Raw genomic sequence first — 57,671 nt, forward strand, 5'->3', positions numbered from 1 at the left:
GTCCCCAGCAACGGCGTGCGCATGGTGAAAATCTTGCGCGCCTTGCCCTGCGGGCTGATGTCGCACGAGAAAACTTCGCTGTCGTCCTTGATGGTCAACTGGCCGGCGAAGGAATAGACGTCATAAGCGCGGCCGGCTTCGTACAGTGAATCTTTCCAGCACAACCCCGATTCAGAGGTGATCAGCCGCGCGAACTCTTCCTTGCGGCTTGCAAGAAGGTCAGCCGTCTTGAGCAGGATCTGTTGACGCTCATAGCGCGTCAGTTTCGATTTGAAGGCCTTGGCTCTGGCGAAAGCGCTCCGTACATGCTCGGGGCGCGCCGCAGGAACCGTGCCGACAACCTTGTTGGTATAGGGATTGAAGACCTCGACGCGCTCGTCGGTATCCACCAGCGATCCCGCGATCCGCATCTGTTCGTGACGAACGGCTTGAGCCTGAATGTTCATTGAAAGCTCCTGTCGGCTAACGCCGGTCACTGAATGCGGTTGAGGGCCACGTCGAAGACGTCGAAATTCCGCAGGACATGACCAGGCGGAATGACGATCTTGCCATTTGCGATCAGCGGAACGCGCTCTTCCGTGAGGCCTCCGTGCGATCGGAGCGGTTCGGTCAGCCCCGAAAGGTCGTGACGATCCCGGCTGGTTCCGAGCACCTTGTGTCGCGACGAGATGACCACGATGTCGCCAACCCGATCGGTCGGCAACTCGAAGCGATCGCAGGCAGCTTTCCTGGTCATCGCCAACTCAACGCCCGGGGTGCTCTTTAGCCTGGCAATAAGAGCTTCGACATCGCTTCCGGCGGGCGTATAGACCGTCGCGAACGAACCCAACGATCCATGATGCGCCACATAGGGATCGGTGATCGGCAAGATCACGCGCGCCTGCCCCTTGCCCATCCACTCGTCGAACAAATCCTGCAGGAAAAGAACATCGGGCTGACCGCCGGGAATGAACTTGTCGTTCATGCCGTGGTCGGCGGTAGCGACGATGTTGCAGCCCAGCGCATCGAGCTTCGCCAGATAACCGTCGATCATTCCATAGAAGTCGTTGGCTATCTTGGTGCCGGGACCAACCTTGTGCTGGATGTAATCTGTCGTCGAGAGGTACATAAGATCGGGCCGATGACGTTCGACCAGCTTCACGCCGGCGGCAAATACGAACTCCGACAGATCGGCGGAGTAGACCTCCGGGAGCGGCAATCCGACGAAATTGAGAAGATCATCGATTCCGTTGTCCTTGATCGTCGCCTGGTCGGCCTTCTCGGACGAAAAAGCGAAGGCGCGGCCGGTGCTGTAGTCCAGTCCGTGCGACAACAGCGTCCGCAGCTTGTCCTTGGCTGTGACAGCCGCGACCTTGAACCCCGCGTCATGAACACCCGACAGAATTGTCGGGGCACGCAGGAATTTCGGATCATTCATCATGACTTCGACGCCATTGGCCGTGTCGTAGAAGTAGTTACCAGCGATGCCATGCACCGATGGCGGCCGTCCGGTGATGATCGACAGATTGTTCGGATTGGTAAAACTCGGGATCACGCTGTTGGCGTGAACGTGCGCACCGTCCTTCATGAACCGCGCGAAAGTCGGCGCGACTCCGGCTTCAATGGCCTTCTCGATATATCCGGGCTCTGATCCATCGAGGCAAATGACGACAGTCGGCCGCGTGGGCGGATTGTAGTTGCGGCCGTTGACGACGATTGGCTTTCCGTTGGTTTTCATGATCGCTCTCCCTTGATCCACGATCGCGCGGAGTTTCGCGTAATCGGGCGAATAGTGTTGTGTTCAGGCCGATATTGCCGTCGGCAGGCGTATCGTCTGCGATGCCTCGATCAGCCGGTCTGCCGAGCCGAGAAAATTCTTTCCGCGCTCGCCTTGGAGCGACTCCTCAATGAGGGTCCGCCATTCCTGACGATCGATTTTGTACGAAGCGGGATTGCTGGAGATTCCGAGCAACCCCAGAAAATCTTCTAGATCGTCGGCGCCGCGGAGCAGATCGGGGCCAAAAATCTGCTTCAGGCTGCTTTCGCAGATGCCGCCGGCGCCTTGAACGCTTCGCAGCACCATCGGCAGCGAGAACGAACACGCGATTCCGTGCTGAACGCCGTGCCGCAGCGTGATCGGATAGGACAGCGAATGAGCAATCGCGGTCTTTGTGTTCGAGAATGCCAGGCCTGCAAACAGGGCGGCCATCGCCACGCGCTCGCGCAGTTCAATATTGCCGAGATCCTTCACAAGCTTCGGCAACGCATCGAGGATATTGCGGGCGGCGAAGACAGCGTGATTGGCAGACACCGGATTGTTGTTGACGTTCCACAGGCTTTCCAACGAGTGGGACAGCGCATCGAGGCCGGTGCTGATCGTCAGCAGTAACGGTTTGCCCAGCATCAAACGCGGATCGACGAGGGCGTGCGTCGGATAAAGATTCGGTCTGGCGAGTGAGTATTTCTTGCCATTCGCCTCGTCCCAGACAGTCCCCCAGCAAGTGACTTCGCTGCCGGTGCCCGCCGTGGTCGGAACAGCAATGATCGGGATCGCTGAAAGCTGATCTGCGCCCTTCTGCTCTTCCAGGAACAATTTCACCTTTTCGAAGTCACCGCTGGCTGCCGCAAACACCTTGGCTGAATCGATGACAGAACCGCCGCCGAGCGCCACGATCACGTCCGGCTGCAACTCCAATTGGGCAAAGCGCTTGGTCTGCTCACTAAGCAATTGGTAGTCGGGATTGGGCGCTACATCCCGAATGGTCAGAACAGGTGCGCCCGCATCCTTTGCTAGTCCGCTCACAAGCGTGTCGAAAAATGGCTCACCGTAGGTGACCACGGCATATCGGCGCTTTCCGATCAGCCCGGGCAGCTTGGCGAAACTGTCGACGCCGAATTCAATCTGAACGGGGTTTGTGTATTTCCACACCATTGCGTTTCTCCCTTTCGAGCAATGGTAGGCAACCCCTTACTATTGACAAATTCATATTTGCAAGGCGAACTATTGATTATGTCAATAGTGTTTAGCCAAATCCGCGCCTTCCATGCCGTAGCCCAACACGGCGGCTTTACAGCGGCTTCACGCGTACTGAACGTCGGCCAGCCAACTCTGACCATTCAGGTTAAGGAGCTTGAAGAGAGTTACGGCGTCGAACTTCTGATCCGAAAATCGAGGCAGGTCGAGTTGACGGAAGCTGGTGCCGCGCTGTTTGAAATTACGCGTGGCATCATGAAATTCTGCGATGAAGCCCACGAACTGTTGGCCGCGCATGGCCAATCGACAAAAGGGCATCTTCGCCTCGCGACAGTGGGCCCCTTTCACGCGACCGAGATTCTGGCGGCCTTCAACCGGGATCACCCGGGCGTTCAAATTTCAACGCTGCTTGGGAATTCAGAGCGCACGCTTCGCCATATCATCGACTTCGAAGCGGAGGTTGCCATTCTCGCAGAGGTCCCTGACAATCCGCGTGTCATAATGATCCCCTATCGAACGCATCGCGTGGTTGTCTTCGTGAATGGAGACCATCCCTGGTTCAACCGGAAGTCGATAAAGCTGCATGAACTCGCAGATCAGCGATTTGTCTTGCGCGAACGCGGTTCAACCACACGACGCGCATTCGAAGCAGCCATCCTGAGCGAAGGACTAAAGATCAATCCAGTCTTCGAGATCGAAAGCCGGGAAGGCGTTTGGAAGGCCGTCGAGCGAGGCCTCGGCATAAGTGTGGTCGCCGATTTTGAATTCGTTCCGCACCCGAACTTGCGCGCACTGGAAATTCAGGGCCGAGCCATCAGAACGCAATACAGCATCGCCTATCACAAGGATCGGGCACACTCCCCGATCATAAAGGCCTTTGTTAAGACGGTCAGCGAAATGAAGGCCGGCTTTGCTAAAGGCTCTGCGGAAAAACGAAGCATCTCTTCCTCGCGCAAAAGGTAACCGTGACTGCGTGGCCTACCGCGCAGTGGTTTTATTCTCCAGTCTCTGAGGCGAGTCTCCAGAAAACGGGAATTCTTCAATGGTTGAGTGGAGACTGACCCCCGATTTCGGAAGATAGTGGTTCGAATCCGGTCTCTGTCGAGACTCCCCATGCCTGGAAGGCCCGCCATTGGCGGACCTTTGTCACGCTCAGCAAAGAAATTCTCCGGAACCCGGACTGGCTGGCTGAGGCGAGAGGATTCGAACTCACGCATTGCTGATCGAACCGGTCTCTGCCGGAGCGTTCGCAAATTTTGGAAAAATCCAGCTAAATCAATGGGTTTAAAATGATCGCTCCGGATCCGCGTTGCCGGCCGACTAGGGAAGCCGCCGCCGATAAGCAGCCGTGCACCTCAACGGGAATAAAGCTTCAACTCGGCCGGTCTCCTCATTGAAAGCCGGTATTTGGGCTCATGGAGGGAGACAGACATGACTAAACGCATTGATGACGGCCAGCCTGATCATGATCGCCGCCATGCACTGGAATGCATGGTCTGGGCAGGTACTGGTGTGCTCTGGGGCATGAGTGGCGGCGTTCCACATTCAATCGGTCTCATCGGCGACGCCCTTGCTGCCAAGCCGAAGGGCTTCACATTTTTGCAGATGAGCGACAGCCATATTGGGTTCGACAAGGCAGCCAATCCAGATGCACTCGGCACCTTGCGGGAAGCGGTCGCCAAGGTGAAGGCTATGAAGGAGAAGCCGGCATTTATTATTCACACCGGCGATATCACGCACCTCTCGAAGGCCACCGAGTTCGACAACGCCCAACAAGTCTTCAGCGAGACCGGGGCACAAATTCACTATGTGCCGGGCGAGCACGACATCATCGACGAAGATCGCGGCAAGGCCTACCTCGAGCGTTATGGGAAGGGCTCAAAGGGCACGGGCTGGTATAGCTTTGACGATAACGGTGTTCACTTCGTTGGCCTGGTCAATGTCGTTGACTTGAAAGGCGGCGGTCTTGGCAATCTCGGCGCTGAGCAGTTGGCTTGGCTTGAGTCTGATTTGAGAGACAGGTCCAATAGCACGCCTATCGTCGTATTCGCTCACATACCGTTGCAGGTGGTCTATCAACAATGGGGGTGGGGCACGGAGGATGGCACGCAGGCGCTGATGCTGTTGAAGCGCTTCGGCTCCGTTACTGTTCTCAATGGGCACATTCATCAGCTGGTGCAAAAGGTCGAAGGCAACATGACCTTCCACACCGCGATGTCGACGGCGTTCCCGCAACCCGCACCGGGTACGGCACCATCGCCAGGTCCGATGCTGGTGCCTGCCGATAAGCTGCGGTCCATGCTTGGGTTGTCCAGCATCAGCGTCGTGCAAGGCGATAAGCCGCTCGCCATCGTCGACCACAGGCTCGCAAGCTAATGATAGGGCACGAGATGAAGGTCATCAAAGATTGCTTCCATGCCTTGTCAGGGCGGGTTGCCGACAACCGCGCCATCGCCATTGCGACGCTGCTGGGGCCAATCGTTGGCGTCGTTCTGGCGTTAGGATCGCTGTCGGCGGATGAAGCCAAAGCTCCCTCCGCAACGACCATCACCATCGATAATTTCACATTTGGACCACCCGAATTGACCGTTGCTGTCGGTACAACGATCACGTGGGTAAATCACGACGACATCCCGCATTCAGTGGTCGAGAATGACAAGAAGTTTCGATCGAAAGCACTCGATACGGATGATTCCTACTCATTCAATTTCGCGACAGCCGGGACGTTTCAGTATTTTTGCGGGTTGCACCCCCATATGGTTGGAAAGGTGATCGTGAAGCCCTCAAGTTGAAAAAGCGCAAATCACAAAATCTTTAACGACGGGTCGGCGTTTGAATTGCAGTCGTATCGTACTTCCAGCACCATACTAAAAGGCTCCGCTCCGGTACCGGATGCTCGATCGGAGCGGGTGCAAGCGCATGCGATGGGTTCAAATTTGACTACGAAGGATGACCGCACTCTATTCAATGAGGTGTTTCTGCCATACCTCGCAGAGGCCTATCGCTTGGCGCAATGGCTGACCGGTAACGCATCTGACGCAGAGGACGTCGTCCAAGATGCGGCGCTCCGCGCGTTTCGCGGAATAAAAGGCTTTGGTGCCATCAATGCGCGAGCATGGTCGCTGACGATCGTGCGCAATACTGCCTATAGCTGGCTTTTAAAGAACAGACCAAAGACAGTCGTTTTCGCCGAGCTTGATACTGCTGAACAGCAGGAAGTTGAATTTCAAAACGCATACACCGAGCGAAAATCTACGCCGGAAGAAGACATCATTCTTAAAGCGGACATCGCTGATCTCCGCAACGCGCTGAATCTACTGCCAACCCCGCTTCGGGAAATCATCGTTCTAAGAGAAATGCATCAATTAAATTATCGCGATATTGCCGAAATAACGAATATTCCCATCGGCACTGTTATGTCCCGGCTATCGCGCGCTCGTCAATTTTTGATCGAACGCTTGAGGGACCGCCCATGATGATCGCCTCAAGGCAAAACAACGAAGAGGACCTTTTGCAGGCCTATTGTGACTCCGCCCTTGATCCGACTGCGGCCGCAGAATTCGAGCAGCGCATGGCAGCCGATCCCTTCTTACGTGCGCGTTACAATCAAATCATGTCTTTACGCCAAGCTTTACACTCGTTGCCTCAGAATACGCTGCCTGAGGATTTACTGAAACGAGTTACATCATCGCTGGACGCTGAACGAGTTCAGCATCATGGCTGGTCGTGGCAGGCGATGGCGGCGTCAGCGCTAGTCGGCGCGGCGCTGGCCGGGTCAGTCATGCTGTCCATTCATCGCCTAAGTCAGCGTCAGGAAATCACCCAACAGGTGGTCGCGAGTCACATTCGCGGACTATTGGCGCCGCAGCCGTTCGATGTCGCATCGTCGGACAAACACACTATCAAACCGTGGTTCACGACGCGCATCCCGGAATCGCCGCAGGTTATAGATCTTGCGGCGCAAGGCTTTGTGCTCGCAGGCGGAAGAGTTGACGTAATCGGCCGCGAACCGGTTGCAACCATCGTCTATCGGCATGCAGCGCACGTCGTAAGCGTAACCACGCTTCGCCAGAACCAGTCGTTGCCTTTCGAAATGATGGCTGGATACAACGTCCGTAGTTGGGTCGATCGCGACTTCACTTATGTCGCTGTCTCAGATTTGCCGGCCGAAGACCTCATGGCGTTCGAATCCGCATTTAGGTCAGGGATGTCGCATCAATGAATGCTGGTGTCCCCAGAACCGATCGTTGCAGATAATCCCTCCAACTCACTCGCTACACAGCGGATTAAACCCCACTTCGCTCAGCCTACGACGGCCCGTCAGCCCAAGATGTGTCCATCAAAGACCTCCGCCCGCAATGCCACCACCACCGCGCAGTGGGTTTATTTTCCCGTCTCCGGCGCGAGTCTCCAAAAAACGGGAATTCTTCGACGGATATTCGGATCCGCCTCAACAGTGGCTACGGTTTCGACAACGTCGGATGATCAACAAGTCTGCCGACCTCGACCAGGATGAACGCAGAGCTAGCCGCGCAGGAACACATAATCTGCGGAGTACGGTACGCCGCGGAAGCGACCGGCCTCGTCGCAAACTCCACGCACAACTCCGCCTTGCGTATTGATACGCTGCACGTTGGTCACGCCGGACAAAATTCCGCTGCCGCGTTGGTCCACGACATCGAGCCTTAGCCATGGGATGTCATCTTCCGTCGCGCCGGGGGAGCTGCTGACCGATTTGGCGCGCACTATGCTGCCATCGACATGCTCCCAACGTGGCCCGGCGTAGTGGCGTCCAATGGTGCTACCGTCAAGAATAAGTGTGGCGGTTGGCTCGCGGGCCTGCCACACGAGCTTTCCGTCGGAGGTGCGCATGCATTCATAGACTTGAGCGCCCTCCGCATGGAAGATGGCAGCAATTGGCAGATTGTTTGTTGCAATTGCCGATGGCACTTGGGCGGATAGCTGAGCGGCTGCCAGCAAACCAACGCTGAGTGATAAGGCGAATAGTTGTGTTTTCCAGTGAGCGTACATTGGGTATTAACCTCGCGGCGTTCTGATCAGGATGAGAGTGAACTTCGCCGGAACCCTAATCCTGCATAGACACACGCGCGCCCTTCGATCGGGGGATGCAAGAGGCGGAATTATACGAAGCATCCATCCGTGAGGATGCTAACCGCCGCCACCTCGGGAGACGAATCCACAGCCATTACAAATCCGCGGCACAACGCCTTAGACCAATGCGTTCCTGGCCCCAGCATGTCTAATGTCACTGGGTGTGACGCCATAGTGTCTTCGAAAGCAGCGGTTGAAGTACGAAAGGTCTCCGAAACCTACATCGTAAGCAATTGCGCTCACGTGACGCTCGTCCGCATGCGGTTTACACAGAATTCGATGCGCTCGTGTGATGCGCTGCCCAAGCACGTAAGCGGAGAATGTATTGCCGTCGAGTTCAAAGAGTCTCTGAAGTAAACGGGGGGTTACTCCGAGATATGTCGCCACTTTCCCGATCGACAAGTCTCGTCGGCTGATGTTCGCAGCGATGTAGGCTTTGGCGACTTGCAGTCGTGCCGCCCGCGCGCCGCGCCTTTTGGCAGTCTCCGCGGTGTCGCGCGTCGCACCAAGGGTGAGTGCGAGAAGATCATGCACATGCCCGATGGCAAGATGCTGAAGGCCACGCAACCTCAACACGTTCTCGTCCATCAACGTGTCTGTATAGTTTGTCAGCAGCTGGAGGGCCGCCGACCGTTGTGGGATCAATCGCATGACGGCGTCGTCGACGTCAACAACAAGGGAGAGAACCGAATGCGGAACCCGATGCGAGGCATAGTTGCCGTAAGAGGAGCGCTCAAATGTCGTGACGTCATCACCGCTCAGCAGCACAGCATCTCCTTTGTGGAGCATGACCTCCCGACCACGCGCACGCACGGAAAATGGCTCCCCTCGATTGACGAAAAGACCAAGATCATCATCCGAAATAGAGGCTTGCGTTCGCGTGACCCGGCCGCCTGACATCGCGCCCCGCAACAGATGCAGTCCCGGCAAGATACGGGAGGTTATACAGGCGGCAAATGGCCTGTCCCTGGCAGGCTCAATTTCCACGCGAAAAACAGTTCGTCCGTAATGCTCGCGCCACATGGCGACCCGGTCTTTCTCCGGCAGTTCGTCCGTCGAAAAGCACACAGTCCTCAAACTGGATGGACCGCTCATAAGACTGGCTTTCGGCAAGCACGAATCGTCGTCATGGGATTCATCGTCGCACCCATCGGTTCGGTCATATGGAATCCGGATCGTTTGCGGATCAAATCTAGGCCGAACGCCTGCGCACCGCGTCCTACGATCGGAGGATAAGCTGCGGGTTCTCCATAGATCGAGCCCGGAATCGGTCGAACGGGCTTTTGACCCCGGGCGGATGTTTCGATCAGCCGCATGACCGAGGCGTTGGCAACGAGTTGGTTTGGGGCGCGGCGCGCTCTTTCTAACCCGCGGGACTTTCACCATCACTCGCTGCCGCTACATGGCTTCGCTTCCACACAGCGCTATACTGCTGCAACTTGTTTCACGACGCGGAGTCCACTTTGTTGGATTGCGTTCAACCCTCGACCGGAGATCATTCAGATCCGTGAAAACATCGACCTGCCGCCGCGTCAGACGTAGAATCTCATCAACGATCTAAGACGTCATCGTTGTTGCAAGTCTTTTTCATTGTTTATCGCAATTCGCCGTCGCCTGGTGCGGTGAACAACGGACTGCTGCGAACAATGTCGTTTCAGGCCTAGTCCCTGTCGCGTGAGTCCAAGACGACGAAGCCATCCCCACGCTATTTTTTCCCGGAAGCTCATCCTGTCCCCCCCGCGGCGTTTCGTCTGGTTGGTCGAATGATTTACGTGCGCGCGCTCAGTCTTGAAGATTTGGCATAGTGAGAAGATTTGTGAATCGTCGAATTCACTGTTTTGTCGAGCCAAGCATTTTCGCCCTCTCGACAACTTGAGCCGCGAACGGCGGATTGTAGTGCAGTGCATCATTCCCTCAACGGACTTCGTTTCGGTCAAAAGGCGTTGTCGCCGATCGCGACCCCGACCAAGTCCGCGTCTCGCGCCATTGGTTCTGGAATCGTCAGACCGATAGAGGATGAGAAGCGCGACGCCATAATATCAATTCGTTGGAGAAAATTATGACCATAGGCAGCTACAGGCAATTCTGTCCGGTCGCGATGGCCGCGGAGATACTATGCACGCGCTGGACCGTGGTTCTGCTCCGCGAACTCGTTGCTGGTTCGACGCGCTTTAACGAGTTGCGTCGAGGCGTTCCACGAATGTCGCCGGCTCTGCTCTCGCAGCGCCTGAAAGACCTTGAAGTAGCCGGCATCGTCGCCCGCACAGCGTCGGCCTCGGATTCCGGCATCTTCGAATATCATCTGACGGCGTCTGGCCGCGAACTCGGACCCATTGTGGAGGCGTTCGGAATTTGGGGGCAGCGCCAGATCGAAGCTGATTTGTCGCTCCAGCATCTCGACGTCCAACTCCTGATGTGGGACATGCGGCGCAATCTGAATACAACGCCGATGCCGTCGCGACGTAGCGTGATACAGTTCGTCTATCCGGAACTCACCGCCACGCAGCGCTCCTGGTGGCTGCTCGTCGATCCCGATGACAGCGTCGATCTCTGTTCAATTGATCCCGGATTCGATGTCGATCTCTATGTGTCCGTCGATCTGCGGACCATGACAGCGATCTGGATGGGACTCGACACAGTGCGCGCCGCCATTGCGAGTGGACGGCTGATACTGACCGGAAACCGACAACTCGCCTCAGCCATGCAAGCTTGGCTCGGCCTCAGTCCTTTTGCGAAGGAACGGAAGCTCGCGAGTTGAACCGCATACAGAGAAGGGCAACAGCCAAAACTGGTGAGCTGCAGGAATCCGCGCAAAATAAAAAAACCGCCCGGCGCAGGGCCGGGCTTGAGTTTTGTCCGAAGAGGATTTTCGGACCTTGTCAGTACTTGTAGCTGACGCCTGCCCGCACGATGTCGTAGCGAAGTTCGCGCAACCATGACACGCCGCAGGGGCCGCCAAAGAAGCAATTATCTGAAGGCAGGTTAAGTGTGTTCGACAGGCTGCCAAGGTCGACGTGCAGGTATTCCGCCCGGCCTATCCAGTTTTGCCCGAGCATCCATTCGACGCCGGCGCCGGCGACCCAGCCTGTCTTGAGCGTCGATGAATTGGCCACCGTCGCAATCGGCTCGCTACTGGCGCCGCAACCATCAAGACAGCTCACGCCGAGCGAGGTCCGAACGTCGGCGAAAGCGACGCCGCCGGTGCCATAGACCATGATCCGGTCGACCGTCCAGCCAAAGCGCGCGCGCACGGTGGCGATCGATCGCGTGTCGCCGTTGACGGTTGCAAAACCAAATCCGTTATCGCTACAAGCTTCACTGTCGACAGAGGTTTGGCGGCAAAACGAGGATCGCGAAGCGGTCCACTGCCAATCGCCCTCGACGCCGACCACCCAGCTTGGGGCGAACTGCCAGTTATATCCGGCGTGGAGGCCGCCGATGACCGAATCGCCGCTCGTCGACAACCGCTGAAAATTGTTCTCGTCGCCATTCTGGAAAAAATTCGAGGTGCCGTTGCTATGCTGGAACGCCCCGCCGATATCGCCGCCGACATAGAATCCCGACCAATTGTAGCTCGGGACAATCATCGGCGCCTTGGTATAAGTTGGCGCAGGAACATCGCCTGCAAGCGCCGCAACAGAACTGACAGCAATGAGCGCCGTCGCGAGCGCGGCAGCAAGACGAGTGTTTGTGACCGAGGTGGTCACGTTCTTTCCTTTGGTTGCTGCGACGCGGCCCTGACTTCGCTCTGCCAATCGACGCTCAAGTACGGCAGGCGCGAGACTCGACATGCGCGAACCTAGGTGCGGCCTCGATCTGAGACCTAGACATTGGCGACAATGAATTGGACCGAGGCGACATCGCGACATGTTATCGGCGGCTGATGCAGATTTGCTACATGCGGCCGAGTGAGACGTTAGCAATCCGAGAGAAGCAGGTATGTCGGCGGACGACGTGTTCCTGCCTCTGTGACTTCACTTCCGGCAATAAAAACGACGATGCGCGAAAATTTCTGATTTGGTTGCCGGCACGGCATCGCTGCGCGCGACGCCGTTCCGGCTGGAAGCTATCGGCCCATCAAGATAGGCGGCACCACGCCGCGTTCGATAAGCGGAGGACTTTCATAGCGACTGTGCTTGTGCCTGTGATTGTGATCACGAAGCCTTCCCTCATGCCCTCTATATTTGTGATCTGAACCGGGCTTCCCGCCGATACGCCCATCGCCGCGCCCGGGGCCAATCGGAGGTAACGGCTTGTCGATGGGTTTCTCAACAAGCCTGCTGTTGACCCTGCCCGCAACCTTGCCAGTGAGCGAATGGATGCTGGAATAATCGCTTCCAACGCGCTTACCGCCGGCCATGGCAAGTGCGCCGTCCACAGTCGCCGCCAGAGTAACTGCGGCTGCGATCATCGGAAGAATACGGATCGTGACCGTAACGTATGTCGGTATCTTCATCGACTATCCTCGTGTTGTACGCAGGCCCAGTGCGGCTGCGGAATTTTTTTGACTTCGTTCGGAAACGAGCCTCGGCGGGACCATAGCGTTTGCTGAATATTGTGCGTCCTGCGATCAGAGGATGCGGCCCAAAAATAGCGGGACGCTGTTCTCATCGTGATGAGCTTCAACGCGGGCGTCGGAAAAATCCGGCGCCCGCGTTTTCGTGCCACGATCTGTTTCGACCCGCCATTGTTTGACTTAATGTTTCTTGCGGTCGTTGTTGTCTTTCGCTGACGAGCCTGAGCTGGACCCACTCGTTGTCCTGGGCGTTTGGCTAACAGTAACGCCTCCCGTGCCCGCCGACGCAGAACCTGCCGACTGGCGATGATCGCGGACCGCCGATTGTGTTCCGTTGCTTGGCGATGGAGTCATATTGACGGTTCTGGGCGCGCTAGCCGGCGGCGGACTGCCGGGCTTCGGCGCAGAAACGTCATTACGATGATCGTGGACGACAGGTGCAGCGTTGCCCAGCGCATCGAGATTGCGATGACCGGTCGGTTGAGGAACAGGCTTTCCCGCTGCTATGGCTTTCTCTCGTACGACCTTATCGCGCGCTAGGTTATATTCATTCTTCGCCGTTGCGGGGTTGGCGTACGCAGCATTTACGCCAGCGGCCTTGAGTTGCCGGGCCAGCTCAGGATCCCAGACGTTATAGCTGGCTCCATTCGGCGCCAGGATCTTCTGTCCATTCTCAATCGGAACACCCTGTTTGACGGTATAAGAACTGGTGCCTCGCCCATCCGTAACAACGACGGTGGTGTACTGGCCATTCCAACCTCTGTTTGGGTCGTTGGCGATCGCCTTACCTTTGCCATCGTCCATACCCTTGCCATCGCCTCTCGGACCACCTGATGGCGTCCCCTCAGGCCGACGGTTATTCACCATTGTACATTCGCCCGATGCCGAGCAATTACGAGATACGCCCTCGTCAGTTAGCACGCAACTGTATGCGCCTGAATTCTCAACGGTGAACATACCGTCCAATTTCGTGCAGGCTCTCTTGGCGCCAGCAGCACCTACGCTCTTCGGCTTTGCAGACGCAACGTCCGTCAAAAGACCGAAATTGATAAGCGAGAGCGCTGCTGTCAGACATACCGCTTTAGGAAACTTGAGCATATCATCTCCGAATGAGTTTTCCGCGACGTTTGCGGACGAGTGTTAAGCTGCCAAAATCGCATGAGCTGCACGGCACGATAACGAACGGCGTTTCCCGCCGCGTCCTCCGATCGCATGACGCGGCAGCGGCAAGTTTACCGACATGATCCCACGCAGCTCATGAGCCGTCCTGTCAACCAGACACGTGACGAGCCGATAAAGCAGGAAGCAAACGTGATGAAGAACTACAGGAAGACGACTTCACTCATTGCGACACTCGCGGCGGGGTTTGTCCTGCTTGTTGCAGCCGACGGAGCGTTCGCGCGTGCCAACACCGGATCCCGCCCCATCAGCACGAGCGCCAGCAAACCTTTAGGCACAAATGCCGGTGCCGGCGGTAAAGGGGTTGGCGGCGAAGCCAACACAAATATCGGCGGCAGTTCCAGTGGAATGATCCCGCCACCGCCCCCGCGCCGCCATCACGGCCCTCCTCGCGGTTAGCATGCGGCAGAGAAAACCGGCTGGGGCGAATTGGATCTCGTGATGTGAGCCTCGCTCCGAGGGTCGCATCACATCTGAACGTTCGCCGCTCGCGGCGCGTTATGTAAGTTTCAGGAAATCTCAATGAATCGAATCTGGAATGGACTGGCTTTAGCTGCAACGCTTTCAGCGCCTGCTATGGCGACCGATATTGCGCAGCCCGTCTACAAGAAGGCACTGACCATCGATCCTGTTTACAACTGGTCGGGCTTCTACGTCGGTGCCCATGTCGGCTATGACTGGGGACGCGCCCGCGTCCTCGACAATGGCGTGTTAACGGAAAACGCCGTGCCGATGAACGGTGCCGTCGGCGGTCTGCTTGCTGGCGTCAACTGGCAGACCGGCGCTTTCGTTTATGGTCTGGAAGCCGATTTCGGAATGACTAACTTGCGCGGTGTAGGTGTCATCATCCCGCCAGCGCCGGTCGTGCAGCTCTCCAATCACTACAAGGTTGACTGGACCGGGACCGTTCGCGGTCGAATGAGTTATGCTATCATCCCGACTACGCTGGTGTACGTCGCGGGCGGCCCTGCCTTCGCAAACTTTGAATTCCGCGATGGCGATACATCGAACGCGGTTTCCCACCTACTCACAGGCTGGACCATTGGCGGCGGCATTGATCATGCATTGACGTTGAATCTGGTTGGCCGTCTCGAATACCTCTATACGGATTACGGCAACAGGAATCTTACGGTTACGCCAGGCGACATCTACAATGTTGGCTTCAAAACCCAAACACTTCGTGGAGCGATGATTTGGAAGTTCTAATCCTCCGAGCTGCCCCGGGTTCGCGGGCGAGCGGAGCTATCCTTCCAACCGAATGCAGCGTTGTCCTTCGATCGAAGGACGCGCGCCTCTTCAGCTGAAGCTATTTGAAAAACGGGTGTGGGAGAAAATCATCAAACGGAGAGTAACTGACCCATGACAAAGACCAGAAATCTTCTGATTGCATGCGCGATCGCTGTTGGAGCAGCATCCGGCAGCATCAGTTCTATATCGGCGACCGCCGCCCCCAAACTCGATTCCGTCGTATCTCAGTCCGCTATTATGCTGGCCTCGAACGTCGTCCGGCGTCCCGGCGATGCAGGCATCAAGCATCCAGGCAGCAATATTGTACGGCCGGTTATCCACGACAGTGCCAGTCGGACAGTGAATCGTCTTCCCGGCCGATCTATCGGCCTTGGGAAACCCCGCAAGATGCAGTGCCTCAACTACGGCGGTGCAAACAGGTGTAGGCCTGCCTAATAGCGAGTTCAGGAATATTTCGAGGACCCGCCGGCAAAGGGTCGGCGTGTCCTCTCAATCGGCCAACGGCGTGGAAAATCCGGCGACAAGCTTGACCAGATCGGCCTGTCGCCCGGCACCTGTTTTTTCGAACACGCGACTGACATGGGTCTTGATCGTAGTCTCCGCAACACCGAGAGCCACCGCGACCTCGGGAACACCGCCGACCTCAACGACCGCAAGCAGCACGCGCAACTCAGTCGGCGTCAACTTGTAGGTACGTCCAATAACTTCCGGAGCCGACGGCATTTCCAGCGTCGCCTTGCGAACGAACAACGCAGCGACTGCCGTATAGGCAACGCCAGCGCGCTGACGTTCGCCCGAGGTCAGCGGCAGGAGGTGAGCGACGTAACGTTCGCCGTTGTGCGCAGACAGCGGCAGCGCGATACCCTTGATACCGAGCGCCGTGTCGCCTTGGCCCGCGATGGCGAAGATCTCGCGCAAGGTTTTGTTGACCTGCGTATCACTTGCGACGAGTTGGCCTTTCGTCGAACGCAGCACGCCGCCGTCGTCCAGAAGGGCACGTCCAGCAATATTGGCGTGAACGATGTGCCCTCTTCCGTCGACGAGAAACATGCCAGCGCTGAGGCCATTGAATGTTTCAGTAAATGTCGCCGCTTCTGCTCGCTTCAGATCGATAACCTTGCCGATCAGCGCAGCACGGCGCACATGAGGAATGACAAGCGACATGCGCCGGCGCATCTCGTCGTCCACCATGCCACCCGTCTTGCTCCGGACAACGCTGAGAAACGCACAGCTTGTCGCAGATTTCTCGAGCACAGCGCTGGCAACGTCGATCCAACCCTGAGGCTCGGCCCACTCCCGATAGAAGCGTCCTTGCAAATGTTCTTCGTAAGGCACGAGGTCCGGAAGGCTTACAACTTGTCCGACGCCGAACATCGCCACTGCTGCCAGAGGATCGAACTTCGAATACGTTTCCGAATAACTCTGCATATACTCGGGGTCGAGGCCAAACTGATAGTGAGCCTCAACAAAGGCACTTGCAGAATCTTTCAAGGCAAGCCCTGCCGCCTGGCCACCGACAAATTCCGCTATTTCTTCGAGAACGACGGTCCACATCGCAGGATCAAGCGAAGCATCGTAGATGTCTCCGATCAGACGGGACGCTTTCTGATACTCGGACATGCGCTGATTGACCACTTGGAGCTGGTCGACCCGGCCGACCGCCCGATGTTCGTCGACCTTTTGAACGCTTTTTACCAACGTACTTCTCCTACCAGAACGAGTCCACAACACTTGCGCGATCGAAAGCGGCTGCATGGGATATCTCGCCGGCCGGGACCGACCTTGGAGGTCAAGCCCGACCGGCAGAGATGGATGGGAATATCGAAGCGAAAGAAACCGACCCGCTTACTTCGCGAGTTTGGCTTTGATCTCGGCCAGACCGGCCTCGTAGACGCCGTTCAACGCCTCGCTGGCGGCCTTTTCCTTGCCCTGATCCGGTGTGTAGGAGCCGCTCCAGCTAATGGTGGAAGAGCCGTCTCCCTTGGCCGTAACCTTGATCGTCGATGTGTAGTTCGTAACTGGCAACGGGCTCGAGATGAACGCGTAAGAATAGCTATGCTCCGCATCATTTCGTGCGGTTTGCGTTTCCACAAACGCCGCGTTGCCGTCCTTGGTCACGAGCGTCCGGGTCGGCGGCGCCTTGCCGTCCTCAATGCAGACCCCCACGGGCGGCAGCCAGTTTTTGATCGAGCAGAACGGGCCAATCAATGACCACACTGCCGAGGGCGCTGCTTTCACATCGACGCTGCGCGACAGATTTGCGGCGGAGGCCGGCGATGCATGAACACTCAAGAGGACCAGCGCGCAAAAAGCCGCGGAGGGCGAGAACGCTGTGATGTATCTCTCAACCATAAAATTCTTCATTGATAGTCCTGACTGTTGGAGTTGCGGAGGCGTGGCTTGGCCCGCATCAGCGGCGACCGTCCACCACGGGCACTCTTACAGCGAGCCTCATGCTCGCCATGTCGGCCAACATTGTCCGCCTCCCACGCGCAGCGCCAGTTCAGGAACTGAATCGAGACCGATACAGGAAATGAACCAGTAAGCAGCACCGCCGGCTAAAAACGCCCCTGACCATTTGGAGAGAACATGACCATAGGCAGTTACAGACAATTTTGTCCGGTCGCGATGGCCGCAGAGATCCTATGCACGCGCTGGACTGTCGTTCTACTCCGCGAACTGATCGCGGGTTCAACGCGTTTCAATGAATTGCGGCGCGGTGTTCCACGGATGTCCCCGGCCCTGCTCTCGCAACGTCTCAAGGATCTTGAGGTAGCCGGCATCATTTCCCGCACAGCGTCAGCGACGGATCCCGGCATCTTCGAGTACCATTTGACCTCATCCGGAAAAGAACTTGGACCTATCATCGAAGCATTTGGTGTCTGGGGTCAGCGCCGGATCGAAGCCGATGTGTCGCTTCAGCATCTCGATGTTCAACTTTTGATGTGGGATATGCGGAGAAATCTGAATACCAAGCCGATGCCAAAACATCGCAGCGTGGTGCAATTCGTATACCCGGAACTGTCCGCGACCCAATGCTCCTGGTGGCTGATCGTCGATCCCGACGAAGGCGTCGATCTTTGTTCGGTCAACCCGGAATTCGATGTCGATCTTTATGTGTCTGTCGGTCTGCGAACCATGACAGCCATCTGGATGGGGCTTGATACGGTGCGCTCCGCTGTTGGGAGCGCGCGTATGATACTGACCGGAGACCGGCAGCTCGCCTCGGCCATGCAAACCTGGCTCGGTCTCAGTCCATTTGCAAAGGAACGGAAGCTGGCGAGTTGAACGCTAGGAGGTCTTCGAACGCAGCTAGTGGCCGGTAAAGCCGACCGTCGACAACGATCTGTATCATGCATCCGGTTGGCGACGACGGAGAGGTTCAGTTCCTGAACTGGAATTGAATCCAAAGACTCTGATATTCGACGCGACTTGATCAACTTCGAAAAGAAGACACATGAGTCACGTTGGAGGCTGCTTTTGCGGCGCTGTTAAACTTGAGGTCACCGGTTCGCCGGAGGCTATGGGATACTGTCATTGCAGTTCCTGTCGTTCGTGGTCAGGCGGGCCTGTTAACGCCTTCAGCTTGTGGAAGCCGGATGCAGTGCGGTGAAATCAGGAGCCGAGCATGTCGCGACATTTCAGAAGACTCCGCTCAGCGAGCGTCAGTATTGCAAGAAGTGCGGCGGGCACCTCATGACCAATCATCCACCATTGGGACTCGTTGACGTATTCGCCGCGTCGCTTCCAACCCTTCCGTTTGCCCCCGGCGTTCACGTCAATTACGCCGAAACGGTGCTGCCCATGAAAGACGGACTGCCAAAGCTCAAAGACTTTCCGGCAGAATTGGGAGGGTCTGGCGAGGTGGTCGTTGAATAAGTGTGTGCTGCGGCACGTTGACGGGATCATTGATCGGGTTGCGAAGGTCCGATTCATCGCCGGAGATTCTGGCCTCTCGCGTCGGCTGGGGACATTTGGCGTCCCCAGCACGACGTAATTGCGAGTGACTATGCCTTCGGCAAGTAGGGAATGGTGCCAGCCAGATCGCTATTGTCGATGAGCTGGAATCGGCTTTCGCTACCGGCCTGTCGCGCGGTTACGTGCGCAGCGTAAGCCGGGTCGTTTACGAATGCCTTCGCTGCTGCGGCGGAGGGAAACTGCATAATCGCGATCAGCGACGTATCGAGCGGCCTTCCTTCAAGGGTCGTTACATTGCCGCTCCGGGCGAGATACTTGCCACCATGCTTGTGAACGAAGTCGTGAACCACAGCCGCATACGCAGGCACCCACGCACCGTCCGTCACCTTAATGTCCGCGATCAAAAAAGCTGTCATCGTTTTCTCCATGTCATCTCACGCACGGAACATCCGAGCGCGCGACGGAGATAGAATGGTTATTAGTGCAAACTCCAGTTCACAAAGTGAACTGCTGCAATATGATTTCTGTACCAGATCGAAATTCACCCTCATTGCTGGAGATCGCAGTTCGACGATACTGCGATGATATTTGACCGGCCGCCACGGAGCGGTCCGAACGACGATAAAATATCCATAAAACATGTGCTGCCGCGCGGTCGGTATGGCCCGGCCGTTTCGCCGAGGCACTCGCTTACTTTTTCATCCGGCTCGTTTGTAGATCGGAGGTTTTCTTATCGCGGGACCGTGCGACGCGGCCCATAACAGTGGGAAGCGACGTCCTTGCCTTCGGCGGAAGACAGAAAAACGTTATCTAATAGCGGGATTCAATGAATGAAAAAAATCGCCACTGTCCTTCTAGTGGAGGATGTAATCCTCGCTCCACAAGTCTAGCTGAGATGCCGTAGCCCGTTTTTGTGACCGGCAACCATTTCGGCAATCAATTGCTGCGCACCTCAGAGCTTGTACAAACCGCTCAGAACACCGGCGGAGTGCGTGATTGGAGCTAGCACGTCCGGGCCAAACTCGCCGCTAGGTAACACTGCCTGCCCGAGAAGCGACCCAACTTACGAGCCGAAATGAGTGCCTGGAAATGAATGGAAGTCGTGGCGACCTGTTCCGGATAAATCTGTCCGCCTCATACCGGTCTCTGTTTTTACGAAACGTAGACAATGGTTGCGGGTGACGAGAATGACGAATGAACCTCTAGAAAGAATGCTGACGGTGACATGGAACAATCCTCGGCCGGACGTTGCGCTGATGCATCGCCTGAGCGGCTTGGAGTATCTCTGTTCAATGTTTCCACCTCCACCGGGGATTGAAAAAGGAGCACCCATCGGTCGCCTTCTTCAAATCTATCCAACAGAGTTCAAGTTAGGATTTGCAGCCTTTGAGGCCATTCCAGCCGAGCAGCATTACAATCTGATGGGATCGGTTCACGGTGGTTTTGCCGCTACTTTGCTGGACTCTGCAATAGGTTGCGCGGTCCACAGCGGGCTAGAAGCAGGCCGGTCGTATACAACCCTAGATCTGCGAGTGAGCTACGTGAAAGCCATTCGAATAGGTTCGGGACCGCTACGTTGCGAAGCCAGAACTCTCAGTATCGGCGCGCGGATCGCCACGGCGGAAGGACGGGTCACGGATCGCGATGGCCGTTTATGTGCGCACGGCTCAGCCACATGCCTTGTGTTCGATCTGCCGCCGAAGCAATAGAAGGAAACATCGAATGATCGACCTGTCAAAGACGCTCCCGGATCTGTCTCACGAATTTGCCGAAATCAACGGGGAGCGTATTCACTATGTCAAAGCTGGAAAAGGACCGCTGATGCTGTTCCAGCACGGGTTCCCGCAGTGTTGGTACACTTTCAGGCATCAGCTCGCGGAGTTCGCCAAAACCCACACTGTCGTCGCGCCCGATCTGCGAGGCTACAATCTGTCTTCCAAGCCGACAAAACGTTGGGAATACGGCACTTGGGTCAGCGTCGAAGATACTCGAGCGCTCGTCCATTATCTCGGCTTCAAAACATTCATTCACGTCGGCCATGATACCGGCGGCATTATCGGCTATTCTATGGCGCTGCATTATCCAGCCTTACTTGATCGCCTCATCATATTGTGCACCGCACATCCGGCGACGTTAGACCGGGATCTGCACGACGACCAAGAGCAGATCAGGGCGAGCCAGTACCTACTCCTTACGCGGCGTCTCGATAGCGCTGGATTGCTGGCTGGCAACGACTTCGAGCGACTCAAGAACATCACGGCACTTCCGTTTTTTAGTGATGTTGACCGCCAGGTTTATCTCGAAGCATGGCGTCAACCCGGCGCGGCTGAGGGCATCGTGGGATGGTATCAGCGCGAGGGGGTGGGTCCGAAGGACGAAATTGGAACGCCGGCGCGCGGTAATACCTGTCCAGAAGTCTCCCCGCAGATTATTTCTGTGCCAAGCCTCGTCGTCCATACTAACGACGACGCCTATGTCAGGCCGCACGCCTTCAGCGGTATGGAGGCCTATATGCCGAACGCCACGATCATCAATGTGCCCGGTAGCCACTGGATTTGCGATGAGCAACCTCAGCTTGTCAACCGGATGATCCGGGCGTTCCTTGACGGCAGAGCCTTTAAATCTTCCGCGAGGGCGCGCGATTCTACCCTCCCGACTGCCTGAGCGAGTCATCGAGAGGGGCGGCGTAGGCCCGCTTCTCTCGTCCCGTCGGCACGTTCGTCATCGGCAAAGAAGATACGTGTGCCCCATCTGGTGGTCTTGTGACGCATTGATGGGTGTCGCTATCACGGCCAATCAGATCTTTTGGCAGCAGTACGATGGAAAACTGCGCGAGGCTGGGCGACCGTCTGCTCGCTCACCACAACCGCCAAACTCAACAACGTCGAACCCTTTGCCTATCTCAAAGACATCCTAGAACGCATGTCTGGCGGGCACCCGATGAGCCGCATCCACGAACTCTTGCCATGGAATTGGCGTCCAGACGACACTTAAAACTAACGCTATATGTAAGAGTTAAACGCTTACGCGAGGCGTAGCTTCACAATAATCGCTTGAAGAACTAACGATTTCGATAACAGACGGTGCGGCGAAATATGAGTGCGCACCGTGAATGCCGAGAACGCGCAGCGCCCACAACAGCGGAGTCTTTGCATACCGATCGTCGATCCTATGGATCTTGTTCGCGGACGCGTGAATACTCAATCGTGCCGACAACACTGGTGTATGTCGAAGGCGGCGCCAGTCTGATAGCGAGAATGGGATTATCTAGAGGACGCGCCGATAAATAATCGGCGTGTCCTGTCAATCCGCCAGCGGCGTCGAAAATCCGGCGACAAGCTTGACCAGATCGGCCTGTCGCCCGGCACCTGTTTTTTCGAACAGGCGGCTGACATGAGTCTTGATCGTCGTCTCCGCAACACCGAGAGCCATCGCGACCTCGGGCACACCGCCGACCTCGACCACCGCGAGCAGCACGCGCAGCTCGGTCGGCGTCAACTTGAAAGTGCGCCCAATCACTTCAGGCGCGGACGGCGTTTCCAACGTCGCCTTGCGGACAAATAATGCCGCAACCGCCGTATAGGCAACGCCGGCGCGCTGACGAGCACCCGAGGTCAGAGGCAACAGATGAGCGACATAACGTTCTCCATCATGGGTGGAAAGCGGAAGCGAAATGCCCTTGATACCGAGTGCGGCATCGCCCTGGTTCGCGATAGCAAAGATCTCGCGCAATGTTTTGTTGATCTGCGCATCGCTCGCGACGAGTTGGCCTTTCGTCGAACGCAGCACGCTACCGTCGTCCAGAAGAGCGTGTCCCGCGACATTGGCATGAACGATGTGCCCTCTTCCATCGACCAGAAACATGCCAGCGCTGAGGCCATTGAAGGTTTCGGCGAATGTCGCCGCTTCTGCATACTTCAGATCGATCACCTTGCCTATCAGCGCAGCACGGCGCACGTGAGGAATGACAAGCGACATGCGCCGGCGCATCTCGTCGTCGACCATGCCACCCGCCTTGTTCCGGACAACGCTGAGAAACGTGCAACTTGTCGGAGACTTCTCGAGCACAGCGCTGGCGACATCGATCCAGCCCTGGGGCTCGGCCCACTCCCGATAGAAACGTCCCTGACAATACTCTTCGTAAGGTACGAGGTCTGGAAGACTTACAACTTGTCCGACGCCGAAGAGCGTTACTGCTGCAAGAGGATCGAACTTCGAATACGTGTCCGAATAACTCCGCATATACTCCGCATCCAGGCCAAAGTGATAGCGGGCCTCAACGAAGGCGCTTGCGGTATCTTTCAAAGCAAGCCCCGCGGCCTGACCGCCGACAAATTCCGCTATTTCTTCGAGAACGACGGTCCACATCGCAGGATCGAGCGAAGCGTCGTAGATGTCTCCGATCAGACGGGATGCTTTCTGATACTGCATCATACGGTCATTGACTACGCCAAGTCGGCCAGCCCGACCCGCCGTCCGTGGTCGGGCGCTCTTTTGAACAGCTTCTGTCAAAGTACTTCCCTCGTCGGAGCGAGTCCACCGCAGCTAGACATCGGTCAGTTCTTGATGGATGTGGTTACGGCGTCTCAGCGCAAGTCGTGGCCAAGTTGCACTTGGCGGTCGACTGCAATCCAAGTCGCTCGAGCCATGGCCAACAATGTTCCGGCTTCACCATAGACAGCAGCCTCAGCAACGCGTTTGCGGCCGTCGCGGCCGGCCTCCCATGCAGTGATGACGCAGCGTTCTCCTGGACGCGGACGCGTCTCTATCCGTGCGGACATTCGGCCCAATAGAATCGGCGTTCGGTCGAAGCAGCCGCTCTCCCGATCGTATGAGGAAGCATAACCCGTGGGACAATCGAGCGCCGACCAGAGAAACTCAGGCGCGACGAAGCCGTCCTCCGCCACCAGTGTCGGATCCGGTGTCCAGGTCGCCGCAAGCACAGCCGAATCATTCCGGGAATCGCGCACGAGCGGTCCGGCAAAAATGCGCAGGCCATCTCCCTGCGCCCTCGCAGGACCACACACGAAACACGTCGGCAGCGGATGCTCGTGTGGCTTGACCAGTGTCAGCAATTCGGCTGCACTTGCCTCGTCGAAGCTTGCCGTCTCCAGGCGCGTAAGGTCAATACTCGCCGATCGTCCAGTGGCGACGATTGTGGCGCCATCGCTAAGCTCCCATAGCCCGTCGTCTTTCGCGACGACATCGAGCTGCTTATCCAGGGGCGGAGGTGCGCGGAGCGTCACCTCCGCACCCCCGGGAATGTGCCGCGCCAGCTGACCGCAGACGTACCCGCCGTTCCCGGAGTTCGGAGGACCGCAGTAGCGCTTGTCGATGATAATCGATGTCATCGATCCCTTCCTCGCTTGCCGCCGCCACCGCACTCAACTGTCTTAAGGACGATTCTTCCCTGAACCGTCCGATTAGCAACAGCGCGCATCGCTTCCTTGACCTGTTCCAGGGGAAGGACGCGATCGATGTGGGGGCGAATTTTCCCCTCGACCAACAATTGCGCCAGGGTGTCGTTCAGGCGCGCGGCTTGCTCGGGAAATTTCTCTGCCCATGCGCCAACAAAGACACCAACAATGGAATAGTTCTTCAAAAGCAAGAGGTTCATGGGCACCGAAGGGATCTGGCCGCTCGTGAAACCGACCGGCATCAGCCGTCCGCCCCACTTCATCAGCCGCGCCATTTGCTCGAAAATCGCTCCGCCAACATTGTCGAAGCAGACGTCGACGCCTTCTCCACGGGTTATCGACTTGATCCGCTCGCGCAGGTCTTCGCTACGATAATTGATGACATCGCAGGCACCGTAACGGCGCACCAAAGCCATCTTGTCGTCGGAGCCTACACCGGCGATGACCCGCAGGCCCAAGTGGACCGCGAGGTCGACAGCGGCAAGACCGACCCCGCCTGCAGCCCCAGTAATAAACACTGTTTCACCGTGTTGGGCTCGTGCACCCTCTTTCAGTGCGTAATAGGCCGTGCCGTAGTTGTGCCAGACCGTGGCCGCCGTTTCGAACGCGACACCTGCCGGCAACAGCACACTCTTCGATTCCTTGGCGACCATCCGCTCGGCATAGCCGCCTGTCCAGCTTCCGCACGCCACACGATCACCCGGCTGAAATTTCGTAACCTTGTCGCCAACCGCGACGACGACGCCGGCCGCTTCCGCGCCGGGCACGAATGGTGTCGGTGGACGCATCTGATAAAGGCCCGAGACAATCAGATGGTCCATGAAACTCACGGAGGCCGCGTGTACGTTGATCAGAATCTCGTCACCGGCGGGCTTCGGTTCTTCGATATCGCCGATCCACAGGTCCTCCGGACCCGTAAACGTGTTGCATAGAACTGCTCTCATTGTGATGCTCCTTCTTGGTTGCGACCGAAAATGCGCGGCAGCAGCATGGGGACGCGCTGGCGATACTGCTGGTAAGTCGTGCCGAACTGAGCGACTAAATCCCGCTCCTCGAACTGCACCCCGACCAGGATGTAGATCGTGATCGTGACCGCGAACAACAAATGGCCTGCGGTCATTTCGGGCGTAGCCCAGAATGCGAGCAGAAAGCCCAACATAAGCGGGTGCCGCACGATTTTGTAGAACAAAGGAATTTTGAACTCCTGACCCGGGTCGTTGGCTCCACGCAGCGAGAAGTATGCTTGACGCAGGCCGAACAGGTCGAAATGATCAATCAGGTAGGTCGAGGTCAGCGCAAGTAGCCAGCCGAACCAGTAGACACCGGTCAGCAACGAGCCTGCGATTCCATCGAACTTCCAGATGAGTGTCGGAATCGGTTGCCACTGCCAGAATAGCAGCAGAAGGATCAGGCTGGAGAGCAGCACGTAGGTGCTACGCTGCAAGGCCACGGGAAGGTTTTTAGCCCACCACTGTTTGAAGACCGGGCGCGCCATAATGGTGTGCTGGATTGCAAAAATTCCGAGCAGCAACAGATTTACGGCGATAGCCTCGGTCAATTGAGCAGGGCCGCCGCTGACGTCGATCGACTTTGGTACGAAGGTGTTGCTGAAGAATCCCAGCCCGTAAAGGAACGAAACAAGGAAGACGCCATAGCTCACAATGGCGTACAATAGGATCAGGAGACGTGCGAACATGAATGTTTTTCCAATTGTGCTGCCGGCGGCAGCAGGGCCGAAGACAAAAGCCTGAACCGTTCGACAGCGAGCGGGCTTGATCAGGCATAACTTTTATCGCTGGACCGTCCCCTGCGCGTCCCCCGATAGGACAAGGGAAGATTTCATGACTGGGTTCTCGCTTCAGACGCTTGGATTCCCGGAAATCCATGGCGACAACCGCCCGATCAAGCTCAACCTGCGCAAGGGTCTTGCACTGCTGATCTATCTCGCGGAGGCCCAAGGCGCCGTTGCACGGGATGTCATTGCCACGCTGCTGTGGCCCGAAAGCCCGGGCGAAACCGCCCGCGCGCGGTTACGGCGCATGCTTCATCGCATCGAGCTTACGCTCGGCCAGCACGTTTTCGAGACCGACCGCACCAGCGTGCGGTGGTCTCCAGCGGTCGAGCTGACGGTCGACTCCCATCTGTTCGAAAGCGCCTGCGACCGAAGCGCTTTCGACGAAGCCTGCCTGTACTATCGGGGTGACTTCCTCGCAGGCTTCTCTCTACCCGACTGTCCTGAGTTCGACGATTGGGTGTTCTTTCGCCGCGAGGCACTCAGGGGGCGGCTTATGCATGGGCTGGAACGCCTCGTGCAAGACAAAAATGCCGCAGGCGAGCATTTTGCTGCCGCAGCTCACGCGGGACGCCTTGTCGAGCTCGACCCGCTGAGCGAGGTGTATTGTCGACATTTGATCCGCAGCCTCCTGCTTGCCGGCGATCGAAGTTCGGCAGAACGGCACCACGGCGCACTGACACAGCGGCTGCGTGACGAGCTTAGGGTCGCGCCCGAAGCCGCGACCGAAGCGCTCATGGATCCCACCACGCCGCCGTTGGTCCATGACGCTCCGACAACACTCTATGTAAAGGGCGCCGGCGTGCATCTGGCGTATCAGACATACGGAAGCGGCAAGCTTGATATCCTGATTATGCCTGGCTTCGTGTCACATGTGGAACGCCTTTGGGAGCATCCCTCGTGCCGAGCATTTCTGATTTCATTGATGGCGTTTGGACGACTCATCATCTTCGATCGTCGCGGCATCGGGCTATCGGACCGGGTCGGATCGGCCCCGAGTATCGAAGTCACCGCCGAGGATATCGGCACTGTGCTGCGGGCGGTGCACACGCGCCGCGTCGTTCTGTTTGGCGCGTCAGAATGTGGGCCAGCATGCATCAAGTTTGCGGTCGATGAATCCCGTCTCGTGGCTGGCCTTATTCTGTTCGGCTCATTAGCCAAGGGCTCTTGGGCGCCAGACTACCCGCACGCTTTGCGGACAAGCCAACATGAAGCCTGGCGCCAGCAACTCGTCGCGGACTGGGGTGGCCCTGCCGGAATCGAAACCTTCGGGCCGAGTCTTTCTCGTGACCCTCAAGCGAGGGCGTGGTGGGCTGGACTGCTGCGCGCGGCCTCTAGTCCCGGCGGCATTTGGGCGGTGCTCACGGCGTTGCGCGATACCGACGTGAGACACCTCCTGCCACGAATCTCTGTGCCGACGCTGGTGCTGCACCGCCAAAACGACCGCGCCGTGCGTATTGGGGCAGGCCGGGATATGGCCAGCCAAATCACTGGCGCTCAATTCGTTGAACTCGACGGCGATGATCATTGGTTCTTTGCGGGTGCTCAGCAACCAGTGCTTGAGGCAATCAGACAATTCATTGGCGGGCTGCCCCGCAACAAAAGGCCGAAGCGGTAAGGCTAGATCAGCACGTTGGCAATCCGGCAAAAATCTCACCTCGGGGGATGCTCAGCACCGTCCCGCCGACCGCGAAGCTGCCTTGCTTCTGGACTGTCAGCGGTTGCGGCTTTCCCTTTTGATCAGCTATTGCGCTGTTGGCGGTCAATATAACCGCAGCAACAAACACCAACACCCCGTACCGCGAATTCAAAGCACCCATCCCTTTCTCGATCTTTCCGAAAGGATACGCGCGTCGGCATTCATTAGATGGTGAAATCGAGATATGCCTTTAAGTTGAACTTAGTAATCCAAATGAACATGAAAGCGATCATGTGTGCGCCTCATCGGACTAATCGAAACTCCCTTATCGACTATTCCATAATCCTGCGACATGGATGGCGAAGAGCCGGTTCAGGCCAGATCCGACTGATCGCGAATACTTTTCGGGCTAACGAAGTGTCAGGCCATCATCCACAGGAATCGTCTGTCCAAATGACGTAAGAAGTGAGCGGAGAGGCAAGGAACAGCGCGACACCCGCAATTTCAGTAGTCTTTCCCAGGCGGCCGAGTGGAATCTGTGCTTACCACGCTCGCCCCGCTTCGGATTGCTCGTCGTCACTTTGGTCATCAGCGCTCGCGGAAGGCGCGATTCATTTGATCGGTGAATGGCTTGGTAAGATACGATACAGCGGTCCGCTCTTGGGTCGAGATAAATACTTCGGCCGGCATGCCCGGAACGAGTCTGACCGTACTCAGTTGCGACAGCGCTTCGTCGCTCAACTGCACGTAAGCGATGTAATGCTCTTGCCCTGTCGTGGGATCACGTGCCGATGCAGGCGACACCATGACGACCTTGGCCTTCATCTCAGGCGTCGTGTTCCGGTTGAAAGCCGATAGCCGGACGCGAGCTCGCTGACCTTCCCTCACCTGGTCGATATCTACCGGCGAGATTCTGACCTCGAACTTTAGCTCAGCGCTTTCCGGGACGATTGTCGCAATTCTTGCCGCCGGTGTGATGACCCCACCCACAGTATGGACGAACAACTCGTTGACGTATCCAGAAACCGGCGCCCGTATTTCCGTACGCGACAAGCGGTCCTCAATAGCAAGTTTTCGTTCGTTCAGTTCGGCGATGCGTGCATCCACGGTACGGAGATCACGCTGAGCTTCGGTACTCGCATTCTGATCAATTGCGATGATCTGCAGTTTGATTTCACTGGTGCGCACCTTCGCGCGCGCAATGTTTGCTTCGATTTCGCCGCGCTCACCCAGTATTCGCGCCCAATCTCTGTGAGCTGTGTACACGCGCGCGTACTCGACAATTTTCTTTTCAAACAGGACCGTGAGCTTATCGCGCTCCTCGCCGACAAGCCTGATTTCTTCCAGCTTGGCGGCAAGTCGTGACTCCATGCCTTTGATTTCTTCACCGGTCTGGCCAATGCTCAGCGTGAGCTGCTCTTTCTGACTATCTCTGCCGAGCTTGTTACCCGCAAACAGGCGCCGCTCACCTTGAATGGCTGCGTCCGCCGTGCTCGCCAGACCCGCGAGTTCCTTTGAGAACGTGATTGAGGACAAATTGTCCCGTTCCGCAATCAGCCGGGCTTGACGCCCGAGTGCTTCTGCAAGTTGCGACCGCACGATCAGCAGTTCTGCCCTGACCTGAACATCGTCGAGAGTGGCCAACACCTGCCCTCCCTTGACAAGATCTCCTTGCCGGATTGCCAACGTTTTGATGATACCACCATCCCTATGTTGGACCTCCTTGAGGTTCTGGTCGACTTTGACGACGCCTGTCGAAATGACTGCGCCTTCAAGACGCGCCAAGGCTGCCCATCCGCCACACCCGATGACCAACACAAGGACGAGGCCCAAACCAATTGCAACGCGGGACCAGAGCGAGAAAACATCCTGTTCTCGCGATGAGCCGCCGCCGGCACCTGGAGCCTTTTTAATGGCATTCTGACTCATCGCTCACTCCTCATTCCAAGACAACGCGCGAACACCCCTTACGAGATCCCGACAACAACGCTGAGGTTGTGATGTCCGTACAGTTCAATTGAGAAGAACTCCTCCGAATCCGGCCTGTCACGGACCTCCACGAAAGTTCGTTCATCATCATCGACTTTCTCGAAACGAAGGCGGATCGGAAGATTTTGACCGTCGCGATCTGACAGATAGATGTCTTCGAACAGATCTTCGATGGCCTCAGAGACATCGTCGCCTTCGCGATAACGGATTTCGTAGCTTGCCGCGATGATTCGGTCGCCGACCGTAAAGTCGGTGATCTTGCGAACAACATCGGACTGATGATCGTCGGCTGACCTTTCAAATTCGAAAGTGTCGTCACCATCGCCCCCGGCAAGGATCGCGGACGTCGAGCCGACGATGATATGATCGTCGCCCTGACCGCCAATGATCCTTTCGAACCCGGCAATCAGATCCATGCCGATTTCACGACCCTCGGCACTTCCTCGACCTAGATCGATGGTGATGCTCATGGTGGCCGTCGAATAGTCGAGCGTATCTTCGCCGGCGTCGCCTGAGTAAGTATCAGCCACAGCGTCAATGGCAGCGACGACGTAGTCATCGCCATCGTCGCCATGCACATCGTCCTTGCCCAGGCCATCCGATATGACATCGTTGCCGTGTCCGCCGGAAGCAGTGTCGTCGCCGGCGCCGGCGAACAAGATGTCCGCACCTATACCGCCGTGAAGACTGTCGTTACCCTCGCCGCCATCAAGCGTGTCGTTGCCGGCATCGCCTTCAACGATATCGTTTCCAATTCCGGCGAGTATGATGTCGTTTCCCTCGCCACCTGAAATGCGATCATCGCCGGCTTCTCCATGAATCGTGTCGTCGCCCTGCTCGCCAAACAGGTGATCATGACCGTCGCCTCCGAAGATCACATCATTTCCGGTTCCGCCGAATACAATGTCGTTACCCGCCCCCGCATAGACGATATCCTTGCCTGCGCCGGCTACGATATGATCATCGCCGTCACCGCCAAAAATCAGATCGTCACCACCTCTGGCCTCGATGTTGTCATGGCCGCTTCGGCCGTCGATGGTATCGTCGCACTGGGTGCCGAGCAGATTGTCGTCGCCATCGGTCCCGACAATCGGCGGCGCTTCGATGACCCTGAGATATGCGGTCTGCTGAATGACTTCTGCGCCGTCCGTAATATAGTAAATGAACGTGACGTCACCGAGCATTCCCTTCGCTGGCGTGAACATCCAGCCGCCGCCTTCTGCCGGGGTGAGCGTACCCGACGACGCAGACAAATTTCCAAGCGTCAGCCGGTCGCCATCCGGGTCTGCCGTCCCCTGCAATAAGGCGAGCAGCGATATCAGATACGCATGGCAACCGACCACATCCGGAAGCTGAACCGGTCCGCTGCTCCGCGGTGCGCGATTGCGCGCGCTCTCAGGATCGGACGGATTTTTAGGCCCCCCATCGGATGAGCCCCCGCCTCCCCCTCCCGGCCGCGGAGGCGAACTGGGTTCGTTGAGCCCGGCAAGGCGAGAGTGATTGTCATTGACGGGGCGACCCGGATCGCTACCAGAACCAAAGTCTGATCGGGAAATCGGTTGACGCTTCATTGCACTGAAATCGAGCGCAGGTGAGTCGCTGGCCAGGAAGCTGCCAACGTCCTTTGCAGGAAGCTCAAGCGGAACCACGTTGTCCGAAGACCGCTTGGCACGGCTAGTCCCGCCCGTCACGTCGCCCTCGGCATTTGCATCGGTCTCAACGACCACGTCTTCGCGGGCAGAGCTTCCCTTATCTTCATCTTCCGGATGCCGACGGCCCTGCTCCGCTGAAGCGCTACCTGGCGATTCCAGTCGAACGGGGAGAAAGCTTTTCAGGTACGCCGCACAGCCGGTCAGAAACAGCAGAAAGGAGAGCGGAATGATATTCGTTTTTCGCTCCTCCTGTTCATAGTCTTCACGAGAGGGTTGCTTTTGAACGGAGTCTTGTCTTGCTTTGATCTTGATCATGCTGGCCGCCGTATCTTAAGTCCGTCAGCAGCAGGCTTGGCGGACGATTGCAAACCGGGTGTCATGATGTCTTGCTTGTTGCCGAATGCCCCCAGTCGGCCATTCTGAATGATCCCTACAAGATCGACGGCGGTTAGTGCGCTGGGGCGGTGTGCGATGACAATCGCAATCCCACCTCGAGCTTTGATACCCTCAATAGCTTCCGTCAGCGCATTCTCGCCTTCTCCATCCAGATTTGAGTTGGGCTCGTCCATGATGACAATGAAGGGATCGCCATAGAGCGCGCGCGCCAAGGCAACACGTTGCCTCTGGCCGGCGGACAACGACGTTCCGTTCGGTCCAAGCTGCGTGCGGTATCCCTCCGGCATTTTCAAGATCATGTCGTGAACGCGAGCCGCTTTGGCAGCCGCGATGACTTTGTTGAAGTCGGGCTGGGGTTCGAAGCGGCAAATGTTTTCCTCGATAGTCGCATCCATCAAGCTCACATCCTGAGGCAAGTAGCCGATGTGCTGCCCGATATCGTCCTCTCGCCACTGCGCGAGGTCCGCGCCGTCGAGCCGTACGCTGCCGCGCAAGACAGGCCAGAATCCTGTCAGCGCCCGGACCATCGTGGTCTTTCCGCCGGCACTCGGCCCGATGATTCCCAGGGCCTGGCCGGGCTGAAGCTCGAAACTGATGTCGCTCAGTACAACTTGCCCTGAGCCCGGGACGGCGACAGTGATCCTGTCGATGCTGAGACCTCTGTGGGGCGCTGGAAGTTGCATCGGCTCTTCAGCAGCCGCCAGCGCAATGACGGTTTCCCGCAACCGGTTATAGGCCATGCGCGCTGCCACGAACGCTTTCCAGTTGCCGATGGCGAGATCCACGGGCGCGAGCGCGCGTCCCGAAGCAACCGAGCATGCGATAATCGCCCCCGCCGTCATCTCGTTCTTGATGGTGAGATAGGCGCCGAGGCCCAACAGCGCCGACTGCAGCAGCATGCGCGACACGCGCGAAATCGCGGCGAACGTTCCGCTGATATCATTGGCCTTCGTCTGCAACTCAAGATGTTCGCCATTGGCTTCGTTGAAGCGATTCACAGCGCGATCCGAAAAACCCATCGCCTTGAGCACTTCAGCGTTGCGCGCATTCGAATCGGCGATCGTGTTGCGTACGATTGCCGCCTTCCGGGTCGATAAATTTAGTTGCTTGGTGCGGATCTCGCTGATGACCGTGAGAACGGCAAGGAAGACTGCACCGGCGAATGTCAGGGCTCCCAGCAGCGGGTGAAGGAAATAGATAAAGGCGATATAGAGCGGTATCCATGGCAGGTCGAACAACGCTGCCGGGCCTTGGCTGCCCAGGAAGCCCCGCACCGTGTCCACATCACGGCCGCGTTCCAGCGCTTCCGAAGTCGAAAAGCCGAAACGCGGCATATCGATTGCGACGCGGTGTGCCATAGGCGCGATTTTGTTGTCGAGCCGTGCACCGACGCGCACCAGAACCTGCGACCTGATGATGTCAAAGCAGCCTTGAAAGACGTAAAGGCCGATCGCCAGCGTCGATAGAGCGATAAGCGTCGGCACGCTGCCGCTGGTCAGCGCACGATCATAAATCTGCATCATGTAGAGAGATCCGGTCAGCGCCAGGATGTTGATCACTCCCGAGACCAGAAACAGAAATACAACGATCCCGCGAAATCCTCGCGTGAGCTCCGCGAGATTTTTTCGTTTTGCCGGGGTCAATTCTTTGGATTTCGCCATGGAACGCACTCAAACTGAGGAACTATGAAATTCCGAAAAACCGGAGGCGGGAACTACTCGCCTCCGGTCATGGGGCATCTCAAGATGTGAGGTTCGCGTTGGTCAGCGTATGATGGCCTTCGATCTGGATCGTGAAGTCGGCCGCGCCGCCATCGATATTGCCCTGCACCAGCGTGAAGTCACCGTTGGTGCCCGTGCCGAAAGTAACTGCCAGTTGCCCGGCTGCCGTAGCCGCAGCACCCGTGACCAACGTGAAGGCCTGGTCACCCGCAGCAGACAGGTCGGCGTCGATCGCGCTCAGATCGATGCGGTCACCCGGCTCGAACCCGACGATGGTGTCGCCGTTAGCCCCGGATGCCGACAGGAACTTGAACGTATCGTTCCCAGCACCACCATTGATCACGTTGACGGCGTTGCTCGCGGTGATGGTGTCGTTACCGGAGCCTGTATTGACGTTCTCGATTCCCCACAGGGTATCGTTTCCTGTTTGCGCGCTGGATGCGCTGCCCTTCGCCAAAGCACCCGAGCCGAGATTGACGGTCACGCTGACCGTGGCTGCGGAGATATCGAGCGTATCCTTTCCAACACCACCGTCGGCGGCATCACCGAAGTAAACGTCGTTTCCGTCTCCGACTTCAGCCACGATCAAATCGTCGCCATCGCCACCGAAGACAGAGTCGTCACCAACTCCTGCGGTAATCATGTCGTTGCCGCCATCGCCGAAGATGCGATCTGAGCCGGCATCGCCGTAGATGATGTCGGCCTGCCCACCGCCGAACACCTGGTCATCGCCGGCCCCGGCGAAAATCATGTCGCGGCCGTCGCCACCACTCACGAAGTCAGCGCCTTCTCCCGCGGAGATCGCGTCGGCCCCAGCATTACCTGTGACCACATCGTCTCCCGCAAGCGCGACGAGGTTGTCGTCAGACGCCGTTCCGTTCAGGATATCCGACTGCGGCGTTCCGTTGTTGACCGCGCCGGGCACAGGCGAGGTCGTCTCATCGTCATCATCGCCGTCGTCGCTATCATCCTCCTCGTTATCATTCCCATTGTTGTTGCCAATCTGCGGCATTCCTCCGCTTGCAGTGAAGGTGATGGAGTGAGTGCCGTCCGTCATGGTCGTGACGCCATCGGTCGTGGTCGAAGTGAAGTCAGCGGCCACCTTCCCGGGCGGCAGTTCGATCACGTCCTGCGGACGCAGCGTTCCAATGATCGTGTCGTTGCCGCCATTCGACCTGAAAACGATCCGGTGAGCTGAGGACAGCGCCGAAATATCGACCGTGTCATCGCTAGCATCGCCGTCGATGGTGATGGTGCTAAAGTTAAGGCTGGTGGAGGTGAAGTCTCCGATCACCTGGATAGTGTCACCTCCACTAGAGCCGCCGCCCGCACCGCCTGGTGTGGTCACATTCAAGGTATTGACCCGGATTTCCTCGATGTTATCGAGTTCGGCGATGATCACACCGTTGCGGACGATAACGATTTCCGTATCCGCCCTCAGATCGGTGAAGCCGGCCGAAATCGCATTGCTCTTGGCGTATATTTTAAAGTCTTCAGCCGTATTGTTGCCGTTCACAACGAATGTGTCTGCTTCCAACACATCGTTGGTTTCAATCCAAGATGAGCTCCATGGCCGGGTACCATTGGTGTTGTTGTAGCCTTGCGTCCCAAACTCATCGCGGAAGTTTCCTGTCGGCGTCTGGATATTGACGTTGTCGATATAAAAATTCTCACCACCACTAAGGTTTGGAGAGACAAAGCGGATCGCCGAATGCGCGCCGCGCTGTGCTGCAGTCAGATTGACGGTAAAGGTGGTATCGAAATCTTCGGTCCCTCCGCCATCGAGGGTACCAATCGTGTCCCACGTGGTGCCGTTAAACGCCTGGACAAGCAGGTCATCAGCGCCACTCGTGTCATCCACCCGCCATGTGAACGATAAGGTCGCGGATGCTGCGCCGGTGAGATCCACCGACCGTGAAAGAATTTCCGTGCCGTTGGTATTCTCGGTGAAGTTCAGTCGATTTCCGGTGGCACCGCCGGTGCCGGTAACAACGACCGAGCCAGTCGTGGCCGGATTGGTGTTGCCGCCGTCGGCGTAGTCACGACCGTCGGTCGCGCCGGTATTGTTGGCGTTCCAAACGATGGTGTCGTTGCCAGCCCCCGCAAAGACGATGTCATTGCCAGTGCCGCCATCGAATGAATCACCATCACCGTCCCCGACAAGGATGTCATTGCCGGTGCTGCCGGCGACGTCGTTGGTATCGCGCACAACCGCCACATTGGCCGTCGTGCCCGCATTGGCGGTATAAATGAATGAGTTGGCGGTCCCGTCCGTATCGTCAATTTGAACGCCGCCATTCACCGGAAGAAGTGTCGCCGTGAAGCCGCTTGAGGACTCGGTCACCGCCGTGATGTCGGGGACAACGGCCGGCGAGTCGGGATCGCCATCGTTGGCCAGCAGCGCCCATTCGGGAACCACAAAGTTCGCTCCGACGACGTTCGTCACAATCCGATCTGGCGTTGCAACGAATGGATCATCAACTCCCATCACATTCACTGTAGCCGTGGCTACGACACTCTCCTTCTCGCCGTCGTTAACGGTCACTGCAATATTGCGCGGCGTTGCCGCTGGAGTTGGGTTCGGGTTATCGCCGGTATTGGAGAAGCGCACCTGACCGATCGCCGTCTGTAGTGCAGTTTTTGAGATCGGTCCGTTGCCACTCAGATACATCGTGATTGTACCTGCAACTGCCGGACCAAAGCTCATCGTTACACCTGTCGGAAGCGTACCTTGGATCGACAGCGTGTCGCCGAGCTGGGCATTGGTCAGCTTGATCGTGGCGCCCATCAATGTGGGATTGTCAACGTCGCCGACCGCCGGGTTGGACGCGATAGCGACCGCCGGTCCACCCTCGGTGTATGTGGCCGCAGTGTAGTCGTTGGGTGGCGCCGCCGAGGAACTGGTGAAAACGATATTGATGTTATCAATGTAGAAGTTGTCGCCGTTATTATCGGTCGGATTGGTTCCCGGAAGATCCGTCCCGCCGGTGGTTTCCCAGTCACCTTCCGCACGGAAGCGAATCTGCGAATGTGAGCCAATCATTGCCGTCGTAAGAGCCGCCGAAAACGTGCCGGCTCCATTGCTGGTGCTGCCGCCTAACGTCGTTCCTAATTGCTCCCAGCTATCCCCGTCCCACGCCTCGACGACAATGTTCTCGCCAGATCCGGTGTCGTCATCGACGTAGTCGAAGGAAAGTGTAGCCGTGCTCCGGCCAGTCAGGTCAACGGCCCTGGTCAGAGTTTCATTACCATCTATGCCGCCATCAAACTGGAGGCGACCGCCATTGATATCGATCTCGCCGGAGGTGGCGCTGTTGTTGTCATTAGCCTCCGCCCAGTTCGTCGTCCACGGAGCAGTGGCGTTTGCGCTGTCCGTGCCGGTGTAATTCGACGTTCCGAACTCCTCGCGATAATTGCCGCTTGTGACAACACCGCTGAGGTCCAGCGTCGGCGCGATATCAACAATTTCGCCAGTGACGTCGTTGAGAAAGATCGTGAACTGACGCTGTGCCATCAGCACTCCGCCATTCGCGATCGTATCGGTATAAGTATCGATGACGATCTGATACTGGTTATCGACAAACTGATGAGACTGGTTCGCGGGCGTGTGAACGCCGGCTTCATAGTTGAGCATCATCGGGCCGCCGTTGGCGACGGCGAGCTGATAGACCGGCGCCGCTGCGGTGCCAGTATTAACGATTGTGAAGCGCCCTCCCGCATCCTGGCCGGGCGAAATGACGTGCGTCAGCTGAACGACATCGCCGTCTGTAACACCGGTACCGCCGAAGCCGAGCGGATCGTAGTCGAGACTGAAAGGAACGGGCGCAATGACGGTACCACTAGCCGCGTTTTCGTTGACGGAGAACGGCGCCGTGACGTTGTCGGTCTGCATCGAAGCGATGCGCTCGGTTACTCCCTTGTTATCATTGAATACTGCGACAGCCCGCAACACGTGCGAAGGATCAACCGAACGAACCGTATACGTCAGGCCGGTACTGATCTTCGCCCAGCCACCGTCGTTGCCCGCTTCTGTCGTCTGCCATTCGAATGTGCCGCCGGGGGGAAGCCCCGTTACGGGGTCGATTGGCCCGAAGCCATCGGCGTCGACGAGGTTTGTTAGCTTCGCCGTCAGAATCTGCCCGACGATCGGACTGATAACACCCGGCGTCGCCGGATTGCCGTCGTGATCGAAAGGCGTCGGATCGGAGATCGTTACCGTTCCAGTGGCCAGGCTGTTGGTCGTTGCCACGCCAACCGTCAGCGTCTTGTCGGCAAATTGCAGACGTTCGATGTTGACCAGCTTGTCGGTGTCATCGGTCAACGCGCCACGGCTAACTGTAAGCCCGCCGACGCGTCCGGGAGCCGCAACAAGCCCGTCGTCGAGATCTCGCACCGTGATAAAGCCGTCACCGTTCACGTCGCGGATGTTAAGCGGTGCGGATTCAGGGCCGGTGATGTTCACGCGCCGAAGCGCCTCGCCTGTATCTGCATCGTAGATGATCTGGGTGCCTTCGATTTCGTATTCGAGATCGCCGCCCTGGAAGATCGCGGTATCGATATTCTTATTCGGGCCGGTAACATCCGTGTTGTCGTAGAGGATTTCGCGGACGATGCTGAGCTGGCCGGGAATGATTGTCCGGTTGAGCATCAGCGAGGTGAGCGATTCACCGCCGAAAGCCGGGCTGTCGAAATTGGGCGCTCCGGCGATATGGGCCGGGTTCGCCGCCTGGTCGGCCAGCGTATAGACGTTAAATACCTTTCCTGCGTGGGGACCCATGACGGTGGTATCCGTCGTCATCGACTCCGCCGAATAGGTACCAGCGTTCGGAGACCCCGCAGGAATGACGATCTTGATGCGCACGTTGAGCCAGGCGTCGCCGTCGATAACGTCGAAACCACCACGGCCGCGAAGCATATCGTTGCCGTCGCCGCCGATCAGCACGTTGCCGTTCTTAAAGCTGGCATTCTGCACGCCGTCGAGGCCCAGCAAGTGGCGCAATCCCGCAATGCGATCCATGCCAGCACTGTCAAGCGTGTGATCCGTGAACAGTTCGACCGGGGTGGAGTCTGGGCTCGATGAGCCACCGTTGTGGCCGCGGTCATCGCCGTCCAGAATGTCGTTATTCTTCCAGCCCGATAGCGCCTCGACCTGGTCGAAGCGGTCACGGAGTACATCCTCCGGAATGGTCGTGAAGATCGGAATCTGAAGATCGAACTTAATGGCCGAATTGTCGTTCTTGGCCATGCCCCAGTCGAAACCGAACATGCCTTCATAGCGGTAAACGCTCGGGCCGGAGCCCATGATATCGTCGCCCGACTCCGCATCGTAATCGGTTTCATCTCCATGGCCGAACAATACGTCGTGGCCGATGATCGGGCTGTTGAAGAACAGTTCGGAGTTCTCACCGGCAATGGTATCGAAACCGCCACCGCCTTCGATCCAGTCGTCGCCCTCATTGCCCAGCAAGAAGTCCTTGCCCATGCCGCCGAGAATGAAGTCGGTCTCGGTGCCTCCAAAAACCTCGCTCGCGTCCTGGCCCAGCACAATGTAGTCTTGGCCCTGATCGCCGAACAGAAGGTCCGCGCCACGGGCCGACGTGATAACGTCGTTGCCCTGATTGCCGCGCAGCACGTCGTCGCCAAACGGATCTTCGATGATGTCGTTGCCTTCGCCGCCGAACACATCGTCGGATTCAGTGCCGCCGTTGAGGTAGTCATCGCCGCCATCGCCCCACAGGGTGTCGATGCCGCTGTCACCGTACATGATGTCTTTGCCCTCGGTGCCACCCAGCACATAGTGCTCGCCGCCCAGGACCCTGAGGTAGCCGCCTTCATCATGGCCGTTGGCTGTGGTGTCGCCATTCCCGGCATATCCCGGCACGTCGCCTGCGGCATAGCCACGCACGACTTTAGGACCGAGAATCGCTTCGAGAACAGGGTTGGACCCATCCCAGATGGGATCTTTGCCAGCTTCAGCACCGTTATAATCTTCCTGCGCAATGCCGCGATCGAGCTCGATGATGTGGTCCGGCGTGGTAAACAGCGCACCGTTCACGTGCGTCGAATAAACATCCCCGAGCGCAGTATTGCGCATCACCAGGTCGCTGAAGGTGTTGGGTTCGAGGTTGTTGAGGAAGTTCAGGCCCTGCGTACGGGTGAGGTAGTACATCCGATCGCCGAACTGCAGGCTTTCCATCTGGAATTCGAACACGTAGTTGAAAGTCGTTCCCAGCATGCCGCCGAACTCGGGGCTCTTTTCGGCCAAGCCGCCGATCCACAGATCAATCAGATTAACGCCGGTGGTTGCTGCCGGCCCGTTCAGGAAGGCGACGCGATCCGCAGGTGCTCCCGGTCCACCAAAGACCAGTGCCTCTGCCGCCGCGCGCTTGGCGGCGAGCGTGGTCGCGCCGGTGATGGTCGAATGCGTGCCGTAAGCCGCGATGAAGTTGACGACTGAGGCTGCGTTCTTGATGTTTAACGCAAAGTCAGCCCAGCTCTCATAGGGCTTCAGATCGGCGAGGCCGGTGTCGTTGTAGAGTTGTTCACGGGCCTGGTTGAGCGACGGAATTCCGGTATCCCGGCCGCGGGCGATGTTGAGCGCTGCAAGGTCAAGCGGCAGGCCCAACAGGTTGCTGCGCACATCGGTGACGATGAATTCATCTATGGCATTGCCAACGTCGCGCGACAGGCCGCGGATGATATTAGCGTTGATCTCTTCCAACGTTGCGCCGCTGCCAATATAGGCCTGCGGGTTGAGGAACACCGCGAGCAACGTCTGCTGGCCTTGGACCGAGTTCGGATCGAGTGGATCGAGCGGGTTGAGATTGTTGTCCAGACGATCGACCGTACCTGTCAACATCGAGTGTCCGAAGCGATAAACCGTATGTGCGAACTCGGCTACGATCGACGGATCGACGTCAGGGCTGCTGTTGAAGATGAACGGATCCACCATCGGCTGGATGCGGCGTGCGAATTCTTCAAACACGAGATGCTGATACTGCATTTCGGTGCCGAAGCGCGCGGTCTGGAACAGGCGTTCACCGTCCCAATTTAATGAATCGGCATATGTAACAAGTGCCGCAGCGTCTGTTGGGATCGCCGCGACCTGAGCCGCGGTCAGATCCGTCAGCAACCACTCGTTGATGAACGCTGTGTCGCCGCTTGCAAGAATCGTCGCCTTGTTCGCGTCTACCAGGCGATTGTGCTCGGAATGAAAGATCGAATGAACGGTCGTGAGAGCAATGTTCTCGTTGCCGCGGCCATCACCCGTGACGAAGTGAGCGTCGAGCATCTCGTCGTCGTAGGTGCTTGCATTGTGATCGTCCGCAACAAGATCGGCGGCGTCAATACTCCCGTCGCCATTCACGTCGCCAACGTCGGTGTCCTTCGTCTGAAACGCGTCGAGATTATTGATGACATGATCGCCATTGGAATCCCATCGCCCCGGCACGGCATGGTGCGCAATATCGTTAAGAAATGCATGGCCGGTGCCGAGAGATCCTGCGGTGGAAATTCCCGCCGTAGTGCCTTCCACGACCACGTGGCTGCCGTCTGGATTTGTGGCCGCCATGACCAATTGGGCGTAGCCGTTGGGGCCCGGGATGAACTTGCCGTACTGGTCTGTCACCAGGAGAGGTACGTTATGAACGTCGAAGTCGCTCAACGCGATGCCCAGCATTTCAAGAGCCTGCGCCTTGACGTCGGCCCAATTACCAATGGTACCATCCATTGCTCCGTCAAGAAGGCGGCCAGTTGAAACCGCCTTGCCGTCGACCTTCATGTATTCGCGCAGAAACACCTGGTGCGAAGGATGCGATGTATAAGTCTGGTTCTGATCGACGAACGATGTCGTGGTGTTCTCGTGCTGCGGCACACCGTTGACCATAGTGACTGTTGCACGGCTCAACGCCATAAATCGCAGGTGCGCCGGAAGGTCATCTGCGTTCCCGAGAACGCCATCTGCGCCGGCGATCAGCGGATCGTCCGCCTGCAGCGGAACATAGACTGTCCCGGAATTGCCTTTGGTGACCAGATCAAGACCGTGGTCAAAGAACTGACCGAAAAAGGTCATCCAGGAATTGAACCCTGGGGACAGGCCAATATCGGGTGACTGGTTGGGAATAGCCTGCAGATCGGCGTCCGTAACATAGAGTCCGAATGCACCAAGCGGTTCGCCCGGACGAACCGGCGTGTAAGACGTGGGATCACCCGGATTGACCGGCATGTACGGATGATCTGCAGCAAACTGCTCATGCGACAGCGGATTATTGAAATAGGCTTCAATAGCCGCCGGATTATCGACCGACATATCGACGATCAGGTTGGAGATGATGCGCGGATCGGCATCAACAACTGTCGCGCCAGGAGTGCCGTAGTTGCCTTGAACGAGTGGCGGCTGGCCGCCGGGGCCATCGAAATCGATCGAGTCCCCATCGGCATCATTTCGGAAGACCGGATCGGTCAATCGCGGGAACAAAGTGCCCGCCGCACCGAACCTGTCTTGACCCGCGACCAGACTGTTGAAGCTTCCATCAACCGTGCGGAGACCGTAAGGCGCTATCGCTGCGTCCGCAGCACTCAAACCATAAGCGTCCATGATCGCTTGCATGATCGAGACAGGCGCCACCGCTGGTGTGTAGCCGACCGATGTCGCCTCGGCGATCTTGATCTGCTTGAGAATGAACTCGAGGTCCGCTTTGTTGACCGTGAAGCTTGTCGCCATGACAATTCTCCCTGCGCACTCGCTCGTGCTGCTTGACCCAGCAATTCCACGCCGTATCGGCGCCCACCTTGGCATTTGAGTTTTTCCGGGAGCCCTGAGTAAGGGAATAACGTCGGGCTACGATCTGGACTGAAGGCCCGACGAGAAACAGACCTAGGTCCCGATCAACGATGCAAATGAGGGTGGACTTTGGTCCCGCCGGCTAACAATCCGGCGGTGGCATTTCAATCTGGCCATGCGCCGCCGGATGCGAGATTCGATCCGAAGCAAGTACGATTTCGAAGGAAGTTCCGCCCCATCATAAGCGTTAACCCGCCTCAGGTCAGCCCGGCGCTGTTTCGAGAGCAACAACCGTGATATAGTCATCGGAACAATCGACGATTATGCGAAATTATTTTTTGACTGACGTGAATGATTTTTTGAACTTCACTTGTTTGCGCAGGATACACGACAATGGTTTGGCCATTTCGTAGAGCTCGCGTCGGACAATATTCTTTCGGACTCGTTCATCAGTTCGTCGCGGCTGCGGGCATAACGATAGCCGCCTCGATGGTTTTGCTTGCGCTGGCTGTAACGCAGCGGATCGAGGCAAGTATGATGCAAACGGCGGCCGAAGAAGGCGCTCTCTTGATAGAGGCATTCCTTGGCCCGTCAGCTCAAGAACTTGCCACCTCGCGCAGTTTGTCTACGGAGACCGTGAAAAAGCTGGACGATTTGCTCGCCGGAAAACTGGGCGAACGCATGCGGCTGATTAAAATCTGGCTGCCAGATGCAACGCTTGTGTATTCGACCAACAAGGAGACAATCGGAGCACGTTTTCCCTCAGCCCCTATAGCGGCAGCCTTTGAAGGCAAGGTATCTGGCGAATTTGATTATCTGGATGAAATCGATAACGCCACCGAACGACATTTGCATGTTCCACTTGTGGAAATCCATGCACCGCTGTTTCGCACCGGCACTCAGGAAATTATCGCCGTTGGAGAGGTCTATAATGACGGCAGGAGACTTGCGGCCGATCTGACCGCCATCCGCTACACCGCAGTCGGCATTGTCGGCGCAGTCACCGCCCCTATGATGCTGATACTGTTCTTCATGGTTCGTCGCGCTGCAAACTTAGTCACCACCCACGAAGCTTCACTCGTCCAAAAGGTTATCGAAGCTGAAGCCCTTGCCGAACAGAACGATAAATTGCGGAAGGTGGCGGATGATGCCCGGCTTGAGGCCGCAAGTTCCAATGAAAATCTTCTTGGCCGGATTGGACAGGATTTACACGACGGCCCGATTCAACTTGTGAGTCTCTTGATGCTCAAGCTGACTGAGCGAGCCAATGCCCGCACCGTGGACACTCCGTCCAACGACGCGCGCGATCCGAGCGTTCAAGAACTAACGGCTCGGATATTGACCGAGCTTCGCAATGTCTCAACCGGTCTTGTGCTTCCGCACTTGGATAGTTTGACGGCAACCGAAACGGTGTGGTTTGCCGTGCGACAACACGAGGATATGACAGGGACACAGGTTAACTGTCAGATCGGCGACCTCCCGGACGATCTGGCTCAACCGATAAAGATCTGCCTGTTCAGGATTGTGCAGGAAGGTTTGAACAACGCGTTCCGTCATGCGGGAGCGGAAGGACAGCGCGTAACGGTCTCAGCCGATATCCATAAGGTCACCATCCTCGTGACCGATAGCGGCCCCGGCTTTGTCACGGAAAGTCGCGAAAATTCACGCCGCAGAGTGGGTCTTGGCCTCGCCGGTCTCAGGAATCGGATCGAAGCGCTCCAAGGTTCTTTAGAGTTCCGCTCCCCTAACGGACTTGGAACTCAACTCCGTGCGCAACTTCCGATTGCACGTTAGGTCCAGATGAAGCGAGCCACGATTTGCGCGTTCGCTCTACAACCGTAAGCGGCCTCCTTAGCCCTCACTGAAATAACAGTGTACAAACCCGAGTATTTGCATTTAGCTACCAGTTGCATATTATTTTTGTCTTATTTTGTGTATGGAGCCTCGTATGAGTACGGTTTCCATAGGCTTGGTAGATGATCATCCTCTAATGATTGAAGGCATTGTAGCGCTTTTATCTCGCGCGCCAGGTCTCCAGGTTTTGTCGACCGGTTCGACTGCAAAAGATATTATCGAGATCTCGTTGCGGTTTCATCCTGACGTTATCATCGTCGATCTAAGCATGGCGGGCGATGTCTACGAGGCAATTGCAGCTTCCATCAGAATTGCACCGAATACCAAGGTCGTTGCGTTCACCGCCGCGACCGGCGTGGACTCGGCGATCAGAGCGCTCGATGCTGGCGCCAGCGGGTACGTTTTGAAGGGCAGCAGCGCGCAAGAACTCATCCATGCAGTGGAATCGGTTCGTCTTGGCGAGACATACATTACGCAAAGCTTTGCAAGCCAGGTTATCGCAGCCTTGCGAAATACATCGCTGCGGCGGAAGGCGGCGGAGGCCGTAAGATTTAGCATTCGAGAAGATCAGATCGTTCGGCTTCTATTGCGCGGCAAGACCAATAAGGAGATCGCGATGTCGCTGAAGATCAGCGAGAAGACGGTCAAAAACTACATGACGATCCTCATGCAAAAGCTGCATGCCCGCAACAGACTTGAAGTTGTTATCGCAGCTCAGAAATTGTCCGAGCGCGAGCCGGAAGATTCTGTTGGCGCTTTTACAGAGGCGCGGCCACGCCTCCTCTCTTAGAGCTACTGTCCAGCACAGTGCGCGTCGTCCGCACCCATTTTGCTCCGACGAGATTTTCTCGCGGCCGCCCAATGCGACTCCCTTGCGGTCGATGTACTGGGCAACGATGGCATCGCGGCGCTCCACAATGCCGAGCCGGAGAATCAGATCGTGGATCGTCACCCAGCGAAACGCGTTTGATGACTTGCCGCGGGTTCCACCTGTCCGTGGATCGAACCTATTGTCTGTACCGAAAACCTAAACTCGGATGTAGCGGTGATGAAGTCCGCCGAGAAGTGCAATTGATCTAATGCTTCCCGTGCGCTGAACCGAGCGAGAGACCGGCGTATCCTTATTGAGCGATCGATGGGTCCTCAGTTCTTTATAGTACGCAGCATATTTCTTCAGAATTCGGAGCAAGCGGCGCCGATTTGGCCAGCTTGGACGACATGCTCTTCTAGCCAACTAATCCGCTGCCACCGGCAAATCGAGCTAACGATCCGAACAATCTAGCAAGCGACAGTCGGTCTTACAGTGGCGCGGCGGCCTCACTACCGAATATTGTCTCACGCCCGCTTCCTCCGCGGCCCCCTCGCCGATCAGAATCAACGCTCACGCCGACGAAACCGCAGACCGAAATTGGTCGGCGACGATACGACAGAACAGCCACAGGATGCCCGGACAAAGCAAGAGCACAATGGCGCCAAAGTCGAGCGCGGCGCTCGCAGCGCCGGCCGACGTCGAGAGCTTTCCTCCGATCGCCGGGCCAACCAGCATGCCGGCATAGAATACGGTGTAGAACAACTGGTCTGCCCCCTTTGAAGTGGTCCTCTCTGAAGTATATTTTTTTGATGGAGGATCAGATCGATGGCAAGGAAGAGGCATACGGCTGAAGATATCGTCGCGAAGCTGCGGCAGGTTGATGTGCTGGTGGCATAGGGCCGGCAGGTGGCACTGTTGGAACGAATTTCCCCTCTCCTGCCCAGCACTCAGTTCAATCGAACTCGTCTCCGGCTCATGTTCTCTGAAAACGGGAATATTTTATCAGACGATTTGAGAATACTGCTCGATTTCAGTCGCGTTGGCGCAAAAGCGGTCTCTGCAAAGAACTGCGCCGCGTAAGAAGTACGCCATTGGCGGCCTTTTATCGCAACTAAGAGAGAAATTCTCTGAAAGCCGGACTGGTTGGCTGGCGGCGCAGTGCTGATCGCACCGGTCTCTGTCGGATTTCCCTGCTAACAGGGAATTTTACAGGGAAATCAGCGAAATTCGGGGCACAAAGGGACCGGACGTGTGGCGGAAAACCCCGTGGACAACGGCTTTTCGATCAATTCACCGAAACAACTTACAGGGAAGAGATTCTTCCGAACAGGGAAACTCTGGAAAATTACAGGGAAGGTCTTGCGATATCAGCGAAATCGATAACATCTAGGAAATGACCTATTGATCGGCTGCAATGCGCATCACAGCAGCCGCACACGCAAAGGCATCGTCATTGCCTCCGCGCGAAAAATGCTGTCCATCTGTTCCGGCGACAGCAGTTTTTCCTCCAAGATGATATCCGCCACCCTACGATTTTGCGCGAGTGCCTGCTTTGCGATCCGCGAACACGTCTCGTAGCCTAACACTGGCACCAGCGCGGTCACCAACCCGATACTTTCGTTGACGAGGGCACGACAACGGGTGCGATCCGCCTCAATCCCCGAAACGCAACGGCGCGCGAAGGTCACCACGGCCGCCGTCGTCATCCGCATCGATGACAAGATGCAGTAACCGATGGTCGGCTCGAAGGCATTGAGCTGAAGCTGACCGCCTTCCGCACACATCGTTACGGTCAGGTCGTGGCCGATCACCAGATAGGCGACCTGGTTCACCACTTCCGGAATCACCGGGTTGACTTTGCCGGGCATGATGGAGGACCCATTTTGCACCGCCGGCAGGCGAATTTCCCCGAACCCCGCTCGCGGACCGCTCGACAGCAAGCGGAGATCGCTGGCGATCTTCGAGAGCTTAACGGCAATGCGCTTGAGAACGCCGGAGAACAAAACAAAGGCCCCCATGTCGGAGGTGGCTTCTATCAGGTTTCGCGCCGGCACCAGCGGCTCGCCGCACAGCCGCGCCAGTTCTTCCGTCACCAACCCGCTGTAACGCGGATCGGTATTGATGCCCGTCCCTATGGCGGTTCCGCCCAGCCCGATCTCCTTGAACAGGCTCGACGCTTCCTTCAGGCGGTCGATGTCTTCCTTTATCGTCGCGAAGAAAGACTCGAATTGCTGCCCCAGCGTGATCGGCACCGCATCCTGAAGCTGTGTCCGTCCGATCGTCAGCACGTCGCCAAATTCCACCGCCTTGCCCTTGAAAGCAAATGACAGTTCTTCAAGCGCCGCGATTAAGGGGACCGATGCCGACAGAATTGCCAGACGCAAAACCGTCGGATAGACATCGTTGGTCGATTGCGACATGTTCACATCATCGTTCGGGCTGAGTTGGGCATATGCTCCCTTCGGCAATCCCATGGCCTCAAGGGCGAGGTTCGCGATCACCTCGTTCGCATTCATGTTGGTGGACGTGCCCGCGCCACCCTGGATGACATCGACAATGAACTGGTCGTGATAGCGCCCCTCGCGCGCAATCTGCTCGCAGGCTCGATCGATCGCCGCTGCCTTCTCGGCCGGCAGATTGCCCAAACGCTGGTTTGCCCGCGCGGACGCCTGCTTCACCAACGCCAACGCCCGAACGATTTCCGGGAACTGTCCGATCGGAACGCCGGTGATCGGAAAATTCTCGACGGCGCGCAAGGTGTTCACACCCCAGTAGGCGGACGCGGGGATATCAACCTTGCCCAGCAGATCGCTCTCGGTTCGGATAGTGCCAGCGACGGAATCGGTGGCTCCGGTTGTTGAAACCACGGCCTTCGATATAGCCACGACTTTATCTCCTGCGATTTTCGCAGACACGTGTTGGCGACGACCACCTCCTGCGAGAGGTGCCTTTTTCGATGCGCTGCGCGGTTGCAGGTCTTTCAAATTCGCCACCTTTTCAAATCCTCCGGGGTATCCAGATCGAACGACAGAATGGGATCGCGGCGGACCTCGATCTGCAGGCCCGCCGTTCGCGCCATCGCCTCGTGCGCATCCGCACTGTCCGGCCCATAGCAAAATCGCGCGGAGCCTATCGGCCGCCACATCAGTAGGTTCGTTCCACTACCGCGCTCGTCGGTGACAATGGCGACATCAAGATTGACGTCAAATCCATCGATCGCATCGCGCAGCGAATCCGCGACAAGCAGCGGCAGATCGACCGGGAGAACCATCACCTCCGTCGCGCCGCCCTCCGCAGCCATCTGCGTCGCCAAGCTGACGGCTGCATTCAGGCCGTCGCTGTCGTCAGGCTCGCAATACGTGCCGAACCCGCGACGGGCCGCCTCCGAGAGAATGGCAGCCGAGCGACTGACGACGTAAATTCGCGCCTCGCCTTTCAGTGAATCGACCGCATCCAGCGTATGTGCGAAGAGCCACCAGTTCAGAGCCAGTCTGTCGCCATCGGACAGAGCAACTTTGAGGCGTGACTTCCCGTCCTCCGGGGAATTAACGGGTATGATGATCGCCAGTGTCATGCTCAAGGTCGTCCCGAGCCGGTATGCGCCGCGTCAGTATGGCGCGATCTATGTTGCGATGTCATGCAGCCAGACAGTGTCATGCACCGACCTCACGCGCGCGGCCGGCAGCGAACGATCTTCTCTCAAGCGAGTCATGATCTCCCGCTTGCCCTCGCCGCTGACCATGAATGCCATTGCCCGGCAGGAGGCTAGCACGGGCCGCGTCAGCGTCACGCGGGGCACATGCGGTGGGACGTTGGCGCGCGGCACGCCGACCGCCCATCGATCCTTTACCTCGATCGCGGAATCGCCGGGAAACAGTGACGCGGTATGCCCATCCGGGCCCACCCCCATCAAAACCAGATCGAACAGGGGTCGTTCCGGAACGAGATTTAAACGTCCATAAAAGCGTTGAAGTTGCGCGGCGTAGAGTGTCGCAGCCTCGTCCGGACCGGAGCAATCGGTTCTGATCGGATGCAGATGACTTTCCGGCGCACGCCCCTTCAAAAACGCTTCGTAAGCAACATTGAAATTATTGCGGGGGTCGTCACGCGGAACGAAGCGCTCATCACCGATGAACCAGTGCACGCGCTCCCACGGAACTGCCGTCGCGTAAGCATCCATCGACAGGAGGTCGAACAGAAGCTTCGGCGTGCTGCCGCCGGTGAGACAGATCGCGACCTTGCCGGGGTTCGATTTGAACGACGTCAACAGTAGCTGTGCCGCCGCAGCTGCGATCGCATCCGCGTTCGCGACACGACACACCCTGACGTCCGCCCGCGATAAACCGGTCACGCTAACGCCTCCACCATTTTACACGTCCATACAGTTACTTCGAAGCCGTAGTATTTCCGCTGTCCCGCGCGGGTTCCCGGTGGCCGCCAAACCCTGCGCGCATTGCTGAAAGGATCTTCTCGGCAAACGTATGCTCCTGACGGGAACGAAACCGTGCATAGAGCGCTGCGGTGAGAACCTCCGCAGGCACCGCCTCATCGACCGCCGCATGAATCGTCCAGCGCCCTTCTCCGGAATCTTCGACATAGCCGGAGTAGCTGTCCAGCCGCTGATCCCCGGCAAGCGCCGTGGCCGTCAGATCGAGGAGCCACGATGTCACAACGCTGCCACGCCGCCACACTTCCGCGATGTCAGCAAGATCGAAATCGAAGCGATGGGCTTCCGGCAAAGATGCGCTGGAGGCGCCGCGAAGAATATCGAAGCCTTCGGCATAGGCCTGCATCAATCCGTATTCGATGCCGTTGTGAATCATCTTGACGAAATGCCCCGCACCGACCGGCCCGGCATGGATGTATCCCAATTCGGCGCGCGGATCGCGGCCCTCACGATGCGATGTTTGCGGGATGTTGCCGAGCCCGGGCGCCAGCGCTTTCAGGATCGGATCAATGCGCTCGACTACCGCGCGATCACCGCCGATCATCAAACAATATCCGCGTTCCAGGCCCCAGACCCCGCCGGACGTGCCGATATCAACGTAGTGAACTCCGCTGCCGCTCGCGCGAAGCTCCGCGGCACGGCGGATATCATCCTGCCAGAACGTGTTCCCACCATCGATCATGATATCGTCACGAGCAAGACAGCGGCTCAGCTCCTCCACTGCTCCCTCGGTCGCAGAGCCTGAAGGCAACATGATCCAGACGACACGAGGCCCGTTCAACTTTTCGACCAGATCGGAAATGCTGTGTGCGCCGACGACGCCATCTCCAGTCAGCGTCGCAACCGTTTCCGGAGCCTGGTCATAGACTACGGCGGAATGGCCTTGCGCGACCAGACGCCGAACTATGTTCGCGCCCATCCGCCCAAGTCCGATCATTCCAAGCTGCATGATATCGATCCTTACATCAGCGCAGCGCGCAGCGCCGCTTCGAGAGAGGCTAGTCCGGTTTTCGGATCTCCGGAAATGTGCACGCGTATCGCGCGCCGACCACGATCCATCAGAACGTCAAAATCGCCCCGCGCCTGCGCCGCGATCAACGTTCCAAATGATGCCTTGCGTCCCGGGATATCGACATCCTTCATCGGATCGGCGGTGATTTCCAGAAACACCCCTGTGTCGGGGCCGCCCTTGTGGGCCTGACCGGTAGAGTGAAGGAATCGCGGGCCGAAGGCGGCACAGGTCGCTACCCGACCCGCGTCACGAATTATCATTCGCATCCGCTGCAACGTGGCGGCGTTTGCCTCGTCCTGCGGGAGATACGCCAACAACGCAACGTAGTCGTCCTTGCCGGCGCGCTGAAGATGCGCGCGCAGCCATCCGGCGATGTCGCCGGGGCGAGATGCTTTAACAAGAGTCTCGATATTGCGCGCATCGGTATAGACGGCCAGCGGCCCTTGCGAGAATGCAGGCTCCTCCGCCGGCAGATCGCCGGTCGCCTCGAATGCGGTAAGCAATTCGCGTGTCTTCACCTTGGCGGATTCGACATCGGGCTGATCGAACGGGTCGATGCCGAGCACAGCGCCGGCCACTGCCGTGGCGATTTCAAACCGGTAAAATTCCTGCGCGAGATCCATCGTCGAGCGGATGACAATACGCACGACCGGATGGCCTGCTCTCTCCAGTGCCGACAACCGCGCGGTTCTGTTGTCGTCTTCGTCGCCTGCTAGTGCGAGATCGATGAAAATGCGATCCTCGCCGTAGACCTTCGGTGAACCGAGGTCTTCGCCGTCGATCGGAATTAACCCCTTGCCGAGCTTGCCGGTGGATTCCGCAATCAGTTGTTCCGCCCAGCCGCCAAAGCCGGCGATGCCTGTTGAAGCCGTGATGGTGATCTTGTCGCGTCCTGCAAGGCCTGCGCAGCCCAAGATCAACCCGAGTTGCACCCCCGGATTTTGAGCGGGCGGGACATCCGCTGCGCAGGACCGCACCATATGCCGCGCACTGGACAGCCACCCCTCGATGTCGAGACCAGCGGCGGCGGCTGGCACCAGCCCGAACGGCGAGAACAGCGAATAGCGTCCACCGATCTGGGGATCGCCATGGAATATTCTGGCGAACTTCTGCTTGCCCGCGACGGCTTCGAGCGACGACCCTGGATCGGTCACGGCAACGAAACATTCGGCGACCATGTCCTTCCCGACTGCGTCGGCGATGCGTGCCTGAAAATAATCCTTCATCACGTTCGGCTCGACAGTGCCTCCGGACTTGCTTGACACGATGATCAGCGCACGAGACAGGTCGATCCCGTCGGCCATCGCCCGAACCTGATCCGGGTTGGTCGAGTCGAGGACGTGTAACCGCGGATAGCCCGGAGCGCGCGGGAACGTCGACGACAGAACATCGGGTCCGAGGCTGGAGCCCCCCATTCCGAGCACAACGACATCTGCGAAGCCGACGCTTCGAACCCAGCGGGCGAACGCTGCGTAGTCGGGAAGTCGCTGCTGTTCGGCTTCAATGCTGTCGAGCCATCCGAGCCACTTTGACTCATCTGCACCGGTCCATAGCGACGCATCCTTTCGCCATAGCCTGCGGACACGCTCATCCCGACGCCACTCCTCAACCGCACGTTCGACAGCCTGCGACAGTTCCGGCGCAAGCGACGCGGTCATCGTGTTCAGGCGTGAGCCCAGCACCAACGCTCGTTTGCGGGCGACAGCGCCATAGAGCTTGTCGGCAGCGTCGACAAATTGCTGCATGCCATCGATCGTCAGTTCCTCGGCAATCCGCTCGAGAGAAACGCCCAGCGCGCCCACAGCGGCGAGAGTCGTTTCGGCTTCGCCGATATTTTCCTCAAGGCTGCTGCGCGGCTTGCCATGATCCCGGAAGGCGTCAAGCGTTGCCGGTGGCACGGTGTTCACCGTATCGGGGCCGATCAGTTCCTCGACATAAAGCGTATCGCGGTAGTTCTTGTTCTTCGTTCCCGTAGAGGCCCACAGCAACCGCTGCGGCTTTGCGCCTTTCGCAACAAGTTGCTCCCACTGCTTCCCGGAAAAAATCTTCCTGTAGTCCTGATAGGCCATCCTGGCATTGGCGATTGCGACCGCTCCGAGCAGCGCGCGCACGTCGCGCTGCTTTTGCGGATCGCTTGTTGCCGCGATCAAACGCTCCAGTTCGGCGTCAACAACAGCATCGATCCGGCTGATGAAGAAGCTTGCCACGCTGGCGATGGCCGAAGGATCACCGCCACGCACCGCGAAAGCGTCGAGCCCTCGAATATAGGCTTCGGCCACCTGCCGATACACCTCCCGCGAAAACAGCAGCGTAACATTGATGTTGATCCCGCGACCGATCAGCGTTTCGATTGCTACGATACCGGCTGCCGTGGCCGGCACCTTGACCATCAAATTGCGACGGTCCACCGCGAGCCAGAGCCGTTCGGCTTCCGCAATGGTTCCGTCGGTGTCGTGCGCCAGATAAGGCGACACCTCCAGCGAGACAAAGCCATCAGCTCCCCGCGTCTCCCGATAGACCGCGTCGAGAACATCGGCCGCCGCTCGAATGTCCTGAACCGCAATGTCATCAAACAATTCGGACGCCGACTTGTCGCCATCGGCAAGCGCCAACCTCACGGCATCATCATACGCGGGCGACGATCCGATCGCCTTCTCGAAGATCGCGGGATTCGAGGTAACTCCCTTCACGCCGTCGATCTTGATGAGTTGCTCAAGGCCACCCTTGGCAACGAAATCTCTTTCCAGAAAATCCAGCCAAATCGCCTGCTCGTAGCGCGACAGGTCTTTCAACAAACTCATGGATCACCATTTCATTCAATCGGGATCAGATAAGCACGAAGCGCCATCGCAGACTGCGAACGCGCGGATCACATGGCAGTCCTAACCGCCCTCCAGGATGGCGAAAAAATCGATGGTCGCATCATGGGTGAGCGGCTCCGACATCGACACGACCACCTCGTCAATCGCTGAAAGCCAGACTTCATCATGCGCATCAAACCGCTGCGCCACGGACCGCACCGTGGCCCCCTCGGCAACCTGAACGCGCGTGGACGCGATCCCATCCGGCAGGAAGCGACGAAGATTTCCGTGCATCACCACTTGAATATCGAGCATCGCTTCCTCCCAAACTCACCGTACACCGCGATCCGCTGAATCAAGAAAACGCGTGCCGCAGTTTCGGTACGACCTGCTCGGAAAAAGCTTGCATGAACCGTGGCTGATCCGGCCCGGGCGCGTGAAATACAAGATGCCGGAATCCGAGTTTCACGTAAGGGCGCACCTTCTCCACCACTTCTTCAGGATCGGAAGAGATAATCCACCGGCTCGCCGCGCGATCCAATGGCAGCGCATCAGCCAGCCGCTCCATCTCGCGTGGGTCTTCGACACCCATCTTCTCCTCCGGCGAAAGAGCCAATGCGGCCCAAAACCGCGTGTCTTGCTTGGCGCGGTCGACATCGGAATCGTACGACACCTTGATCTCGATCATGCGATCGATGCTGTCATCGGATCGCTTCGCCGCCGCGAGACCCTCGGACACTTTCGGAAGCAATGTCTCACTGTAGAGCGCCGGCGATTTGCCGCTGGTGCAGATGAAGCCGGCTCCCACTTCGCCGGCCAGTGCGGCCGCAGTCGGACCTGCCGCGGCGATATAGATCGGAACGGGATTTTCCGGCCGATCATAGATCGTCGCGTTCTCGGTGCGATAATATTGTCCTTCGAAGCTGACACGCTCCTCACACCAGAGCCGGTTCATCAGTTCGATCGATTCCTTAAGGCGGCCGAAGCGCTCCTTGAATCCCGGCCACGTCATGCCCGTCGCGGGCACCTCGTTGAGCGACTCGCCAGTGCCGACGCCGAGAATAATCCGCTCTGGAAACATGCTGCCAAGCGTGCCGACGGCTTGCGCCACGATCGAGGGGTGATAGCGGAAGGTCGGCGTCACCACGCTGGTGCCGAGAACGATCCTGCTGGTTCGGGCTCCCGCCGCACCCAACCAGGCGAACGAGTACGGCGCATGACCGTTGGTATGTCGCCACGGCTGGAAATGATCGCTGATGAAAGACGAATCGAAGCCCAGCTCCTCGGCAAGGCAGATGAATTTCAGAAGTTCGCTCGGCGTGAATTGCTCCGCGGATGCCTTGTAGCCGATTTTCAACACGACAACTCCATTCAGCAGGTGGACTCAATCGAAAGATGCGCCAGAGCGCCGGGGTCCGCCGGCGGCGTCTGAACCGTCGGAAGCAGTTCAGCCGCAGCCTCTGCGGCTGCAGCGATATGGTCGGGGACATCCTGATAAAGCGTCGTGCGCTGGCGCGGCACACGTCCGATCGCGCTGATCAGCGCGCGCATGGCGTGCGGCGGCTTCTCCTGACCATGCTGCGTGCCCGCCGCGCGGGAAATGCTCTCGTTCATGAGCGTGCCGCCAAGGTCATTGGCCCCGGCATTGAGGCACATCTGGGTCCCGGCCTCGCCCAACTTCACCCAGGATGTCTGAATGTTCGGAATCAGGGCACCAAAAACCAACCGGGAGACTGCGTGCATCAGCACCGTTTCCCGCAGCGTCGGCCCCTTTCGCGTCTGTCCTTTCAGGAACAACGGCGCTTCGATCGGAATGAACGGCAGTGGCACGAACTCGGTGAAGCCGCCGGTTCGCTCCTGCAGGTCGCGAATAGCCAGTAAATGTGCCGCCCAATGATCCGAACCATCGACATGACCGAACATGATGGTCGCCGTTGTGCGAATGCCGACGTGATGCGCCGCTTCGATGATGTCGAGCCATTGCCCGGTCGTGAGTTTGTCGGGACAGATGATGGCGCGCACGTCGTCGTGCAGGATTTCGGCGGCCGTCCCCGGCAACGACCCAAGCCCGGCCGCCTTCAGCATGCCGAGAAATTCAGGAACCGGCAGCGACAGCGTCTCGGCGCCATGTGCAATTTCCAGTGGCGAAAACGCATGGATATGCATCGCCGGCTCGGCGGCCTTCACGGTCCGGCAAATCGTCAGGTAAGTCTCGCCGGTATAGGAAGGGTGTATCCCCCCCTGCATGCAGACTTCCGTGGCACCACGCGCCCACGCCTCGGTGACGCGGCGCGAAATCTCGGCAGTCGAGAGATCGTAGGGCTTACCCCGCAGGGCCTCATGTGACTTGCCCTTCGAGAACGCGCAAAATCCGCACTTGAACTGGCAGATGTTGGTGTAGTTGATATTCCGGTTGACGGCATAACTGACAACATCCCCCGACACCGTTTTTCGGAGGGAGTTGGCGGCCTCGGTGACCACTTTGAAATCGACATCGCGCACGCCGAAAAGCCGGACAATGTCTTCGGAATCGAGCCTTTGACCGTTCAGGGCGCGATCGATCGCCCGCAATACATTGCCGTCGGCACGGGCGAGATATGGCTGCGCGGCCAGATCACCGAGATCCTTTGCGAGAACATCTTCTCCGGGCGACCAATTCCCCTCGCGTGCACGGCCATCCGTATCCGACAGTTGACGAACCGCGGGCTGCATCTTCGGATCAAGCCATGTCGCAGGCGCGAGCGCGTATTCCGGATAGATCGTCAATCGCTCGACAAGAAGATGACCGGCCTTGGCGGTCATTCGGCGCAGCGCGTCGATTGCCGGCCATGGCGCTTCCGGATTGACGTGATCCGGCGTGACGGGAGAGATGCCGCCCCAATCATTGATTCCCGCCTCGATCAACATTTCATAGCTATCAGGCGACAGATTTGGCGGCGCCTGAATGTTCATGCGCGGGCCAAGCAGTATCCGCGTGGCAGCGATCGTCCAGCGCAGGTCATCCAGATCCGGCTCCGGCGCAGCAGCGAGCCTGGTGTCCGGCTTGGCGCGGAAATTCTGAATAATGACTTCCTGGATATGGCCGTAGCAGCGGTGCAGCCGGCCAATGGCGTCCAGCGACTCCAGGCGTTCCCTGCGCGTCTCGCCGATACCGATCAGAATGCCAGTCGTGAACGGGATTTTCAGTTCGCCGGCGTCAGCGATCGTTGCAAGACGCAGGATCGGATTCTTATCGGGGGAGCCGAAGTGCGGACCACCGCGCTCGCACAGCCGGGCAGACGCACTTTCCAGCATCACGCCCATCGACGCCGAGACGGGGCGGAGCATCGCGAGCTCCTCGCTGGTCATCGTTCCGGGATTGAGATGAGGCAGAAGGCCAACTTCCTTGAGCACCCTGTCCGCGACATGCGCCAGATAGGCCAGCGTCGATTCGAAGCCGAGTTCCTGTAAATGGTCGCGCGCCGCCGAATAGCGAAGCTCAGGCCGCTCTCCCAAGGTAAACAAAGCTTCGTTACAGCCTGCCCGCTTGCCCTGCCGCGCAATCTCCAGCACCTCGTCGGGAGAAAGATACGCCCGATGCTGTTGGCTCGGCTGCTGCGCGAACGTGCAGTAGTGGCAGACGTCGCGGCAAAGCCGCGTCAGCGGAATGAACACCTTGCGTGAAAACGAGACGGTGCGCCCGTGTCCGCGGCTCCGGATATCGGAAGCCTCGTCGAGCAAGCGCTGTAGCGGCGTGTTCTCTAGATATCCGAAGATATCCGACAGAGGGCCGTCGCCGAGGACATTAGAATCCATCGCCAGATTTCCGGGTTGGGATGCGCGCACTTAAACCGCCAACTCCAACGCGTTCCGCCCTTCCCAGGCCGTTGTCATTGAATCGCACAGTTCCATAATCTGAACGATCTCGAGCGTCTCCTCGTTTCCTGCCCCCAGCGCTTTCGCCTTGAGCTCATGGACCTCGACACAACCGTCATTGAAATTGTCGGAATAGCCGTGGTTCTTCAGCGTGATCGCAAGCGACAAGATCTGTATCTCGCGTTCGTCCAGTGTCGTCGGCGATTTCTTGATCGCATTGGAGCGCTGCAGATAGAGACGCAGCCACTCACCATCGGCGCCGTAAACACGAAAGCCGTTCGCGATGTATTTGCGGGTGGCGACGATCTCGGCGAAAATCTCGTCCATCTTGCCGTCATGCGGCGGCCTGATTTCCGGAAACAGCCCGGTCTTCCAGAACGAGACAAGCCGCTGCGCATCCTGAAAGCCGCGCAGCCCCCTGTAGAAATCGAGGATCTTCAAGAGAATACGGAAATCGCCCGCCGAAGCCCCCGCCTGTTTCGCCTGAGCCTGATAGGCCCGCGCCGCATCCGGATATCGGTTGACCATAAATCCTACGACATAGATCAGCGCCCGCATCTTCGGCGATAATTTTCCG

Annotated in this window: 43 protein-coding genes and 3 pseudogenes (2 of these 46 running past the window's edge); 16 read left to right on the forward strand and 30 right to left on the reverse strand. The window is 57.8% G+C overall.

All coding sequences use genetic code 11. The annotated features are described in order from the left end of the window. From phnY to psrA, 3 genes are all read right to left on the reverse strand, one after another. Nucleotides 1-446, reverse strand: partial view of a phosphonoacetaldehyde dehydrogenase gene (gene phnY, locus AC07UB_RS08655; RefSeq protein WP_494651350.1) — the beginning only. 1,003 nt of this gene lie to the left of the window's left edge; only the first 446 of its 1,449 coding nucleotides appear in the window; it begins with the start codon at nt 444-446; its stop codon lies beyond the left edge, outside the window. Between the two features lie 26 nt (nt 447-472). Then, on the reverse strand, nt 473-1,717 hold the full coding sequence (gene phnA, locus AC07UB_RS08660; protein ID WP_494651349.1) for a phosphonoacetate hydrolase: 1,245 nt from the start codon (nt 1,715-1,717) through the stop codon (nt 473-475). Nucleotides 1,718-1,780: 63 nt separating this feature from the next. Next, nucleotides 1,781-2,911, reverse strand: a complete 1,131-nt coding sequence (psrA, locus tag AC07UB_RS08665; protein ID WP_494651348.1) for an iron-containing alcohol dehydrogenase PsrA — start codon at nt 2,909-2,911, stop codon at nt 1,781-1,783. A 78-nt stretch (nt 2,912-2,989) separates the two neighbouring features. On the opposite strand from psrA, the gene AC07UB_RS08670 reads away from it, so the two are divergent. The 5 genes from AC07UB_RS08670 to AC07UB_RS08690 all read left to right on the forward strand — a co-directional run bounded on the left by AC07UB_RS08670 (nt 2,990) and on the right by AC07UB_RS08690 (nt 7,175). Further along, a complete protein-coding gene (locus AC07UB_RS08670) occupies nt 2,990-3,916 on the forward strand; it encodes a LysR substrate-binding domain-containing protein (RefSeq protein WP_494651347.1) in 927 nt (308 codons plus the stop codon). A 468-nt stretch (nt 3,917-4,384) separates the two neighbouring features. After that, on the forward strand, nt 4,385-5,329 hold the full coding sequence (locus tag AC07UB_RS08675; RefSeq protein ID WP_494651346.1) for a metallophosphoesterase family protein: 945 nt from the start codon (nt 4,385-4,387) through the stop codon (nt 5,327-5,329). Between the two features lie 14 nt (nt 5,330-5,343). Next, complete coding sequence (locus tag AC07UB_RS08680) at nt 5,344-5,745, forward strand: cupredoxin domain-containing protein (RefSeq protein ID WP_492792374.1); 402 nt, start codon at nt 5,344-5,346, stop codon at nt 5,743-5,745. Between the two features lie 132 nt (nt 5,746-5,877). Then, complete coding sequence (locus AC07UB_RS08685; protein ID WP_492792373.1) at nt 5,878-6,429, forward strand: sigma-70 family RNA polymerase sigma factor; 552 nt, start codon at nt 5,878-5,880, stop codon at nt 6,427-6,429. Then, nucleotides 6,426-7,175, forward strand: coding sequence for an anti-sigma factor family protein (locus AC07UB_RS08690; protein WP_492792372.1), 750 nt, complete (start codon nt 6,426-6,428; stop codon nt 7,173-7,175). The genes AC07UB_RS08685 and AC07UB_RS08690 overlap by 4 nt, the downstream gene beginning before the upstream one ends. A gap of 302 nt (nt 7,176-7,477) precedes the next feature. Here the strand turns inward: AC07UB_RS08690 and AC07UB_RS08695 are convergent, their stop codons facing one another. Further along, nucleotides 7,478-7,984, reverse strand: a complete 507-nt coding sequence (locus AC07UB_RS08695; protein WP_494651345.1) for a DUF3455 domain-containing protein — start codon at nt 7,982-7,984, stop codon at nt 7,478-7,480. Nucleotides 7,985-8,182: 198 nt separating this feature from the next. Beyond that, nucleotides 8,183-9,178 (reverse strand): helix-turn-helix transcriptional regulator, encoded by a 996-nt coding sequence (locus AC07UB_RS08700; protein ID WP_494651343.1) that lies wholly within the window; start codon nt 9,176-9,178, stop codon nt 8,183-8,185. Between the two features lie 946 nt (nt 9,179-10,124). On the opposite strand from AC07UB_RS08700, the gene AC07UB_RS08705 reads away from it, so the two are divergent. Beyond that, on the forward strand, nt 10,125-10,823 hold the full coding sequence (locus AC07UB_RS08705) for a winged helix-turn-helix transcriptional regulator (protein WP_492792369.1): 699 nt from the start codon (nt 10,125-10,127) through the stop codon (nt 10,821-10,823). Between the two features lie 121 nt (nt 10,824-10,944). Here the strand turns inward: AC07UB_RS08705 and AC07UB_RS08710 are convergent, their stop codons facing one another. The 3 genes from AC07UB_RS08710 to AC07UB_RS08720 form a co-directional block, all read right to left on the reverse strand. Further along, nucleotides 10,945-11,772, reverse strand: coding sequence for an outer membrane protein (locus AC07UB_RS08710; RefSeq protein WP_492792368.1), 828 nt, complete (start codon nt 11,770-11,772; stop codon nt 10,945-10,947). 359 nt (nt 11,773-12,131) lie between these two features. Next, a complete protein-coding gene (locus AC07UB_RS08715; protein WP_492792367.1) occupies nt 12,132-12,521 on the reverse strand; it encodes a hypothetical protein in 390 nt (129 codons plus the stop codon). Between the two features lie 240 nt (nt 12,522-12,761). Then, complete coding sequence (locus tag AC07UB_RS08720) at nt 12,762-13,679, reverse strand: hypothetical protein (protein WP_492792366.1); 918 nt, start codon at nt 13,677-13,679, stop codon at nt 12,762-12,764. A gap of 159 nt (nt 13,680-13,838) precedes the next feature. On the opposite strand from AC07UB_RS08720, the gene AC07UB_RS08725 reads away from it, so the two are divergent. Next, nucleotides 13,839-14,159: a hypothetical protein gene (locus tag AC07UB_RS08725; RefSeq protein WP_492792364.1), complete on the forward strand. Its 321-nt coding sequence runs from the start codon at nt 13,839-13,841 to the stop codon at nt 14,157-14,159. A gap of 123 nt (nt 14,160-14,282) precedes the next feature. Continuing rightward, entirely contained in the window at nt 14,283-14,966 is a 684-nt protein-coding gene (locus AC07UB_RS08730; protein WP_492792363.1) for an outer membrane protein, read from the forward strand. Nucleotides 14,967-15,497: 531 nt separating this feature from the next. On the opposite strand, the gene AC07UB_RS08735 is transcribed toward AC07UB_RS08730, so the two are convergent. Further along, complete coding sequence (locus tag AC07UB_RS08735; protein WP_492792362.1) at nt 15,498-16,763, reverse strand: helix-turn-helix transcriptional regulator; 1,266 nt, start codon at nt 16,761-16,763, stop codon at nt 15,498-15,500. A 90-nt stretch (nt 16,764-16,853) separates the two neighbouring features. Next, a complete protein-coding gene (locus tag AC07UB_RS08740; protein ID WP_492792361.1) occupies nt 16,854-17,372 on the reverse strand; it encodes an SRPBCC family protein in 519 nt (172 codons plus the stop codon). A gap of 225 nt (nt 17,373-17,597) precedes the next feature. Here AC07UB_RS08740 and AC07UB_RS08745 point away from each other — a divergent pair, with 225 nt between their 5' ends. Together AC07UB_RS08745 and AC07UB_RS08750 are read left to right on the forward strand one after the other, a co-directional pair. Continuing rightward, on the forward strand, nt 17,598-18,296 hold the full coding sequence (locus AC07UB_RS08745) for a winged helix-turn-helix transcriptional regulator (protein WP_492792360.1): 699 nt from the start codon (nt 17,598-17,600) through the stop codon (nt 18,294-18,296). Between the two features lie 169 nt (nt 18,297-18,465). Then, nucleotides 18,466-18,887: pseudogene (locus AC07UB_RS08750) on the forward strand (GFA family protein). A 128-nt stretch (nt 18,888-19,015) separates the two neighbouring features. Here AC07UB_RS08750 and AC07UB_RS08755 read toward each other — a convergent pair. Beyond that, nucleotides 19,016-19,342, reverse strand: coding sequence for a DUF1330 domain-containing protein (locus AC07UB_RS08755; RefSeq protein ID WP_492792359.1), 327 nt, complete (start codon nt 19,340-19,342; stop codon nt 19,016-19,018). Nucleotides 19,343-20,113: 771 nt separating this feature from the next. Between AC07UB_RS08755 and AC07UB_RS08760 the strand changes: the two genes are divergently transcribed. From AC07UB_RS08760 to AC07UB_RS08770, 3 genes and pseudogenes are all read left to right on the forward strand, one after another. Beyond that, the gene (locus AC07UB_RS08760; RefSeq protein ID WP_492792358.1) at nt 20,114-20,635 is read left to right on the forward strand and encodes a PaaI family thioesterase; all 522 of its coding nucleotides are present in this window, start codon (nt 20,114-20,116) and stop codon (nt 20,633-20,635) included. Nucleotides 20,636-20,648: 13 nt separating this feature from the next. Continuing rightward, nucleotides 20,649-21,590 (forward strand): alpha/beta fold hydrolase, encoded by a 942-nt coding sequence (locus AC07UB_RS08765; RefSeq protein ID WP_492792357.1) that lies wholly within the window; start codon nt 20,649-20,651, stop codon nt 21,588-21,590. Nucleotides 21,591-21,755: 165 nt separating this feature from the next. After that, nucleotides 21,756-21,920 (forward strand): annotated as a pseudogene (locus tag AC07UB_RS08770) (transposase domain-containing protein); the annotation flags it as partial. Nucleotides 21,921-22,229: 309 nt separating this feature from the next. Here AC07UB_RS08770 and AC07UB_RS08775 read toward each other — a convergent pair. The 4 genes from AC07UB_RS08775 to mddA form a co-directional block, all read right to left on the reverse strand. Beyond that, nucleotides 22,230-23,360: a helix-turn-helix transcriptional regulator gene (locus AC07UB_RS08775; protein WP_492792356.1), complete on the reverse strand. Its 1,131-nt coding sequence runs from the start codon at nt 23,358-23,360 to the stop codon at nt 22,230-22,232. A 152-nt stretch (nt 23,361-23,512) separates the two neighbouring features. Continuing rightward, nucleotides 23,513-24,277 carry a hypothetical protein gene (locus AC07UB_RS08780; RefSeq protein WP_492792355.1) on the reverse strand — a complete coding sequence of 255 codons (765 nt, stop codon included), beginning with the start codon at nt 24,275-24,277 and terminating at the stop codon, nt 23,513-23,515. Continuing rightward, nucleotides 24,274-25,287: an NADPH:quinone oxidoreductase family protein gene (locus tag AC07UB_RS08785; protein WP_492792354.1), complete on the reverse strand. Its 1,014-nt coding sequence runs from the start codon at nt 25,285-25,287 to the stop codon at nt 24,274-24,276. Before AC07UB_RS08785 ends, AC07UB_RS08780 begins: the two co-directional genes overlap by 4 nt. Continuing rightward, complete coding sequence (gene mddA, locus AC07UB_RS08790; RefSeq protein WP_492792353.1) at nt 25,284-26,039, reverse strand: methanethiol S-methyltransferase; 756 nt, start codon at nt 26,037-26,039, stop codon at nt 25,284-25,286. Before mddA ends, AC07UB_RS08785 begins: the two co-directional genes overlap by 4 nt. 145 nt (nt 26,040-26,184) lie before the next feature. Here mddA and AC07UB_RS08795 point away from each other — a divergent pair, with 145 nt between their 5' ends. Beyond that, on the forward strand, nt 26,185-27,753 hold the full coding sequence (locus AC07UB_RS08795; protein ID WP_492792352.1) for a bifunctional AfsR/SARP family transcriptional regulator/alpha/beta hydrolase: 1,569 nt from the start codon (nt 26,185-26,187) through the stop codon (nt 27,751-27,753). Nucleotides 27,754-28,183: 430 nt separating this feature from the next. Here the strand turns inward: AC07UB_RS08795 and AC07UB_RS08800 are convergent. The 5 genes and pseudogenes from AC07UB_RS08800 to AC07UB_RS08820 all read right to left on the reverse strand — a co-directional run. Then, nucleotides 28,184-28,363 (reverse strand): annotated as a pseudogene (locus AC07UB_RS08800) (SDR family oxidoreductase); the annotation flags it as partial. Continuing rightward, on the reverse strand, nt 28,363-29,703 hold the full coding sequence (locus AC07UB_RS08805) for an HlyD family type I secretion periplasmic adaptor subunit (RefSeq protein ID WP_492792351.1): 1,341 nt from the start codon (nt 29,701-29,703) through the stop codon (nt 28,363-28,365). The pseudogene AC07UB_RS08800 and the gene AC07UB_RS08805, both read right to left, overlap by 1 nt. 38 nt (nt 29,704-29,741) lie before the next feature. Continuing rightward, nucleotides 29,742-31,730 (reverse strand): calcium-binding protein, encoded by a 1,989-nt coding sequence (locus AC07UB_RS08810; protein ID WP_494651336.1) that lies wholly within the window; start codon nt 31,728-31,730, stop codon nt 29,742-29,744. Continuing rightward, complete coding sequence (locus AC07UB_RS08815) at nt 31,727-33,472, reverse strand: type I secretion system permease/ATPase (RefSeq protein ID WP_492792349.1); 1,746 nt, start codon at nt 33,470-33,472, stop codon at nt 31,727-31,729. Before AC07UB_RS08815 ends, AC07UB_RS08810 begins: the two co-directional genes overlap by 4 nt. A gap of 79 nt (nt 33,473-33,551) precedes the next feature. Further along, nucleotides 33,552-42,254 carry a peroxidase family protein gene (locus tag AC07UB_RS08820; RefSeq protein ID WP_492792348.1) on the reverse strand — a complete coding sequence of 2,901 codons (8,703 nt, stop codon included), beginning with the start codon at nt 42,252-42,254 and terminating at the stop codon, nt 33,552-33,554. A 453-nt stretch (nt 42,255-42,707) separates the two neighbouring features. Between AC07UB_RS08820 and AC07UB_RS08825 the strand changes: the two genes are divergently transcribed. Continuing rightward, entirely contained in the window at nt 42,708-44,108 is a 1,401-nt protein-coding gene (locus AC07UB_RS08825) for a sensor histidine kinase (protein WP_492792347.1), read from the forward strand. A 154-nt stretch (nt 44,109-44,262) separates the two neighbouring features. After that, on the forward strand, nt 44,263-44,958 hold the full coding sequence (locus AC07UB_RS08830; protein ID WP_492792346.1) for a LuxR C-terminal-related transcriptional regulator: 696 nt from the start codon (nt 44,263-44,265) through the stop codon (nt 44,956-44,958). Between the two features lie 591 nt (nt 44,959-45,549). Here AC07UB_RS08830 and AC07UB_RS08835 read toward each other — a convergent pair. The 10 genes from AC07UB_RS08835 to AC07UB_RS08880 form a co-directional block, all read right to left on the reverse strand. Further along, nucleotides 45,550-45,741 (reverse strand): hypothetical protein, encoded by a 192-nt coding sequence (locus AC07UB_RS08835; RefSeq protein ID WP_492792345.1) that lies wholly within the window; start codon nt 45,739-45,741, stop codon nt 45,550-45,552. Between the two features lie 659 nt (nt 45,742-46,400). Continuing rightward, nucleotides 46,401-47,858 carry an aspartate ammonia-lyase gene (locus tag AC07UB_RS08840; RefSeq protein ID WP_492792792.1) on the reverse strand — a complete coding sequence of 486 codons (1,458 nt, stop codon included), beginning with the start codon at nt 47,856-47,858 and terminating at the stop codon, nt 46,401-46,403. 101 nt (nt 47,859-47,959) lie between these two features. After that, nucleotides 47,960-48,553 (reverse strand): 2-phospho-L-lactate guanylyltransferase, encoded by a 594-nt coding sequence (gene cofC / locus AC07UB_RS08845; protein WP_492792344.1) that lies wholly within the window; start codon nt 48,551-48,553, stop codon nt 47,960-47,962. A gap of 48 nt (nt 48,554-48,601) precedes the next feature. Then, nucleotides 48,602-49,330, reverse strand: coding sequence for a 6-phosphogluconolactonase (pgl, locus tag AC07UB_RS08850; protein WP_492792343.1), 729 nt, complete (start codon nt 49,328-49,330; stop codon nt 48,602-48,604). A gap of 34 nt (nt 49,331-49,364) precedes the next feature. Further along, on the reverse strand, nt 49,365-50,375 hold the full coding sequence (gene gnd, locus AC07UB_RS08855) for a phosphogluconate dehydrogenase (NAD(+)-dependent, decarboxylating) (RefSeq protein WP_492792342.1): 1,011 nt from the start codon (nt 50,373-50,375) through the stop codon (nt 49,365-49,367). A gap of 11 nt (nt 50,376-50,386) precedes the next feature. Further along, the gene (locus AC07UB_RS08860) at nt 50,387-53,239 is read right to left on the reverse strand and encodes a bifunctional transaldolase/phosoglucose isomerase (RefSeq protein ID WP_494651334.1); all 2,853 of its coding nucleotides are present in this window, start codon (nt 53,237-53,239) and stop codon (nt 50,387-50,389) included. An 81-nt stretch (nt 53,240-53,320) separates the two neighbouring features. Beyond that, nucleotides 53,321-53,554, reverse strand: coding sequence for a hypothetical protein (locus AC07UB_RS08865; RefSeq protein WP_492792340.1), 234 nt, complete (start codon nt 53,552-53,554; stop codon nt 53,321-53,323). Nucleotides 53,555-53,594: 40 nt separating this feature from the next. Then, entirely contained in the window at nt 53,595-54,599 is a 1,005-nt protein-coding gene (fgd, locus tag AC07UB_RS08870) for a glucose-6-phosphate dehydrogenase (coenzyme-F420) (RefSeq protein WP_492792339.1), read from the reverse strand. Nucleotides 54,600-54,610: 11 nt separating this feature from the next. Further along, nucleotides 54,611-57,034 (reverse strand): 5-amino-6-(D-ribitylamino)uracil--L-tyrosine 4-hydroxyphenyl transferase CofH, encoded by a 2,424-nt coding sequence (gene cofH / locus AC07UB_RS08875; protein ID WP_494651332.1) that lies wholly within the window; start codon nt 57,032-57,034, stop codon nt 54,611-54,613. Between the two features lie 30 nt (nt 57,035-57,064). After that, nucleotides 57,065-57,671: the 3' portion of a carboxymuconolactone decarboxylase family protein gene (locus AC07UB_RS08880; RefSeq protein WP_494651331.1), read on the reverse strand. It continues 122 nt past the right edge of the window; 607 of the gene's 729 nt are visible here — the last part of the coding sequence; its start codon lies off the right edge, out of view — the gene reads right to left on this strand; it ends in the stop codon at nt 57,065-57,067.

Source organism: Afipia sp. GW821-FHT04G03 (assembly GCF_059419985.1).

Coding starts and splice junctions, on each gene's coding strand:
- phnA (WP_494651349.1), bottom strand. CDS start 1,717: ATGAAAACCAACGGAAAGCCAATCGTCGTCAACGGCCGCAACTACAAT.
- psrA (WP_494651348.1), bottom strand. CDS start 2,911: ATGGTGTGGAAATACACAAACCCCGTTCAGATTGAATTCGGCGTCGAC.
- AC07UB_RS08670 (WP_494651347.1), top strand. CDS start 2,990: ATGTCAATAGTGTTTAGCCAAATCCGCGCCTTCCATGCCGTAGCCCAA.
- AC07UB_RS08675 (WP_494651346.1), top strand. CDS start 4,385: ATGACTAAACGCATTGATGACGGCCAGCCTGATCATGATCGCCGCCAT.
- AC07UB_RS08680 (WP_492792374.1), top strand. CDS start 5,344: ATGAAGGTCATCAAAGATTGCTTCCATGCCTTGTCAGGGCGGGTTGCC.
- AC07UB_RS08685 (WP_492792373.1), top strand. CDS start 5,878: ATGGGTTCAAATTTGACTACGAAGGATGACCGCACTCTATTCAATGAG.
- AC07UB_RS08690 (WP_492792372.1), top strand. CDS start 6,426: ATGATGATCGCCTCAAGGCAAAACAACGAAGAGGACCTTTTGCAGGCC.
- AC07UB_RS08695 (WP_494651345.1), bottom strand. CDS start 7,984: ATGTACGCTCACTGGAAAACACAACTATTCGCCTTATCACTCAGCGTT.
- AC07UB_RS08705 (WP_492792369.1), top strand. CDS start 10,125: ATGACCATAGGCAGCTACAGGCAATTCTGTCCGGTCGCGATGGCCGCG.
- AC07UB_RS08715 (WP_492792367.1), bottom strand. CDS start 12,521: ATGAAGATACCGACATACGTTACGGTCACGATCCGTATTCTTCCGATG.
- AC07UB_RS08720 (WP_492792366.1), bottom strand. CDS start 13,679: ATGCTCAAGTTTCCTAAAGCGGTATGTCTGACAGCAGCGCTCTCGCTT.
- AC07UB_RS08725 (WP_492792364.1), top strand. CDS start 13,839: ATGAGCCGTCCTGTCAACCAGACACGTGACGAGCCGATAAAGCAGGAA.
- AC07UB_RS08730 (WP_492792363.1), top strand. CDS start 14,283: ATGAATCGAATCTGGAATGGACTGGCTTTAGCTGCAACGCTTTCAGCG.
- AC07UB_RS08735 (WP_492792362.1), bottom strand. CDS start 16,763: ATGCAGCCGCTTTCGATCGCGCAAGTGTTGTGGACTCGTTCTGGTAGG.
- AC07UB_RS08740 (WP_492792361.1), bottom strand. CDS start 17,372: ATGAAGAATTTTATGGTTGAGAGATACATCACAGCGTTCTCGCCCTCC.
- AC07UB_RS08745 (WP_492792360.1), top strand. CDS start 17,598: ATGACCATAGGCAGTTACAGACAATTTTGTCCGGTCGCGATGGCCGCA.
- AC07UB_RS08755 (WP_492792359.1), bottom strand. CDS start 19,342: ATGACAGCTTTTTTGATCGCGGACATTAAGGTGACGGACGGTGCGTGG.
- AC07UB_RS08760 (WP_492792358.1), top strand. CDS start 20,114: ATGACGAATGAACCTCTAGAAAGAATGCTGACGGTGACATGGAACAAT.
- AC07UB_RS08765 (WP_492792357.1), top strand. CDS start 20,649: ATGATCGACCTGTCAAAGACGCTCCCGGATCTGTCTCACGAATTTGCC.
- AC07UB_RS08775 (WP_492792356.1), bottom strand. CDS start 23,360: ATGATGCAGTATCAGAAAGCATCCCGTCTGATCGGAGACATCTACGAC.
- AC07UB_RS08780 (WP_492792355.1), bottom strand. CDS start 24,277: ATGACATCGATTATCATCGACAAGCGCTACTGCGGTCCTCCGAACTCC.
- AC07UB_RS08785 (WP_492792354.1), bottom strand. CDS start 25,287: ATGAGAGCAGTTCTATGCAACACGTTTACGGGTCCGGAGGACCTGTGG.
- mddA (WP_492792353.1), bottom strand. CDS start 26,039: ATGTTCGCACGTCTCCTGATCCTATTGTACGCCATTGTGAGCTATGGC.
- AC07UB_RS08795 (WP_492792352.1), top strand. CDS start 26,185: ATGACTGGGTTCTCGCTTCAGACGCTTGGATTCCCGGAAATCCATGGC.
- AC07UB_RS08805 (WP_492792351.1), bottom strand. CDS start 29,703: ATGAGTCAGAATGCCATTAAAAAGGCTCCAGGTGCCGGCGGCGGCTCA.
- AC07UB_RS08810 (WP_494651336.1), bottom strand. CDS start 31,730: ATGATCAAGATCAAAGCAAGACAAGACTCCGTTCAAAAGCAACCCTCT.
- AC07UB_RS08815 (WP_492792349.1), bottom strand. CDS start 33,472: ATGGCGAAATCCAAAGAATTGACCCCGGCAAAACGAAAAAATCTCGCG.
- AC07UB_RS08820 (WP_492792348.1), bottom strand. CDS start 42,254: ATGGCGACAAGCTTCACGGTCAACAAAGCGGACCTCGAGTTCATTCTC.
- AC07UB_RS08825 (WP_492792347.1), top strand. CDS start 42,708: ATGGTTTGGCCATTTCGTAGAGCTCGCGTCGGACAATATTCTTTCGGA.
- AC07UB_RS08830 (WP_492792346.1), top strand. CDS start 44,263: ATGAGTACGGTTTCCATAGGCTTGGTAGATGATCATCCTCTAATGATT.
- cofC (WP_492792344.1), bottom strand. CDS start 48,553: ATGACACTGGCGATCATCATACCCGTTAATTCCCCGGAGGACGGGAAG.
- gnd (WP_492792342.1), bottom strand. CDS start 50,375: ATGCAGCTTGGAATGATCGGACTTGGGCGGATGGGCGCGAACATAGTT.
- AC07UB_RS08860 (WP_494651334.1), bottom strand. CDS start 53,239: ATGAGTTTGTTGAAAGACCTGTCGCGCTACGAGCAGGCGATTTGGCTG.
- AC07UB_RS08865 (WP_492792340.1), bottom strand. CDS start 53,554: ATGCTCGATATTCAAGTGGTGATGCACGGAAATCTTCGTCGCTTCCTG.
- cofH (WP_494651332.1), bottom strand. CDS start 57,034: ATGGATTCTAATGTCCTCGGCGACGGCCCTCTGTCGGATATCTTCGGA.